This window comes from Kitasatospora sp. NPDC088134 (genome assembly GCF_044741705.1).
GTDB lineage: Bacteria > Actinomycetota > Actinomycetes > Streptomycetales > Streptomycetaceae > Kitasatospora.
Window position 1 is genome coordinate 337,186 of sequence record NZ_JBIUTD010000005.1, and the last position, 57,671, is coordinate 394,856.

39 protein-coding genes and 3 pseudogenes (2 of these 42 only partly in view) are annotated in these 57,671 nt (G+C 76.7%); 17 read left to right on the top strand and 25 right to left on the bottom strand.

Annotated elements, in window-relative coordinates; translation table 11 throughout:
- The 3 genes from ACIOHG_RS11475 to ACIOHG_RS11485 form a co-directional block, all read right to left on the bottom strand.
- Window positions 1-469 carry the 5' end (the start) of an FUSC family protein gene (locus ACIOHG_RS11475; protein ID WP_400948352.1) on the bottom strand. 1,244 nt of this gene lie to the left of the window's left edge, so only the first 469 of its 1,713 coding nucleotides appear in the window; its start codon is at window positions 467-469; its stop codon lies beyond the left edge, outside the window.
- Window positions 470-518: 49 nt separating this feature from the next.
- On the bottom strand, window positions 519-2,387 hold the full coding sequence (locus ACIOHG_RS11480; RefSeq protein ID WP_400948354.1) for an acyl-CoA dehydrogenase: 1,869 nt from the start codon (window positions 2,385-2,387) through the stop codon (window positions 519-521).
- Window positions 2,388-2,604: 217 nt separating this feature from the next.
- Window positions 2,605-3,714 (bottom strand): hypothetical protein, encoded by a 1,110-nt coding sequence (locus ACIOHG_RS11485; RefSeq protein WP_400948356.1) that lies wholly within the window; start codon window positions 3,712-3,714, stop codon window positions 2,605-2,607.
- Window positions 3,715-4,179: 465 nt separating this feature from the next.
- On the opposite strand from ACIOHG_RS11485, the gene ACIOHG_RS11490 reads away from it, so the two are divergent.
- A complete protein-coding gene (locus ACIOHG_RS11490) occupies window positions 4,180-5,622 on the top strand; it encodes a hypothetical protein (protein WP_400948358.1) in 1,443 nt (480 codons plus the stop codon).
- Between the two features lie 83 nt (window positions 5,623-5,705).
- Here ACIOHG_RS11490 and ACIOHG_RS11495 read toward each other — a convergent pair whose 3' ends face one another.
- Together ACIOHG_RS11495 and ispG are read right to left on the bottom strand one after the other, a co-directional pair.
- Window positions 5,706-6,197 carry a hypothetical protein gene (locus ACIOHG_RS11495; protein WP_400948361.1) on the bottom strand — a complete coding sequence of 164 codons (492 nt, stop codon included), beginning with the start codon at window positions 6,195-6,197 and terminating at the stop codon, window positions 5,706-5,708.
- Window positions 6,198-6,450: 253 nt separating this feature from the next.
- On the bottom strand, window positions 6,451-7,608 hold the full coding sequence (gene ispG, locus ACIOHG_RS11500; RefSeq protein WP_400948364.1) for a flavodoxin-dependent (E)-4-hydroxy-3-methylbut-2-enyl-diphosphate synthase: 1,158 nt from the start codon (window positions 7,606-7,608) through the stop codon (window positions 6,451-6,453).
- 293 nt (window positions 7,609-7,901) lie between these two features.
- Between ispG and ACIOHG_RS11505 the strand changes: the two genes are divergently transcribed.
- Window positions 7,902-9,755, top strand: coding sequence for a 1-deoxy-D-xylulose-5-phosphate synthase (locus ACIOHG_RS11505; protein WP_400948367.1), 1,854 nt, complete (start codon window positions 7,902-7,904; stop codon window positions 9,753-9,755).
- Between the two features lie 7 nt (window positions 9,756-9,762).
- On the opposite strand, the gene ACIOHG_RS11510 is transcribed toward ACIOHG_RS11505, so the two are convergent.
- The 12 genes and pseudogenes from ACIOHG_RS11510 to ACIOHG_RS11565 form a co-directional block, all read right to left on the bottom strand.
- On the bottom strand, window positions 9,763-10,524 hold the full coding sequence (locus ACIOHG_RS11510; protein WP_400948370.1) for an isocitrate lyase/phosphoenolpyruvate mutase family protein: 762 nt from the start codon (window positions 10,522-10,524) through the stop codon (window positions 9,763-9,765).
- Between the two features lie 94 nt (window positions 10,525-10,618).
- Window positions 10,619-12,421, bottom strand: coding sequence for a serine/threonine-protein kinase (locus ACIOHG_RS11515; RefSeq protein ID WP_400948373.1), 1,803 nt, complete (start codon window positions 12,419-12,421; stop codon window positions 10,619-10,621).
- A 112-nt stretch (window positions 12,422-12,533) separates the two neighbouring features.
- Window positions 12,534-13,802: a sugar ABC transporter permease gene (locus tag ACIOHG_RS11520; protein ID WP_400948506.1), complete on the bottom strand. Its 1,269-nt coding sequence runs from the start codon at window positions 13,800-13,802 to the stop codon at window positions 12,534-12,536.
- 89 nt (window positions 13,803-13,891) lie between these two features.
- Window positions 13,892-14,674, bottom strand: coding sequence for an ATP-binding cassette domain-containing protein (locus tag ACIOHG_RS11525; protein ID WP_400948376.1), 783 nt, complete (start codon window positions 14,672-14,674; stop codon window positions 13,892-13,894).
- Window positions 14,675-14,705: 31 nt separating this feature from the next.
- Window positions 14,706-15,812, bottom strand: coding sequence for a sugar ABC transporter substrate-binding protein (locus ACIOHG_RS11530; RefSeq protein ID WP_400948378.1), 1,107 nt, complete (start codon window positions 15,810-15,812; stop codon window positions 14,706-14,708).
- A gap of 136 nt (window positions 15,813-15,948) precedes the next feature.
- Window positions 15,949-17,049 (bottom strand): annotated as a pseudogene (locus ACIOHG_RS11535) (SpoIIE family protein phosphatase); the annotation flags it as partial.
- Between the two features lie 222 nt (window positions 17,050-17,271).
- Window positions 17,272-17,814: pseudogene (locus ACIOHG_RS11540) on the bottom strand (ATP-binding cassette domain-containing protein); the annotation flags it as partial.
- An 81-nt stretch (window positions 17,815-17,895) separates the two neighbouring features.
- Window positions 17,896-19,554 (bottom strand): serine/threonine-protein kinase, encoded by a 1,659-nt coding sequence (locus tag ACIOHG_RS11545; RefSeq protein ID WP_400948381.1) that lies wholly within the window; start codon window positions 19,552-19,554, stop codon window positions 17,896-17,898.
- A gap of 578 nt (window positions 19,555-20,132) precedes the next feature.
- Complete coding sequence (locus ACIOHG_RS11550) at window positions 20,133-21,467, bottom strand: pectate lyase (protein WP_400948384.1); 1,335 nt, start codon at window positions 21,465-21,467, stop codon at window positions 20,133-20,135.
- Window positions 21,468-22,463: 996 nt separating this feature from the next.
- Window positions 22,464-23,096, bottom strand: coding sequence for a TetR/AcrR family transcriptional regulator (locus tag ACIOHG_RS11555; RefSeq protein WP_400948387.1), 633 nt, complete (start codon window positions 23,094-23,096; stop codon window positions 22,464-22,466).
- A gap of 119 nt (window positions 23,097-23,215) precedes the next feature.
- Window positions 23,216-23,677, bottom strand: a complete 462-nt coding sequence (locus ACIOHG_RS11560; RefSeq protein ID WP_400948390.1) for an SsgA family sporulation/cell division regulator — start codon at window positions 23,675-23,677, stop codon at window positions 23,216-23,218.
- A 220-nt stretch (window positions 23,678-23,897) separates the two neighbouring features.
- The gene (locus ACIOHG_RS11565; RefSeq protein ID WP_400948392.1) at window positions 23,898-24,473 is read right to left on the bottom strand and encodes a hypothetical protein; all 576 of its coding nucleotides are present in this window, start codon (window positions 24,471-24,473) and stop codon (window positions 23,898-23,900) included.
- 237 nt (window positions 24,474-24,710) lie between these two features.
- On the opposite strand from ACIOHG_RS11565, the gene ACIOHG_RS11570 reads away from it, so the two are divergent.
- The 5 genes from ACIOHG_RS11570 (at window position 24,711) to ACIOHG_RS11590 (ending at window position 29,597) form a co-directional block, all read left to right on the top strand.
- Entirely contained in the window at window positions 24,711-25,811 is a 1,101-nt protein-coding gene (locus tag ACIOHG_RS11570) for a LacI family DNA-binding transcriptional regulator (protein ID WP_400948395.1), read from the top strand.
- 119 nt (window positions 25,812-25,930) lie between these two features.
- Window positions 25,931-27,217, top strand: a complete 1,287-nt coding sequence (locus tag ACIOHG_RS11575) for a M20 family metallopeptidase (RefSeq protein WP_400948398.1) — start codon at window positions 25,931-25,933, stop codon at window positions 27,215-27,217.
- Window positions 27,218-27,353: 136 nt separating this feature from the next.
- Window positions 27,354-27,902, top strand: a complete 549-nt coding sequence (locus ACIOHG_RS11580; protein ID WP_400948401.1) for a carboxymuconolactone decarboxylase family protein — start codon at window positions 27,354-27,356, stop codon at window positions 27,900-27,902.
- 100 nt (window positions 27,903-28,002) lie between these two features.
- Window positions 28,003-28,449, top strand: a complete 447-nt coding sequence (locus ACIOHG_RS11585; RefSeq protein WP_400948404.1) for an anthrone oxygenase family protein — start codon at window positions 28,003-28,005, stop codon at window positions 28,447-28,449.
- A gap of 92 nt (window positions 28,450-28,541) precedes the next feature.
- The gene (locus ACIOHG_RS11590) at window positions 28,542-29,597 is read left to right on the top strand and encodes an NAD-dependent epimerase/dehydratase family protein (RefSeq protein WP_400948406.1); all 1,056 of its coding nucleotides are present in this window, start codon (window positions 28,542-28,544) and stop codon (window positions 29,595-29,597) included.
- Window positions 29,598-29,653: 56 nt separating this feature from the next.
- Here the strand turns inward: ACIOHG_RS11590 and ACIOHG_RS11595 are convergent, their stop codons facing one another.
- Window positions 29,654-30,793 carry a sensor histidine kinase gene (locus ACIOHG_RS11595; RefSeq protein WP_400948409.1) on the bottom strand — a complete coding sequence of 380 codons (1,140 nt, stop codon included), beginning with the start codon at window positions 30,791-30,793 and terminating at the stop codon, window positions 29,654-29,656.
- Complete coding sequence (locus tag ACIOHG_RS11600; protein WP_400948412.1) at window positions 30,790-31,599, bottom strand: response regulator transcription factor; 810 nt, start codon at window positions 31,597-31,599, stop codon at window positions 30,790-30,792. The genes ACIOHG_RS11595 and ACIOHG_RS11600 overlap by 4 nt, the downstream gene beginning before the upstream one ends.
- Before the next feature lie 182 nt (window positions 31,600-31,781).
- Here ACIOHG_RS11600 and ACIOHG_RS11605 point away from each other — a divergent pair.
- From ACIOHG_RS11605 to ACIOHG_RS11615, 3 genes and pseudogenes are all read left to right on the top strand, one after another.
- A pseudogene (locus ACIOHG_RS11605) lies at window positions 31,782-32,531 on the top strand (glycosyltransferase family 2 protein); the annotation flags it as partial.
- Window positions 32,532-32,681: 150 nt separating this feature from the next.
- A complete protein-coding gene (locus ACIOHG_RS11610) occupies window positions 32,682-33,146 on the top strand; it encodes a DUF2064 domain-containing protein (protein WP_400948509.1) in 465 nt (154 codons plus the stop codon).
- Between the two features lie 119 nt (window positions 33,147-33,265).
- Complete coding sequence (locus ACIOHG_RS11615; protein WP_400948414.1) at window positions 33,266-33,934, top strand: class I SAM-dependent methyltransferase; 669 nt, start codon at window positions 33,266-33,268, stop codon at window positions 33,932-33,934.
- 318 nt (window positions 33,935-34,252) lie between these two features.
- On the opposite strand, the gene ACIOHG_RS11620 is transcribed toward ACIOHG_RS11615, so the two are convergent.
- Window positions 34,253-35,599, bottom strand: a complete 1,347-nt coding sequence (locus tag ACIOHG_RS11620) for a glycosyltransferase 87 family protein (RefSeq protein ID WP_400948417.1) — start codon at window positions 35,597-35,599, stop codon at window positions 34,253-34,255.
- A gap of 234 nt (window positions 35,600-35,833) precedes the next feature.
- Between ACIOHG_RS11620 and ACIOHG_RS11625 the strand changes: the two genes are divergently transcribed.
- Complete coding sequence (locus ACIOHG_RS11625; RefSeq protein ID WP_400948512.1) at window positions 35,834-36,961, top strand: molybdopterin-dependent oxidoreductase; 1,128 nt, start codon at window positions 35,834-35,836, stop codon at window positions 36,959-36,961.
- A 1-nt stretch (window position 36,962) separates the two neighbouring features.
- Window positions 36,963-37,385 carry a hypothetical protein gene (locus ACIOHG_RS11630; protein ID WP_400948420.1) on the top strand — a complete coding sequence of 141 codons (423 nt, stop codon included), beginning with the start codon at window positions 36,963-36,965 and terminating at the stop codon, window positions 37,383-37,385.
- Here the strand turns inward: ACIOHG_RS11630 and ACIOHG_RS11635 are convergent.
- Window positions 37,357-38,232, bottom strand: coding sequence for an S-methyl-5'-thioadenosine phosphorylase (locus tag ACIOHG_RS11635; RefSeq protein ID WP_400948422.1), 876 nt, complete (start codon window positions 38,230-38,232; stop codon window positions 37,357-37,359). The genes ACIOHG_RS11630 and ACIOHG_RS11635 overlap by 29 nt on opposite strands.
- A gap of 128 nt (window positions 38,233-38,360) precedes the next feature.
- Here ACIOHG_RS11635 and ACIOHG_RS11640 point away from each other — a divergent pair, with 128 nt between their 5' ends.
- The 3 genes from ACIOHG_RS11640 to ACIOHG_RS11650 all read left to right on the top strand — a co-directional run bounded on the left by ACIOHG_RS11640 (window position 38,361) and on the right by ACIOHG_RS11650 (window position 41,925).
- Entirely contained in the window at window positions 38,361-39,299 is a 939-nt protein-coding gene (locus tag ACIOHG_RS11640) for a DUF389 domain-containing protein (RefSeq protein ID WP_400948425.1), read from the top strand.
- 100 nt (window positions 39,300-39,399) lie between these two features.
- Entirely contained in the window at window positions 39,400-39,621 is a 222-nt protein-coding gene (locus ACIOHG_RS11645; protein ID WP_400948428.1) for a hypothetical protein, read from the top strand.
- A 93-nt stretch (window positions 39,622-39,714) separates the two neighbouring features.
- Window positions 39,715-41,925: a vWA domain-containing protein gene (locus ACIOHG_RS11650; RefSeq protein ID WP_400948431.1), complete on the top strand. Its 2,211-nt coding sequence runs from the start codon at window positions 39,715-39,717 to the stop codon at window positions 41,923-41,925.
- Between the two features lie 15 nt (window positions 41,926-41,940).
- Here the strand turns inward: ACIOHG_RS11650 and ACIOHG_RS11655 are convergent, their stop codons facing one another.
- From ACIOHG_RS11655 to ACIOHG_RS11670, 4 genes are all read right to left on the bottom strand, one after another.
- Window positions 41,941-42,690: a YqjF family protein gene (locus ACIOHG_RS11655; RefSeq protein ID WP_400948433.1), complete on the bottom strand. Its 750-nt coding sequence runs from the start codon at window positions 42,688-42,690 to the stop codon at window positions 41,941-41,943.
- Entirely contained in the window at window positions 42,680-43,393 is a 714-nt protein-coding gene (locus tag ACIOHG_RS11660; protein ID WP_400948434.1) for an SDR family NAD(P)-dependent oxidoreductase, read from the bottom strand. Before ACIOHG_RS11660 ends, ACIOHG_RS11655 begins: the two co-directional genes overlap by 11 nt.
- 344 nt (window positions 43,394-43,737) lie before the next feature.
- Window positions 43,738-43,959 carry a hypothetical protein gene (locus ACIOHG_RS11665; protein ID WP_400948437.1) on the bottom strand — a complete coding sequence of 74 codons (222 nt, stop codon included), beginning with the start codon at window positions 43,957-43,959 and terminating at the stop codon, window positions 43,738-43,740.
- A gap of 93 nt (window positions 43,960-44,052) precedes the next feature.
- Complete coding sequence (locus tag ACIOHG_RS11670) at window positions 44,053-45,717, bottom strand: serine/threonine-protein kinase (protein WP_400948439.1); 1,665 nt, start codon at window positions 45,715-45,717, stop codon at window positions 44,053-44,055.
- 579 nt (window positions 45,718-46,296) lie between these two features.
- Here ACIOHG_RS11670 and ACIOHG_RS11675 point away from each other — a divergent pair.
- Both ACIOHG_RS11675 and ACIOHG_RS11680 read left to right on the top strand, forming a co-directional pair.
- On the top strand, window positions 46,297-46,533 hold the full coding sequence (locus ACIOHG_RS11675; protein WP_400948441.1) for an MbtH family protein: 237 nt from the start codon (window positions 46,297-46,299) through the stop codon (window positions 46,531-46,533).
- A 110-nt stretch (window positions 46,534-46,643) separates the two neighbouring features.
- Window positions 46,644-57,671, top strand: partial view of an amino acid adenylation domain-containing protein gene (locus ACIOHG_RS11680; RefSeq protein ID WP_400948443.1) — the 5' portion only. 3,288 nt of this gene lie beyond the right edge of the window; only the first 11,028 of its 14,316 coding nucleotides appear in the window; it begins with the start codon at window positions 46,644-46,646; its stop codon lies beyond the right edge, outside the window.

Consider the following 57,671-nt stretch of genomic DNA (forward strand, 5'->3'; position numbering starts at 1 on the left):
GGCCGGTGGGGGCGCCGTTGGCGGCGACGGCGAAGGAGAAGACCAGCAGGACCACGCCGAGGCCGCTCAGCCGGGCGGCGTCGCAGCCGAACTTCGCGGCCCCGGCGACGAGGGCGGTGGCGGCCACCACCGCCGCGGCCCCGGCCGTCCCGGCGCCCGCGGCCCAGCCGGCGAGGAGCGAGCCGGCCGCGACCACGGCCGTCATCGCCAGGGCGACCGGGGCGAGCACCCGGGCCCGCCGCCGGTAGGGCAGGCCGCGTCCGAAGGTGGTGGCGAACGAGCCGAGCATGGCGTAGACCGCGAGCCGCGGGTGGCCGGCCAGCACCAACGGGACGGCGGGCAGTGCCAGCGCCGTCGCCGCGCGGAGGGCGAACGGCAGCGCGCCGTCCGCCCCGTTGAGCGCCAGGGCGCCCCGCGGCGACAGGACCCTCGTCACCCCGGCCACCGACGAAGGACGTGATCCGCGCATACCCCGCTGTATATCAGGTGACCGGCCGCTCTCCCGTTCCCCCGGCAGGTCACCCGTGCCGGAAGTGCGCGGCCGGGGTCTTGGCCAGGGTGGTGACGTAGTCGGCGGTGGCGAGCGGGGAGCCGGAGAGGTCGGCGAGTTCGGCGAACGCCTCGGCCAGCTGTTCGGCGTGCGGGGCGAGCCGGCGGACCCGGGCGTCGAGGGCCGGGTCGATCGCCCGGACCTGGTCGGGGGTGAGCAGGTCGTGGGCGACCAGCCAGGTCGTGCGCCGGCGGAGCTCGTCCAGGGCGTAGACGGCGGCCAGGTCGTGCGCGGCGGTGCGGGCGGGGCCGTCCGGGAGCGCGTCGACGGCGGCCCGGGTGGCGGCCAGGATCTGCCGCTGGCCGTGCGTCTCGCCGAGAGTGCGCAGCGCGACGGTGTGCGGGTCCCAGGCGTCGAACGGGTCGGCGCCGGCCGCCTCGGCGGCGGCGACGTCCCGGCGGATGCCGAGCGCCATGGTGCGTTCCTGGACGGCGAGCAGGTCGGCGAGCAGGGCCGGGTCGTCGACCGGGCGGCCGGTGGTGGCGGGGGCGGGGTCGGGGTCCTGCTCGGGGGTGGCGCCGACGATGGCCCGGGCCGCGTCCATCACGATCAGCAGGTTGTCGCCGCCGCCGGCGTTGAGCATGTGCCCGAGGCCCTGGTAGGAGAGGAAGCGGCTCACCGACAGGGCCCCCAGCACGCCGCAGCGCAGCCGGCACTCGGCGGTGGTGGCCTCGGCGGCCCAGGCGGTCATCGCCTTGGTCAGGGCCAGCGCGGCGTTGATGTCGACCCAGGGGGCCCAGGTCATGGTGCCGGTGGGGGCGGGGTCGGCGGGGCGGTCCCGGCGCCAGGAGGTGATCAGGGCGGCCCGTTCGGCCTGCGCCTGGTGGGCGCGGCAGCTGACGGCGAGGGCGGTGGCCAGGCAGGAGAACAGCGGCCGCTGCTGGGAGAGGTGGTCGATGAGCGGCCGGGCGGTGCCGATCCGGGCCAGCGTGGTGCGCCGGGTGGCCAGGTGCAGCGCGGTGGCGGCGCTGGTGCGGGTGACCTGGGCGAGCGCACCGGACATCCCGGCCCAGACGTTCTGGACGGCGGTCAGCGAGCGGGCCAGCCGACGGTCCCCCTGGTGCGGGTCGCGGAAGCTGCCGTCAGCGCCGATCGCGGCGCCGTCGCCGAGCCAGGCCGAGTGCGGCAGGCGGACGTGGTCGAACCGGGCGAGCGCGTAGTCCAGCGGGACGACGTCGGCGGGCACGGTGGTGATCGCGACGCCGGGGCGCAGGCCGTCCGGGCCCTCCAGCTCGACCAGGAAGGGGAACGCGCCGCGGTCCAGGCCGCCGACGATCAGCCGGGCGTTGACGACGGCCAGCCGGCGCAGGCCGGGCATGCCGATGTTGCCCATGAACTTCTGCGCGGCGTCGTCGGGGGTGTGCAGCACGAAGCCGCCGGTCGCCGGGTCGTGGGTGACGGTGGTGCGGACGCTCAACTGGCTGTTGCCGCTGCCGAGTTCGGTCACCAGGAGGTGGCCGATGGCGCGGGCGGAGGCCAGCGCGTCGCGGGCCTCGGCGAGCTCCGGGGCATCGGGGGCGAGGTCCTCCAGGAAGGACAGCGCCAGCCCGTGGTGGATGATCATGATGACGGCGAACGACGGGTCCACCACGGCGGCCGCGTTGATCAGCGCGAACATCAGCTCGGGGTCCCGGGCCAGGTTGGTGCCCGCCGGCAGCAGCTCGCTCACCCGCCTGGTCCGGTCGTAGGCGAGGCGGCAGGTCTCCTCCAGCGACAGGCCGGTGCGGGGACGGAAGATCTCGTCGGCCAGCACGGCGGCGGCGGTCCGGTGGTGCTCTCGGGTGGGCCCGCCGCGCAGCAGTTCGGCCAGGGCGGGGACCAGGGTGGGCTCGGACAAGACGGCCTCCAGGGGTCGGGGCGCCGCGCCGGTGCCCGGCCGCGGTCGCCGCTGCCGTCGATTGAAGTCCCGCCGCCGGGCGCCCGTCCCGGGGCCGCCCGCCGCGTCCCGTTGAATCGCCGGCCCTGTGGAAACCCCGGCGCGGCCGCCTCCGGGCCCCCGCGGGCCCGGGCGGCCGACCGTCGGGACGGATCGGACGGCCGCCCGGCCGCAGGGCTCAGCAGCCGACCGGCAGGGCCGGCTCGTCCGCCGGGTGGTGGCGGGTGCGCACCATGCAGGTCGAGACCGACAGCGGGCCGAGGCCGCCGAGGGCGTGCCGCAGGGCGGTGTCCAGGCCGGGCGGCATCGAGTGGGCCGGGGCGAGCACCACGGTGGTGACGGCGTGCATCGTCTCGGGGCCGATCTGGTCGAGGCGGGAGACGACCCGGACCCGGGCCGCCCCGCTGGCCCGGGCCAGGGCGCGGCTGTCCTCGTCGGGCTCGCCGAGGACGAGGGCGAGGTCGGCGCCGGCGCCGGCGCTGCGGACGGCGGCGAGCCGGTCGGAGGCGGCGGGGCAGAGGATGTCGAAGTGCTGGCCGCGCAGCCGAGGGAAGCGTTCGCGCAGCGCGGCGACCGCGGGCATGGCGTCCTCCAGCGGCATGCCGGGCTGGACGACGAAGGACACCCGGTCGGGGTCGATGCCGGTGAGGGCGGCGGCCTCGTCGAGCCCGCGCAGCAGCACCGTCCGCCCGGGGGCCCGACCGAGCAGGACGCCCGCCGCACCGGTGCCGGGCCGCCCGACGACGACCACGGTGTCGCCGCGCCCCGCGTACTCGGCGACGTCGTCGGCGGCGGCGTCGAGCAGCGGGCAGAGCTGCCCGGCGGGGTCGCGGACGGGCTCGGCGGGGTGCGGCACCGGCCCGGGGTGGTCGCCGAGGGCGGAGCGGGGCGGCGGCCCGGCGGGGCGACAGCGCCGGTGGCAGGACTCCTGGGTGGCGGCGGTGACCAGCCGCCGGGAGCGCAGGGTGTCGTACCAGCGGCCGACGACGTCGCCGACCGCGAGCGAGACCGCGGGGTGCACGGCGACGGCGAACCCGGCGGCGACGCCCCGGCGGTCGACGTAGGAGACGGCGAGGACGTCGGAGCCGCCGGCCGTCGCGCCCGTCACCGGGCCGATCGGGGCCAGCCGGACCCGGAGGCCGAGCTGCCGCAGCGAACCGGCCAGCAGGGGGGCGGCGGGGCAGGGGACCGGGCCGCGGTGGGGCCACTCGATCTCGGTGGCGACGACGGCTTCGCCCGGGGGGACGTCCGGTCCGTGCGACCTCAGGAATGAGCGGCTGCGGTTCATGTGCACCTCTGTTGTCCAGGCACTCGACGAATCCGGGAGGAACTGCCCGGGGAGGGCAGGAACAGGAATATTGCATATGCCAGGAGGAATTCCGCCCCCCGGCGGGCCGGGGCCGTCAAGATCAACCATTCGGACCGGACGGCCCGGAACCGCCCCGGCCGCCGGGTCGGGACGGCCGGGGCGGTTCTCCGCACCGACAGCAGTAGGTGTGCCCACGAACCAGTCGAACCGAGCCGTCCGGCGGCGTCCGCGGTGTTGAAAATCGCGCCCGGTTGAAACCCCGTTCCACCCCTCCCCCGCCGCCCCGGACCTGCTCTCCCCGGCCCCCGCGGCCCCGCCGGCCGGCTCGGCGGCGCTCCCGGGGCCGGATGCGCCCTGTTCTCCCCCCGGCACGGCGTGCCACCATGCGAGCACGAGGCCCGGCGGGCGTCTCCGCACGTCCGGCCGCCTGCCATGGGGGTCCGCATGACATCGTCGCGCCGTCCGAACCACGCCCTTCGAACCCTGCTGGCCGAAGCCGGCTGGAGCGCCGTCGACCTGGCCCGCGAGGTCAACCGGGCGGGCCAGGAGGCCGGGACGGCGCTCAGCTTCGACCGCTCGACGGTCGCCCACTGGCTCTCCGGCACCCGCCCACGCGGCACCACCCCGCAGCTGATCGCCGAGGTGCTGTCCCGCCGCCTGCGCCGGACGGTCACCCCGGCCGAGGCGGGCCTGGACGGCGCGGCGCCCGCCGTGCCCGCCCCGGACGCCACCGCCGCCGCGGCGCCGATCGACCTGACGCTGCATCAACTGGCCGCGCTGCACGACCGCGGCGGCCACCGCTCCGAGGAGCTCGCCGCCTACTCCGTCGCCCTGCTCGACCTGCCGGGCCTGAGCACCGCCCGCCCCGCCGACTTCCCCTCCCCCCGCCTCCCCGGTGCCCCGCACACACCGCTCGTCCCGACCCCGCGCTCGGCACCACCCGCCGGACCGCCCGCCGGACCGCCGTCGCACCGGCCCGTCGACCGGCACGAGGTGGAGGCGGCGGAGAGCATCGCCCAGCTCTTCCACTCCTCCGACGCCACCTTCGGCGGCGGCCACGGCCGCACCGCCCTGGTCGGCTACCTGGCCGCCGACCTGGGCCCCAAGCTGCACCGCCCGGCCCCGCCCGCGCTGCGCCGCCGCCTGCTCACCACCGCCAGCCAACTCGCCTACCTGTGCGCGTTCATGCACTTCGACGACGACCTGCAGGTCTTCTCCCAGCACTACTACCTGACGGCACTGCGGCTGGCCGCCGAGAACAACTCACCGCTCGACTACGCGGTGGCGCTGCGCGGCCTGTCGGTCCAGGCGGACGCGCTCGGGCACAGCGCCGAGGCCGCGGCGCTCGCCGAGACCGCCCTGGGCACCCTGCGCGGCGATCCACTCCAACAGGCTTTCGTGCACGGGCAGTTGGCCGTCGCTCAGGCCCACCGGCAGGCCCGGCCGGAGGCGTTCCGGGCGATCGGCGCGGCCGAACGGCTGCTGGAGCGGGGCACCGGCCGGGCCGGCGCGGTGGTCGGGCGCTACCACCGGGCGGCGCTGCTGCGGCAGCAGGCCGCGGTGCTGGAGGCGCTCGGCGACCCGGCGGGCGCCCTGGCCGCGCTGGAGGAGTCACTGCGCTTCCGCCCGCAGGAGGAGCACCGCTCCCGCGCCGTCGTCCTGGCCGACCTGGGCCGGCTCCAACTCCAGACCGGCCACCTCACCGAGGCGGTCGGCAGCTGGCACCGCCTGCTGGACGGCTACCCGACCCTGCGCAGCCGCCGGGTCGACCGCGCCCTGGCCGACGTCCGGGGCCGCCTCCGCCCGCACGCCAACGACGCCCACGTCCGGGCCCTGCTCCACCGCCTGTCCGGCCCCCGGGTCCCGAACCCGCGCCGCCACCGCTGAACTCCCCTCCCCCGCAAGGCTTTTCAGCACCCCGCACTTTCAGCGGCGCGGCGCCTCCGCGCTCCTGCCGGCCGCTCCCGGGTTCACCCGCACTTGCGGTACCGCGGGTCGTCGTGCGGCACCCAGTCCGAGGTCTCGGTCCACATCCGCTCGACAGCGGCCCCTTCGGGTCGCCGCACCTCCAACGGCACGTCACCGTACGGCACCCACGGGGTCACCAGCGCGTAGTACCTGCGGACGCCGTCCGCGAGCGGGGTCCGGCCCACCTCGGTCAGCGCGAAGCGGGTGCCGTTGCAGGACGCGGCGGTCAGCTGCTCCCGGTCGGCGAAGAGGACGGTCAGCGCCTCGCTGTCGGTGACCAGCACCGGCCCGTGCAAGGTCCGCTGCTCGGGCCCGGTCGGCAGGTCCTTGGCCGCGACGCAGCCGGACGTGACGGTCGCAACTGCGATCTCCCCCCAGCACAGCCGTCCCGCCCGGGTCGGCCAGGCGAACAGCGCGAAACCGCCGCTGCGGTGGACCGGGATCAGCTGATCGTCCGCCGGTGGATCGGCGTCGTTCCACGCGATCCTGTGCATCTGCCGCAGCGCCTCGGCCGCGGACAGCTCCCCGGAACGCGCTGCGGACACCGAAGGCGACGCGGACACCGAAGGCGCCGCCGAGACCGCCGGGGCCGCCGGAGCGGCCGAGGACTCGGTCGGCCGCGCCGGTCCGCCCGTGCATCCGCCGAGCAGTGCGACCGCCGCTCCGAGCGCCGCCAATGTGCCGAATCCGCGCCTCATCCGTATCCCCCCGTGATCGACTCGCGCGGATTCTATGCCGGGCCGGGCCTCACGGCCGCTCCTGCTCCGCCCCGTCCTCCTCCTGGTCCTCCGTCCCGTGCTCCTCCTCGGCCAGCCGCAGCGCCTCGTCGAGCAGCGCTTCGACGATCCGCGCCTCGGGGACGGTGGTGACGACCTCGCCGCGGCGGAAGATCTGGCCCTTGCCGTTGCCGCAGGAGACTCCGAGGTCGGCGTCGCGCGCCTCGCCGGGGCCGTTGACGACGCAGCCCATGACGGCGATCCGCAGGGGGTGCGGGAAGCCCTCGAACGCGGCCTCGACCCGGGCGGCGAGGGTGTGGACGTCGACCTGGAGCCGTCCGCAGCCGGGGCAGGAGACGATCTCCAGGCGGCGCGGGCGCAGGCCGAGGGCGGCGAGGATGTGCAGGCCGGCCTTGACCTGTTCGGGGGGCGGCGCGGAGATCGACACCCGGACGGTGTCGCCGATCCCCTCCGCGAGCAGCACGCCGAGGGCGACGGCGGACTTGACGGTGCCCTGGAAGGCCGGCCCGGCCTCGGTCACGCCGAGGTGCAGCGGGTAGTCGCAGCGCTCGGCGAGTCGGCGGTAGGCCGCGATCACCACCAGCGGGTCGTGGTGCTTGACGGCGATCTTGAGGTCGGTGAAGCCGTGCTCCTCGAACAGCGCGGCCTCCCGGAGCGCGGACTCCACCAGGGCCTCCGGGCCCGCCTGCCCGTATTCGGCGAGCAGCCGGGGGTCGAGGGAGCCCGCGTTGACGCCGATCCGGATCGGGACGCCCGCGGCCCCGGCGGCCGCGGCGATCTCGCCGACCCGGTCGTCGAACCGCTTGATGTTGCCGGGGTTGACCCGGACGGCCGCGCAGCCCGCGTCGATGGCCTGCAGGACGTAGCGCGGCTGGAAGTGGATGTCGGCGACGACCGGGATCGGCGACTTCCGGACGATCACCGGCAGGGCGTCGGCGTCGTCCTGGGACGGCACAGCGACCCGGACGATGTCGCAGCCGGCTGCGGTGACCTCGGCGATCTGCCGCAGGGTCGCGTCGATGTCGACGGTGGGGGTGGTGGTCATGGTCTGCACCGTCACGGGCGCGCCGCCGCCGACGGGGATCCGGCCGACCATGATCCGGCGGCTGGGCCGGCGGGGCGGTACGCGGGAGGGGACGGCGGGCAGGCCGAGGTTGACAGCGGTCACGGATCACTCCGGGGGGTGACGGGCCGCCCGCCGGGGCGGGGCCCGGGCGGGCAGCGGACGGCGGGGCCCACGTCCACGAGTAGAGGCGCGGCGGCGGGCGGCCGGGAAGCGCTCCCGGCCCCTGGCCCGGGGAAAGCGGGGGCGGGCTGAAAGGCGGAGGGCTTTCAACGTCCGCGGGCTTTCCACCGGCCCGGCACTCCCGGGGCGGTGACGGAGTGTCATCGGCGTGGGCGTAATCGTGGGGTCGGCGCCCCGGACGGTGGGCGGCCCGCCACCGCCCCGGGAGGCACCCCATGACCCTGGCCGCCGAACCGGGCAGCACCCGCTACGGGCTGCTCCGCGGCCTCGCCCACCCGCGCGGGCTGCGCGACCTCACCGGTGTCCAACTGGCCGCGCTGGCCCGGGAGATCCGCGCATTCCTGGTCGACCGGGTGTGCGCGTCCGGCGGGCACCTCGGGCCGAACCTGGGGGTGGTGGAGCTGTCCCTGGCGCTGCACCGGGTCTTCGACTCGCCCGCGGACACCGTCCTGTTCGACACCGGGCACCAGGCGTACGTGCACAAGCTGCTGACCGGCCGGATGGCGGGCTTCGACCGGCTGCGGCAGGCCGACGGCCTGTCCGGCTACCCGTCGCGGGCCGAGTCGGAGCACGACGTGGTGGAGAACTCGCACGCCTCGACCGCGCTGTCCTACGCCGACGGGCTGGCCAAGGCCCGCCATCTGGCGGGCGAGCGGCACCGGGCGGTGGTCGCGGTGATCGGGGACGGGGCGCTGACCGGCGGGATGGCCTGGGAGGCGATGAACAACCTCGGCGCGGCGCCGGACCGGCCGGTGGTGGTGGTCCTGAACGACAACGGGCGCTCGTACGCGCGGACCGTCGGCTCGCTGGCCGGCCACCTGCGGGAGCTGCGCACCGACGGCCGGGCGGCGGGCCGGGCCGGGGCGGCCGGGGAACTCCCGCCCGGCCGCAGCCTGTTCGAGACGCTGGGCTTCGCCTACCTGGGGCCGGTCGACGGGCACGACCTGCCGGCCCTGGAGGAGGCGCTGTCGGCCGCCCGCGGCCTGGCCCGGCCGGTGGTGGTGCACGCGGTCACCGTCAAGGGCCGCGGCTACGGGCCCGCGCGGGCGGACACCGCCGAACACATGCACGCCGTCGGCGCGCTGGACCCGGCCACCGGCCGGGCGCTCGACCCACCCGGCCCGCCGACCTGGACCGAGGTGTTCGGCCGCGAGGTCTGCCGCCTGGGGGCCGCGCACCCGGCCCTGGTCGCGGTCACCGCCGCCATGCCGGGGCCGACCGGCCTGTCCGGGTTCGCCGAGCGCTTCCCCGACCGGTTCTTCGACGTCGGCATCGCCGAGCAGCACGCCGTCGCCTCGGCGGCGGGGCTGGCGCTGGGCGGCCGGCACCCGCTGGTCGCCGTCTACGCGACCTTCCTGGGGCGGGCGTTCGACCAGGTGCTGATGGACGTGGCCCTGCACCGCCTGCCGGTCACCTTCGTGCTCGACCGGGCGGGGGTCACCGGCCCGGACGGCCCGTCCCACCACGGGATGTGGGACCTGGCGCTGCTGGGCGCCGTCCCCGGGCTGCGGGTCGCGGTGCCCCGGGACGCCGCCGGGCTGCGCGAACTGCTCGCGGAGGCGGTCGGCGACGACGGCGGCCCGACGGCGCTGCGCTTCCCGAAGGCCCCGGCCCGGCCCGGCGTCCCGGCCCGGGAGCGGATCGGCCCGGTGGACGTCCTGTACACCGGCCGGGGCCGCGACGTGCTGCTGGTCGGCGCCGGGCCGCCCGCCGCAGAGGCCGTGGCGGCCGCCCGGGTGCTGGCCGGGCACGGGATCGGGGTGACGGTGTGCGACCCGCGCTGGGCGCTGCCGGTGCCCGGCGAGCTGGTCGAACTCGCCGCCCGCCACCGGCTGGTGGTCACGGTCGAGGACGGCGTCCGGCACGGCGGCTTCGGCAGTGCCGTGCTGTCCGCCCTGGCGGCCCTCGACCGCCCGCCCCGGGTCCGGGTCCTCGGCCTTCCCCGGGCCTTCCTCCCGCACGGCACCCGCGACGCGCTGCTCGCGGCCCACGGGCTGACCGCCCCGGGCATCGTCCGGGAGGTGCTGCAGGCGCTGGGCGCCCCGGCCCGTCACGCGGGCCGGGGCTGACGGCGGGTCAGGGGGCCCAGGGGGCGATCATGGCCTTCATCGAGTCCGCCAGCGCGAACTGGAGCAGCGGGCCGTAGCTGATCCGGCCGACGCCGAGGCGGCGGAACCGCTCCAGGTCGTGCCGGACGGGGTGGGCGGTGGAGTTGACCGGGACGCCGACGGCGCCGATCACGGCGGTGAGCAGTTCGTCGTCGTCCTGGATGCCGACGGGGTAGACGCTGTCGGCGCCGGCCCGCTCCAGGGCGAGCAGCCGCTCGACGGCCTCGTCGAGGACGTCGGCGGGCTTCTCGGCGCGCAGGAAGAGGTCGGTGCGGCCGTTGACCCAGACCGGGACGCCCGCGTCGTCGGCCGCCGCCCGCAGGCCCGCGACGTAGGCCGCGTGCTCCTCGGTGCCGCGCAGCCGCCCGCCCTCGCCGTGGACGGTGTCCTCGACGTTGAGGCCGACGCCGCCGGCCTCGACCAGCCCGGCGACCAGGTCGGCGGGCGTCCGCCCGTAGCCGGATTCGAGGTCCACCGAGACGGGGACGTCGACGGCCGCGACGATCGGGCGGATGGCGGCGAGCACTTCCTCGAAGGTCTGCCCCTCGTGGTCCTCGGCCCCTCGGGAGTCGGCCAGCGGGTGGCTGCCGACCGTCAGCGCGGGGAACCCGGCGGCGACGGCCGTCCGCGCGGACCAGGCGTCCCAGACGGTGGGCAGCACGAGCGGCCGGTGCCCGGCGTGCAGTTCCTTGAGCCGCTGGGCGCGCTCAACGGTGCTTCGAAAGTCCATGCCCGGACGCTACCCCGAACGGGCGCAAGGAATGTGTCGACACGTCAGCTCCCCCCGACGGCGACGGGGGGAGCCGGTCCGGGGGTCCGGTCCGTCAGGACTCCAGGGTGAAGTTGAGGGTGCCGCCGGTGGCCAGGCACAGCCCGGAGGTGGTGACGGCCCGGATGTTGATGGTGTAGCTGCCGGGGGCGGCGTAGCGGTGGGTGGCGTAGACCTTGTGCACGTCGGTGGAGCCGGTGCCGTTGGTGTCGGTGTAGGTGGTGGTGCCGTCGCCCCAGTTGGTGGTGAAGGTGAACGTGCAGCTGGTCCAGCCGCCGGAGCTGGTCACCTCGACGGTCGGGTCGTCACTGCTGCAGGTCGTCGAGGTGGTGTAGACGCAGCGCGGGCGGGTCGGCTGCGCCGGGGTCGGGCTCGGGGCGGGCGCGGGGGTGGCGGCGGGCGCCGGGGCGGGCTTCCCGCCACCACCGCCGCCACCACTGCCGCCACTGCCGCCGTTCGAGGAGCCGGCGCCGGAGCCGGCGCCCGTCCTGGTGTTCGCCGTGCTCCCCGGGCTCGCCGTGTTCCCACCGTCCCCGCCGTTCCCGGCGCCGCCGTCCGAACTCGCCGTGGCGGGCGGGGCGGTGGCGGCGGGCCCGGGGTCCGGCGTGCCGGAAGGGCCGCCGGAGGAGGTGGCGGCGGCCGAGCTGCCGACCGTCCCCGCGGCCGCGGGCGAGAGCGCGGACGGGGCGCCCTTGCCGCCCTGCGGGGCCAGCAGTCGGGGCAGCAGCTCGACCCCGGCCGTGGTCCCGGCGACCAGGATCAGCGGGACGACCAGCGGGACGAGGCGGCGGTGGCGCCGCCGCCCGGGCGCGGGGTCCGGTCCGGTCGCGGCTTCGGGTCCGGTCCCCCGCAGGACCACCGTCCGCCGCTCGGTCGCCGGGCCCCGGTCCGGGGCCGCCGGGAACGCGGCCGGGACGGGCCGGGCGGCGAAGGCGGCGCGGGCCCGGAGCAGGTCCGTCACCGGCTCGGGCCAGCCGACCCCCGGCGCGGGGGCGTGCTCGGCGGCGAGGCGGACCAGGCGGTCGGCGCCGGGGCGGGCGGCGGGGTTCTTGTCCAGGCAGGCCGCGACGGTCTCGGCGAGGTCGGGGCCGAGTTCCCGCAGCGCGGCGAGGTCCGGCTCGGTGTGGACGATCCGGTAGAGCATGTCGACGCCCGAGCCCTCGCCGAAGGGCGGGGTCCCGGTGCCGGCGTAGGCGATCAGCGAGCCGAGCGCGAAGACGTCGGCGGCGGAGGTGGCCGGGCCGCTGCGTTCGGCCTGTTCGGGGGCCATGTAGGCGGGGGTGCCGAGCACGGTGCCGGTGCGGGTGAGTCGGCTCTGGTCCGCGGCCCGGGCGATGCCGAAGTCGATGAGCGTGGCGCCGTCGACGGTGAGCATGACGTTCGAGGGCTTCAGGTCCCGGTGGATCATGTCCAGTTCGTGCACCGCCTGCAGGCCGGTGGCCGCCTCGCGCAGCAGCAGCCACAGCCGGGCCGCGTCCAGCGGGCCGCCGTTGAGCACGAGGACCCGGTCCAGGGTGAGCCCGGGGATGTAGGCGGTGGCCAGCCACGGCGGGCGGGCCTCCCGGTCGGCGGCCAGCAGCGGCGCGGTGGCGGCCGCGGGCAGCCGGGCCAGGTTGTCGAGCTCGTGGCCGAAGTGCCGTCGGAAGTCCGGGTCCTCGATGAACTGCGGCAGCAGCTGCTTGACCGCCGCGTACCGGCCCCCGACCACCCCCAGGTAGACCCGCCCCATGCCGCCCGCGCCGAGCCGTCCCAGCAGCGGGACCGGCCCGATCGCCCGGGGATCGTCCGCGTCCAGCGGTTCGGCCCCGCCCCCGGCCGGGTCGAACCCGGCCCCTTCAGCTCCCCCATACGGTGTCATGGACGCGCATGCTATCGAACATCCGTACGTGCACCACCACCTGACGGGCCGTCCGCCGCACGCGACGGTCCCCCGCCGGCCGGAGCCGACGGGGGACCGATCAGGCAGGGGTTCAGGCCCGGCCGGCGGACTTCTGGGTGCGGCGGGCCAGCGAGTCGACCACCGCGGCGGCCAGCAGGACCGCACCGGTGATCATGAACTGGATGGCGTTGCTCAGGCCCTGGATGTTCATCCCGGACTGGATCGAGCCGATCACCAGCGCGCCCAGCAGCGCCGACCAGGTCGAACCGCGCCCGCCGAACAGGCTGGTGCCGCCGATGACGGCCGCCGCGATGGCGTTCATCAGCAGGTTGCCGCCGCCGGAGGTCTGCGAGGCCGACTGGATCTGCGCGGCCAGGAACAGGCCGCCGATCGCCGCCATGGTGGAGCAGATCATGAACACCGTGATCCGCACCCGCGCCACGTTGATGCCGGCCCGCCGGGCGCCCTCGATGTTCCCGCCGAGCGCGAACACCTTCCGCCCGTAGGGGGTGCGGCGCAGCACGAACTCCAGCACCACCACGAAGACCAGGAAGATCAGCAGCGCCAGCGGCAGCCCCTTGTACTGGTTGAGGGTGTACGCGGCGACGAAGCCGACCACCGCGATCGCGGCGGTGCGGATCACGATGTCGGCGGTGGTCCGGGACGGGATCTTCGCGGCCCGCCGCCGCCGGGTGTCCAGCAGCGACATGCCGAGGAAGAGCAGCGTCCCGGCGGCGGCCAGTCCGTAGGCGGCGATCTGCTGCCCGTAGATGGTCGAATACATCCGGGAGACCACGTCCTTGCCGGACATGTTGACGGTGCCGTTGGCGCCGAGGATCTGCAGCATCAGGCCGTTCCAGCCGAGGTTGCCGGCCAGCGTGACGATGAACGCGGGGACGCCGACCTTGGCGAAGAACAGGCCGTGCACCAGGCCGACCACGGCGCCGCCGACGATCGCGGACAGCAGCGCCACCCACTGGTTGACGCCGTGGGTGACGTTCATGACGGCGAAGATCGCCGCGCACAGGCCGCTGACCGACCCGACCGACAGGTCGATCTCGCCGAGCAGCAGCACGAACACCACGCCGACCGCGATCATGCCGGTGCCGACGATCTGCTGGGACAGGTTGGACAGGTTCTGCGCCGACAGGAAGCTGCTGTTCAGCGAGCCGAACACGGCCCAGATGATGATCAGCGCGACCACCACGGGGGCCGAGCCCAGTTCGCCGCTGGTCAGCCGGCGCTTGAACTCGGTGAGGTAGCCCTTCAGGCCCTCCTGCCGGACGATCAGCCGGGGGTCGACCGCGGGGGCGGCCCCCGCGGCGACCGGGACGGGGGCGTTGACGCCGCCGGTCGGCATGCTGTCCTCGGGCAGCGGGTGGCGGCGGCCGCTCGCGTGGCTGCCCCCGGGCTCGCGGCCCGGGCCGCCCGGTTCGGGAATGTCGTCGCTCACTGGCTGCCGCCCTCTCCGCGGGCCCGCCGGCGGGTCACGGCGTTGTCCGTGGCGCCGGTGATGGCCGAGATGATCTGCTCCTGGTTGGTCGACCGCTTGTCGAAGACCCCGTTGTTGCGGCCCAGCCGCAGCACCGCCACGGTGTCCGCGACCGCCATCACGTCGGCCATGTTGTGGCTGATCAGGATCACCCCGAGGTTCTGCTCGCGCAGCCGCTCCACCAGGTCGAGGACCTGCGCGGTCTGCTCGACGCCGAGCGCGGCGGTCGGCTCGTCCAGGATCACCACCTCGGGCGAGCCGATCAGCGCGCGGGCGATCGCCACCACCTGGCGCTGGCCGCCGGAGAGCGAGGCGATCGGGATCCGCACGCTGGGGATGCGGATGGAGAGGCTGTCCAGCAGCTGCCGGGAGCGCTGCTCCATGGCGACCTCGTCGAGCACCAGCCCGAACTGCTTGAGCTCGCGGCCGAGGAACAGGTTGCCCACCACGTCCAGGTTGTCGCAGAGCGCGAGGTCCTGGTAGACGGTGGCGATGCCCAACTGCTGGGCGTCCTGCGGCCGGTGGATCGAGACCGGCCGGCCCTGCCACTCGATCACGCCCTCGTCCGGCTGGTTCACCCCGGCGATGGTCTTGACCAGGGTCGACTTGCCGGCGCCGTTGTCGCCGACCAGCGCGACCACCTCGCCGGGCCGGACCTCCAGCTCGATGTCGGTGAGCGCCTGGACGGCGCCGAACCGCTTCGAGACGCCGCGCAGGGCCAGTACGGTCCCGTCGGTCACCGCGATCACCTCCTCCGGGGTCGGGCGACGGTCACTGGAGGCCGGCGGCCTGGCAGGCCGAGGCGTAGTCCGGGGTGCAGATCTGCTGGACGGTGTAGAGGCCGTCGGCGACCACGGTGGTCTTGATGTTGTCCTTGGCGAGGACGGTGGGCGCGATCAGCAGCGAGTCGACCTTGCTGCCGCTGCCGTTGGTGGCGGTGGTCGGCTTCAGCGACGCCTCCAGGCCCTTGCCCTGGGCGAACTGGACGGCCATCGCGCCGGCCGCGTCGGCCTCCGGCTTGTACGGCTTGTAGATCGACATCGTCTGGGTGCCCGCCAGGATCCGCTGCACCGCGTCGAGCTGGGCGTCCTGGCCGGTCAGCGGGACGCTCAGGTTGGCGGCCTTCAGGGCGGTGGCGATGCCGGCCGCCATGCCGTCGTTGGCGGAGTAGACGCCGACCACGTTGGCACCGCCGATCGCGGTGATCGCGGCGGCGGCCTCCTGGTTGGCGGTGTTCGGGTCCCACTGCGGGGTGTCGTACTCCTTGCCGATCTTCAGCTTGCCGTCGATCGCGGAGTGCGCGCCGGCCTTGAAGTCGCCGGCGTTCGGGTCGGTCGGCGAGCCGTTGATCATGACGATCTGGCCGCTGCCGGCCTTGTCGCCGACCGCCTTGACCAGTGCCTCGCCCTGGAGCTGGCCGACCTTGTGGTTGTCGAAGGAGACGTAGGCGTCCACCGGGCCCTGGGCGAGCCGGTCGTAGGCGATCACCTTGACGCCGGCGTCGTGCGCCTTCTGCACCGAGGACTGGATCGCCTTGGAGTCCACCGCGTCCAGGATCAGCACCTTGTCGCCCTTGGTGAGCGCGGTGTCGACCTGGGTCTGCTGCTGGGTCGCGTCCTGGTTGGCGTTGTAGTAGTCGATCTGGGCGTCCGGGACCAGCGACTTGATCTTCGCCTCGATCAGCGGGCGGTCGAACTGCTCGTAGCGGGTGGTCTTCGACTCCGGCAGCAGCAGGCCGATCTTCACCGCCCCGCCGCCGTTGCCCCCGGACGAGCCGGAGGAGCCGGAGGACTGCTTGGCGCTTCCGCAGGCGGCCATCCCCGCGGCGAGTGAGGCCGCGATGCCGACCACGGCGATCCGACGGAGACCGGTGTTCATGGAGTCGCTCTCTTCCTTTGGATTCCGCCCCCGCGGGTTGCACCCCCGTCACCGAGTCTGCGAACCCTCGGCGATCACCACGATCGGGACTGCTCCGAGCGGGTGGCGGACGGGCCCCCGAACCGCTGAAACGGCGTCAGGGCAGTTTCTGCTCGGCCCAGATGACCTTGCCCTCCGGGGTGTACCTGGTCCCCCAGCGCTGGGCGACCAGGCCGACCAGGAAGAGGCCGCGCCCGCCCTCGTCGGTGGCGGCGGCCAGCCGGACCCGGGGCGAGGTGCTGCTGGTGTCGGAGACCTCGCAGATCAGCGTCCGGGCGTGCAGCAGCCGCACCCCGATCGGGCCGCTGCCGTAGCGGATCGCGTTGGTGACCAGCTCGCTGAGGATCAGCTCGGTGCCCGGCACCAGGTCGGCCAGGCCCCAGCGGCGCAGGTGGGTGGCGGCGGCGGCGCGGGCGGCGGCGACGGCCGCGGGGTCGACCGGGACGTTCCACTCGGCGATCCGGTCGGCGGGCAGCGCCCGGGTGCGGGCCACCAGCAGGGCGACGTCGTCGGCCGAATCGGTGGGGAGCATCGCGTCCATGACGGTGCGGCAGGTCTGCTCGGGGGTGGGGCCGGAGCGGGCCAGGGCGGCGCGCAGCCGGTCCAGGCCGGTGTCGATGTCCTCGGTGCGGGACTCCACCAGGCCGTCGGTGTAGAGGACCAGCCGGCTGCCCTCGGGGATGTCGAGCTCGACGGTGGTGAAGGGCAGTCCGCGCAGGCCGAGCGGCGGCCCGGCCGGAGTGTCGGGGATGCCGACCGAGCCGTCGGGGCCGACCAGGACGAGCGGCAGGTGCCCGGCCCGGGCCAGCTGGCAGCGGCAGGACACCGGGTCGTAGACCGCGTACAGGCAGGTGGCGCCGATGATCGCGCCCTCCCGGCCGCCGGCCGACTCCTCCTCGTCGATCTGGCCGACCACCTCGTCGAGGTGGGTGAGCAGTTCGTCGGGCGGCAGGTCGAGCATGGCGAGGTTGCGCACGGCGGTGCGCAGCCGGCCCATGGTGGCGGCGGCGTGCAGGCCGTGGCCGACCACGTCGCCGACCACCAGGGCGATCCGGGCGCCGGAGAGCGGGATCACGTCGTACCAGTCGCCGCCGACGCCGGCGTGCGCGGGCAGGTAGCGGTGGGCGGCCTCGACGGCCTCGTGCGCGGGCAGGTCGCGCGGCAGCAGGCTGCGCTGGAGGGTCACGGCGAGCGGGTGGCCGCCGCCGATCGCGGCGGCCAGCTGCTCCTGGCTGGTGTAACGGGCCTCGAACAGGCCGTTGTTGCGGCCGAGCCGGAGCACCGCGACCCGGTCGGCGACGGCCTGCACGTCGTCCAGGTTGTGGCTGACCACCAGGACGCCGTGGCCCTGGTCGCGCAGCCGGCGGATCAGGTCGAGGACGCGGGCGGTCTGGTCGACGGTGAGCGCGGCGGTCGGCTCGTCCAGGACGACCAGCTCGGGGTCGGCGAGCAGGGCCCGGGCGATGGCGATGGTCTGGCGCTGGCCGAGGGTGAGCGCGCCGACCGGGACCCGCAGGTCGGGGAGGCCGATGGCGAGCCGTTCCAGCAGGGCGCGGGAACGTTTCTCCATCTCGATCTCGCGCAGCGTCCCGAACCGGCGCAGCTCGCGGCCGAGGTACAGGTTGGCGACGGTGTCGAGCCGGTCGACCAGCGACTGGTCCTGGTAGACGGTGGCGATGCCGAGCCGCTGGGCGTCGGCGGGGCGGCGCAGCAGGACCGGGCGGCCCTGCCACTCGACGGTGCCCGCGTCGGCCGGGCCGGCCCCGGAGACCACCTCGACCAGGGTGCTCTTGCCGGCGCCGCTGTCGCCGACCAGGCCGACCACCTGGCCGCGCTCGACCCGCAGGTCGACCGCGTCGAGCGCCCCGATCGCGCCGTGGTACTTGGTGATCCCGCGCAGGGACAACAGCGGAACCCCCGGCACCGGCCCACCTCCACGCTCGCCCTGGCACGGACCCCCCACCCTGGCACCGGCCGCCCGACCGGCACCGGCGGGACACGCGGGGGCACCCCGTTCGGCGGTATCCGGCCGGGGCCGGGGTGCTCAGTGGGCGGCGCAGGTGGCGGAGTCGACGGTCGAGGTGGTGTCGGTGCCGAGCAGGGACGGCGGGTCGGCGGTGACCCGGGCGGTCAGCGTCCGGGCCGGGCCGAACGGCTGGCGGGCCGAGGTGAACGGCACCAGGACGCCGCCCGCCGGGAGGGTGACCGGTTCGGTGGCGACCAGGCGGCCGGTCTCGTCGGTCCAGGTGACCAGGAGTGTCCCGGCGCCGAGGCCGTCGGTGGTCACGGTGCCCTCGACGCGCGCGGCGGCGGCGCCCTCGCAGCGCGTCCGGGTGAGGGCCAGCGACAGCACGTGCGAGGCCGCGCGGGAGGCGGAGGGCTGCGGCGGGCCGGACGGGGCCGGGCCGGACGGGCCGCCGGTCGCCGACGGGACCGGCCCCGGACCGGCCGGGGGCGTCGCGGACGGTGCGGTGGACGCGGTGGACGCGGCGGACGGCCCCGGCCGGGACGTCCCGGTCGCCGCCGGGCGGCCCGTCGGCGCCGCGGAGCCGCCGCCCGCCCCGGGGTCCGGCGCGCCGGCGACCCCGTCGGAGGCCGCCGCGGCGGCCTCCGGTCCCCCGCCCGGCCCGGTGGCCGTCCCCCGGCCGTCGGTGAGCAGCATCCCGACCAGGGCCAGCACGGCCAGGCCCGCAGCGCCGACCGCCGCCGTCCGGCCGTGCCGTCCGCCGGTGCGCGACCCCGGCCCCCGGGGGTCCTCCGGCCCGAGCAGCCGGGTGGTGGCCACCGAGGTCGCCCCGCCCGCGGCGCTCCCGCCGCCGCCCAGCGCGGCCACCGCCAGCAGCCCGGCCAGCAGGGCGAGCCGGCGCCGGCCGTGCTCCTCCCACTCCTCGCCGTAGGCCGCCACCGCGGCCTCCTCCAGCTCCGCCAGCAGGGCGGCCGCGTCGGCGGGCCGGTCCGCGGGGCGCTTGGCCAGGCCCGAGCGGACCAGGGCCCGCACCGGCTCCGGGACCCGCCCGGCCGGGACCTCGGCCTCGGTGTGCGCGAGGGCGGCCTCGATCACGGTGGGCCGGTCGTAGGGCGGCTCGCCCGTCAGGCACTCGAAGAAGGTGGCCGTCGCGGCGTACACGTCGGTGGTCGGCGAGGCGGGCGCGCCCGCCCACTGCTCCGGGGCCATGTAGGCGGGCGTGCCGGCGATCCCGCCGCTGCCGCCGCTGGGCAGGGCGATGCCGAAGTCGACCAGCTTGGAGGTGCCGTCGGAGGTCACCAGCACGTTGCCCGGCTTGTAGTCGCGGTGGACGACCCCGGCCTCGTGCGCGGCGGCCAGGCCGAGCAGCGAGCCCTTCAGGACGCTCAGCGCGGCCTCGGGCCCGGTCGGGCCCTCGGCGCGGAGCAGCTCGCGCAGGCTGACGCCGGGCACCAGCTCCATCACCAGGGCCGCGCCGCCCGGGTGCTCGACGTACTCGTACAGCTCGACCACGTGGGGCGAGTCCAGGGCGCCGAGCACCCGGGCCTCGGTCCGCAGCCGCTCCCCCTCGCTCGCGGCGCCGCCGGTGAGGTACTTGATGGCGACCCGCTCGCCGGTCCGCTCCCGCCGGGCGCGCACCACCCGGCCCGCCGCGCCCTCGCCCAGCTCGCCCTCGTGCAGGTAGCCGGGCAGTCTCCACCCCGCGCCCCCGGCCGGACCTCCGGACAGCTGCTGCATCGTCGTCCCCCGTCGTGATCGCTCCGGGGCACCGTCCCACACTCGTACGACCAGGTGGAAATCGGACCGGAGTGGCGCGGACCCTGCGGACCGCCCGCGTCGGCGTCCGCCCGAGGGGCGTCCTTCCGGGGTGTCCGGCGCCGAAACGGACGATCGCCCTCCGGGCATCCGACGGGGCGCACCGTCCGGCGGGCGGGCGGGCGGGGGTGGGGGCCGGGCCGGATCGGACTGCTGCGCTCCCTACCGCCGAGCACTGAGAGCGCTAACAACCGGCCGGGTGCCGGTGCCGGGCGCAGAGTCGAGAGGCCGGGGCGGGGGGGATGACCGCCGACCGGGACGCCGCGGAGTTCCATGCGTTCTTCGAACGGCACCATGCCGAACCGGCCCGTCTGGCCCACCTGTTGACGGGCGGGAACGACGCGGCCGACGACCTGGCCACCGCGCCGCTGGTGCGGCCCTCCGCCTCGGCCGCCCCGATCCCCTCCCCCGCCCCGCCGGCGCCCATCGCGCCGACGCCGACCGCCGTCGCGGCTCCGCCCGCACCCACTGACCGGAGCCGGGTGCGGGCGGTCGCTGCCCTACGGGCGGTAGGTGACGTCGGCCGCGGTGTAGCGGCAGTTCCGGCCGTCGGGGCCGTCGCCGGACTCCTTGGGCTCGCCGCTGGTGACGCCGGTGTAGCGCTGGCAGACCGTGATCCGGTGGGCGCTGTCCCCGACGACGGTGAGGCGGGTGATGGTGGCGGTGTCGCCGAGGTTGGCGTTGATGCCGACGATCTTCTTGCCGGGCGCGGTGGCCAGGACGTTGTCGATCACCACGTGGCGGGGGTACTGGGTCTTGCAGTTGCCGCAGGAGCGGTAGAGCTTGCCGAAGTCCTCGACCCGGAAGTTCCTGATCACGAAGGTGCCGGGCCCGTTGTGCTGGAACACCTTGTCGGCGGCGCCGCGCGCCCCGCCGCCGTCGACGGTCATCACCTGGTTCGCGGAAGTGCCCTTGAAGGTGGCGGCGTCCTCGCCGACGTTCTCCCACCAGACGTTGCGCAGGGTGCAGCTGCCCGCGCAGTGCACGCCGTCGGCGGCCGGGTCGCCCAGGATCACGTTCTGCAGGACGGCGCCGTCGGCGAGTTCGAACATCGCGGGCTGGTCCTCGGACTGGCCGCCGGTGCCGAGCGCGCCCTTGCCGACGAAGCGGCGGCCGCCGCCGTCGAAGACCCCACCGACCTTCCGGGTGGCGGTGACCGGCACGTCCGCGCCGACGGGCTTCGGCCAGCCGGGGATCGCCGCGGCCGGGGCCGTCGCGGTGGCCGTCGCGCCGGGAGCCGGGGTGGCGGTCGGGGTCGCGCCGACGGTCGGAGTCGCGGTCGGGGCCGGGGTCGCGGCGAGGGCGGTGAGGGTCCAGCGCTTGCCGGGCGCCCCGTCGCAGGAGTTCTGCTGGACGGGCGCGCCGGCCGCCGTGGAGCCGTCCTTGACGGTCAGGCACTTCCCGCTGTTCGCGTTGACGACCCGGTGGCCGCCGTCGACGGCCCGCACCGTCCAGGTCTGCGCGGCGGTGTCCGCGCAGACCTGCTCCTCGACGGCCGCGCCCGCGCCGGTGCGGGCGTCCCGGACGCCGACGCAGCGGCCGGTGCCGGCGGCCACCAGCCGCAGGCCCCCGGCCACCGGGGTCAGCCGCCAGCGGGAGGCGCCGCCGGGGTCGCAGTCCCGCTGGGCGAGTTGGGTGTCCTCGTCCGCGCCGTCCGGCGCGTCCAGGCACAGGCCGGGCGCGGCCGCCAGGGTGTAGTCGCCCGCGCCCAGAGCCGGGCCGGCCGCGTCCGCGGACGCCCACAGGCCGCCCGCCGCCGCGGCGGCCAGTACGGCGGCGGCGCCGCCCAGGGCCGCGATCCTGCCACGCCTGGGGCGTATCGCTCGCTTGCTCACGTCTCGTCGGTTCCTCACCGGTACGCGGGTGCAGGGGGCCCGGAGGCCCGTTCCGGGCCCGTCGGGCGGGCGTGCCGGGCCCGCGAACCCGGGGCGTCCGGTTCCTGGTTGCCGCCGCGCGCGGAAAGGTTGCCGCGCCCGCGAAAGTTCCGCGGAAGTCCTTCCGACGGGCCGTCACCTCCTGCCCCGGCCACTCCCGTCCCACCCGCCCCGGCGGTGTCCCAAACCCCTCGGAACAGGGGGGTACAAGGCGCCCCCGGGCTCCCCCTGCCGTCGTCCGTGCCCCGGGAGGCGGAACCCGGGTGCACCGCCCACGGGAGGTGGCGTGCTCGACTTCCGGCTGTTGGCGGCGGACCCGGGGTTCTACGCCCCGCTGCACCGGGCCGCCGAGGGGGGCGAGGTGTACCGGCCCGGCGCGGTGCCGGCGGGCTGACGGAGCAGCACCGAGGGCGTCCGGCGGCACTGGCTGCCTGCCGGGGCGGTGCTGGCCGAGCAGGGCTGGAAGGTGCATGTCTCGACCGCCCCGGCGCGGCTGCGGCCGACGCCCGACACGGTGGCGCGGGTCTGCTTCGAGCAGGGCCTGGCCTTCAAGCACCTGGCGAACCGGCTGTTCTTCGAGCAGGCCCACCACAAGCACGCCTCCCGGGCGCAGGCCGGCAAGTTCTGCGCGGCGGCTGATGGACCGGCTGGCGGGCGAGCCGGCGGGCGAGGCCGGCCCGTACGTGCTCTCCGACCGGCGGTACGGCGGCAGCGGGGTGGTCCACTACCGCTACGGCGCCTTCCGCTCCCGGAGCAGGCTGCGGCTCGACGGCACGACCGTGCCCCTGGTCCGGGACGGGCACGGCAACGACACGTCCCGGACGTGCGCGGCGCGCGCTTCGTGCCGCCGGCGGGCGTGCCGGTGCCCGAGGCGTTGCGCGAGCGGTTCCGCCGGGACGCGTTGGCGCACGCCGCGGAGCTGGCGCCCGGGACCCGCCGTCCGGGCCTGACGGTGCGTCACGTCCCGCCCGGGACCCGGGGGGAGGACTGCTCGGGTACGACCTGCGCGCCGCCGCCCGCCCAGCGGCGGCCGAACGCGGAGCACTCCCCCAGGTAGCGGGCCACCTCGACGGCGCTGTACGCGCTGCCGCCCTCGATCCACCAGGCCAGCACGCCGATCACCTCGCCCGTCCAGGCCCGGGCCGCGAGGTCCGGCGGGACCCGCGGTTCGCCGCCGGCCGCCCCGGAGCGCTGCCGCAGCACGGCCTCGGCCGCCCCGCCGAGCAGGTCGGCGAAGGCCCGCAGGGCCCGTCCGTCGCCCTCGCCGCGCAGGATGACCTGGAACGCGGCCCGCTGCCGCTCGGCGTGCTGGAACAGGCGGAGCAGCGGCAGGCCGGACGGGCCGTCCTGGTCGGCGGTCTCGCCCGGCGCCACCGGCAGCCGGTCCAGGGCGAGTTCGCGCACCACGCCGAGCAGCAGGTCCTCCTTGTCCCGGTAGTGGGCGTAGAAGGTCGCGCGGCCGACGTCCGCGCGCTCGGTGATCTGCTCGACCGTCACCGCGTGGAAGCCCTTCTCCAGCACCAGTTCCACCAGGGCGGCGCTCAGGGCACTGCGGGTACGCCGGACTCGGCGGTCTTCAACGCTCTTCACGGCAGGGCTGACGCTTTCGGGTGGCCTGGGCGCGAGGGTGACCGTCTGGTCACGTGCCGTGATCATACCGTTGCCGCCGCCCGCCCCGGGGGACCCCGCCCCGCTGCCGGGCCGTCCGGTCACCACGGGCCGTCCTCCGGCGGGGGCGGGTCGATCAGCCGGTCGATCAGCGCGTCCATGTCGTAGTGCTCGCGCTCCAGGCCGGGCAGCGCGACGCAGGCGGCCAGCCGGAGGAAGTCGCGGACCTCCTCCGCGCCGGCCCACAGCAGCACCGAAGTGCCGTGCGCCTGCAGGGAGAGGTACACCCGCTCGCCGACCCGGCCGGTGGGCCGCACCGGCCAGACCGCCACGTCGCCCTCCCCGGCGAAGCCCTCGACGCCCCGGATCAGCAGGTCCCGGCCGAACATCCAGGTCACCGGCCGCTCCTGGTCGACGTGGCTGTCCAGGTAGACCGCGTACGGCGTGCGCAGGTCGTAGCGGAGCCTGGCCGCGACCGGGATCGTGAAGCCGGCGTCCGTCTCGACGAACAGGTACAGGTGCACGGCGCAGCGCACGTCGCTGAAACGCTGCGGAGGCACCACCCCCGGACCCTCCGGGGGCGGGCAGGAATTCATCGACAGACCTCTCGCCGATCGGGGTGCTCCCTGGGAGCCCGATCATAACGAGAGGGAATGTTCAGTACGGGACGGAATGAAATTAGACATACTTTTCTGATCATCCGTCATTTCGTCGGGCCGACCGGGCCACCCGGGCCGCCCCGCCCCACCATCGGGGCGGGGCGGACCGGGAGCGCGGGAGGGCTCAGCAGGCGTCGACCTTGGAGACGGAGGTCCAGGAGCCGCTGCGGTCCTCGGAGTACGCGCCGGGGGTGGTGTAGATCAGGGTGCTGCCGTTGTACATCCGGGCCCGGGTGCCGGAGGACTGGTTGTTGCTCCAGGAGCCGTTCCCGACCCAGGGGATGCTCATGGGCTCGCTGCACAGCTTCTGCCGCTTGACGGTACCGGTGAAGTTCTCGCCGCTGTACGCGCAGAAGGTGTAGCTGCCGCAGGAGGAGGGCGCGGCGAGCGAGGTGGCGGTCCGGGGTGCGGGGGCGCCGAGGTCGCGGGCGGTGCTCTCGCCGGGCAGCGGGAGCAGCACCTCGGTGCCGCTCGCCAGGGTGACCTGGTTGGCGGCGGTCTGGACGCCGCCCTCGGCGGCGATCTCGGCGTCGACCTGGGCCTGCAGGGTGCGGGCCTGGGCCGGGGAGAGGCCGGCGGACCGGGCCTGGGCGGCGAAGGCCCCGTGGCCTCCGGTGGCGGCGGCGGGCCCGACCGCGGCGGCGGTGCCGGCCAGGGCGAGGGCGACGGTGACGGCGGTGACGGTGACACGGCGAGTCATGTTCATGACATCTCCAGGTTCCGAGGACTGCGCGGACGGGAGAAAAACTAGCCGGGGCCGCCGGGGCGGCTCGACCCCCGGAGGGTTGAACTGCCGCGCGTCCCTGGGGTTGACCCGCCGCCCGGCCCTTCCTCCCGGTGCGGCAGCGGCGTCATACCGGCGCGGTATCCGGACCCTCTAGGGTGGGCGGACGGGAAGGCGTCCGGTCGGGGCCGGGGGCGGAGGAACGGGAGAAGCATGGAAGAGACTGCGGACCGGCGCCCACCGACGATGGCGGACGTCGCCCAGGTCGCGGGCGTGTCCCACCAGACGGTCTCCCGGGTCCTCAGCGACCACCCCAACGTGCGCGAGGCGACCAGGGAGCGGGTGCTGCGGGCCATCGCCGAACTGGGCTACCGGCCGAACTCGGCGGCCCGCACCCTGGTCACCCGGCGCAGCCGGACGATCGGCGTGGTCGCGGCCAACACCACGCTGTTCGGGCCGGCCAGCATCCTGGCAGCCCTGGAGCGCGCGGCCCGGCAGCAGGACTACCTGGTGGCCTCGGTCGGGCTGGAGGAGCTGACCGAGCACGCCCTGCGCAAGGCCCTGGAGCGGCTGGGCGGTTGGGGCGTGGACGGGGCGGTGGTGATGACGCCGCACCGGCACACCGTGGCGGCGCTGGCCCGGCTGCCCCGGCCGTTCCCGATCGTGACGGTGGAGGGCGGGCACGACCTCGACCTGCCGGGCGTGGCGGTGGACCAGTTCGCCGGGGCGAGGGCGGTCACCGAGCACCTGCTGTCGCTGGGCCGCACCTGCGTCTGGCACGTGGCGGGCCCGGTCGAGTGGATCGAGGCGGAGGGGCGGCTGCAGGGCTGGCGGGCCGCGCTGGAGGCGGCCGGCCTGCCGGTGCCCCCGCACCTGCCCGGGGACTGGAGCCCCGCCTCCGGCCACGCCGCCGGGCAGCGGATCGCGGCGGCGTTCCGCTCCGGGTCCGGGCCGCGGCCCACCGCGGTGTTCGCCGCCAACGACCACATGGCGCTGGGCCTGGTCCGGGCGCTGCACGAGGCGGGCCTGCGGATGCCCGGGGACGTGGCGGTCGCGGGCTTCGACGACCTCCCCGAGGGCGCGTACTTCACCCCGCCGCTGACCACCGTCCGGCAGGACTTCGCGGCCGTCGGCCGGGACGGGATCGGCCTGCTGCTGCGGCTGATCGACGCGCCGGGGACACCGGTCTCCCACCTGACGGTGCGGCCCGAACTGGTGGTGCGGGCCAGCACGGTCGGCACCACCTCGGCGGCCCCGGCCAGCGCCCGGACCGGCCGCGCCGGCGCCCTGTTCTCGGACGCCGCCGAACGGTAGGGGCCCAAGGGGGCACTGACCGTCCGTCACCCGGGGGACGCAGCCCGGGGCGTGCGGTCGCGGGTCGTTGCCCAGCGTTCGCAGCAGTGAGCAGGCCGGCCCCAGCAGGAAGCGGGACGATGACGGACGACGGCATTCATCAGGAGATCGACGAGCGGAGCGCGGCGGTCGAGTCGCAGGTGATCGCCTGGCGGCACCACCTCCACCAGCATCCGGAGCTGTCCAACCGGGAGGCGGCGACGGCCGAGCTGATCGCGGACCACTTGACGTCGTTGGGGCTGGACGAGGTGCGCACCGGCATCTCGGGGCACGGCGTGGTGGGCGTGCTGCGCGGCGGGAGGCCCGGGGAGCGGGTGGTGGCGCTGCGGGCGGACATCGACGCGCTGCCGGTCAAGGAGGACAGCGGCGAGCCGTTCGCCTCGACGGTGGTGGACCAGGACTACCCGGGCGGCCCGTTCCCGGTCGCGCACGCCTGCGGCCACGACGGGCACACCGCGATGCTGCTGGGCGCGGCGATTGTGCTGGCGGGGGTGCGCGAGGACCTGCCGGGCACGGTGCTGTTCGTCTTCCAGCCGGCCGAGGAGGGCGCACCGGTGGACGAGAAGTCGGGCGCCAAGGAGATGCTGGCGGAGGGCGCCTGCGAGGATCCGCGGCCGACGATGGCGTTCGGCATGCACCTGGGCCCGTTACCGACGGGGTACGTCGGCTACCGGGTCGGCAACCAGTTCGGCGCCTCCTGCCTGATCAGGATCGTGCTGTCGGGCGAGCAGGTGCACGGCTCCACGCCGTGGCTGGGCGTGGACCCGGTGCCCGCGGCGGGCGCGATCATGGTGGGCGTCGGCCAGCTGTACCGGCAGATCTCGGCGTTCGACCCGATCACCGTGACGATCGGCCACGTCGAGGACGTCGGCCGGTTCAACATCGTGCCGGGGACGGTCACCCTGTGGGGCACCGTCCGGTGCGCGGTGGAGGAGGACATGGGCGAGGTGCAGAAGCGGCTGACCACGCTGGCCGAGCAGACCGCCGCCGCGTACGGCTGCACCGCCGAGGTGTCCTACCTGCAGGACGTCCCGGCCGTCCACAACCGCAAGGAGTGGGTGGACGCGGCGCTGCCGACCTTCCGACGGGTGGTCGGCGACCGGCTGTTCGAGTCGGCGCCGACCCTCGGGTACGACGACGTCTCGGAGTTCGTCAACGAGTTCGGCGGCGTGTACGTGATGCTCGGCGCCCAGGACGGCACCCTGGACGGGGAGGGACAGCCGGTGCCGACGCCCGGCGGGCGCGGGTTCGTCCCGAACCACAACCCGAAGTTCTACCTGGAGGACGCGGCCCTGGCCACGGGCGTGCGGCTGCACTGCCACGTCGCCGTCGACCACCTGAACGGCGATCTCGCGCCCGGGAGTTGACGTGCCGTCGGTCGACGCACCGGGAACGGCGGGTGGCGGGTGGAAGAAGAGGGCAATCCGGGAGTAGGCGGGTGGGCGGTCCGGGCTCCAGCATGGGCCGTCCGTTCCGTCCGGCCGACCTCGCGGAGAGACAGCCATGCCTCACATCACCCTCACCAACGGCCTCCCGGGCATCAGTGGTCTGCTGACCCAGCGCCCCGACACCGCCGCCCCGTTGAACCGGCTCGCCGAGACGCTGCTGCACAGTCCGCGCTCGCTGGCGCTGAGCCGGGGCGAGCGCGAGCTGATCGCGGCGTACACCTCCGAGCTGAACGGGACGGAGTTCTGCTCGGGTTCGCACAGCGCCTTCGCCGCGGCCCAGTTGGAGGGCGGGGCGGAGCTGGTGAAGGCGGTGCTGGCGGATCTCGACGGCGCCCCCGTCACGCCGCGGCTGCGGGCCCTGCTGCGGATCGCCGCCGCCGTCCGGGGCCCGGTCCGGGCGCTGCCGGCCGAGCTGGTGGCGGAGGCCCGGGCGGCCGGGGCGGACGACGAGCAGATCCACGACACGGTGCTGATCGCGGCCGCGTTCTGCCTCTACAACCGGTACGTCACCTGCCTGGACACCGAGCTGCCCGCCGACCCGGGCTACTACGCGGAGGGCGCGGAGCGGATCGTCGCCCGCGGCTACGCCCCGCCGCTCGACTGAGGCCCCGGGATTTTTGCTAGCAGCGCTAGACAATGGAACGGTGGCAGGTCTACCGTTGCATCATCTTCTAGCGCCGCTAGTTCCTTTGGGAGGGGTTCCCGTGCTCAGCACACTCCAGGTGGTCACCACCGTGCTCGTCGGCCTGCTGGTGGGGGTGGAGTTCTGCGTCGCCTTCATCGTCAACCGCATCCTCGGCGCGCTCCCCGACGAGAGCCTGGTGCTCGGCCGGGCCCACGGCGGCCGGATGCTCGGCGCCCTGATGCCGTTCTGGTACATCGGCTCGGTCGTCCTCGCCGGCGCCTGGGCCGTCGCCGGTCGGCACCGCGCCGGGACGGGGCCGGTCGTGCTGGCGGCCGCGCTGCTGGTCCTGAGCGTGCTGCTGTCGGTCCTGCTGCTGGTGCCGATCAACAACCGCAGCAAGACCTGGACGCCCGAGAACCGGCCCGCCGACTGGCGGGAGCAGCAGGCCCGGTGGGACAGCTACCACTACGTCCGGGTCGCCGTGATCGTCGCCGCCTTCGCCCTGCTGGTCACCGCCCTGGTCTGAACGCCCCGCGACCGCCCCGGGGTTCTTACCCGTCCGTGACGTCACCGCCCGGCGGGCCCGGCCGCGGGGCGGGCGTCGGTAGCGTCCCCGGTATGGGAATCCTGGTGACGGGCGGGGCCGGTTTCATCGGCTCCGCGGTGGTCGGCGCGCTGCTCGCGGACGGCCACGAGGTGCGGGTGCTGGACGCGCTGCTGCCGGCGGTGCACCCCTCAGGGCGGCCGGCGGCGGTGCCCGCGGGCGCGGAGTTCCGGCACGGCGACGTGCGGGACGCGGCGGCGGTGGAGGCGGCCCTGGACGGGGTGACGGCGGTCTGCCACCAGGCCGCGATGGTCGGGCTCGGCGTCGACCTGGACGACGCGCCCGCCTACGCCGGGTGCAACGACCTGGGGACGGCGGTGCTGCTGGCCGCGATGGCCCGGCGCGGGGTGCGTGACCTGGTGCTGGCCGGGTCGATGGTGGTGTACGGGGAGGGCGCCTACCGGTGCGGGGCGCACGGGCCGGTCGCGCCCGGGCCGCGCCGGGCCGCCGACCTGGACGCCGGGCGGTTCGAGCCGCCCTGCCCGGTGTGCGGCGAACCGCTGCTGCCCGGCCTGGTCGCGGAGGACGCCCCCGCCGACCCGCGCAACGTGTACGCGGCCAGCAAGCTCGCCCAGGAGCACCTGGCCTCCGCCTGGGCCCGGGCCTGCGGCGGCCGGGTCCTGACGCTCCGTTACCACAACGTGTACGGGCCCGGGATGCCGCGCGACACCCCCTACGCGGGCGTGGCCGCGCTGTTCCGCTCGGCGCTGGCCCGCGGCGAGGCGCCCCGGGTGTTCGAGGACGGCGACCAGCGGCGCGACTTCGTGCACGTCCGGGACGTGGCCGCGGCGAACACGGCGGCGCTGGCGGCCCTCGCCGACCGGCCGGCGGGCAGCGCCCGGGCGTACAACGTGGGCAGCGGCGAGGTCCGCACCGTCGGCGCGCTGGCCCGGGCGCTGGCGGCGGAGCTCGGCGGACCGGCCCCGGTGGTGACGGGCCAGTACCGGCTGGGCGACGTCCGCCACGTGACGGCCGACTCCACCCGCCTGCGCAGCGAGCTCGGCTGGCGCCCGCGGGTCCCGTTCGCGGCCGGCGTGGCCGAGTTCGCCCGCGCCCCGCAGCGCGCCTGACGGGCCGTCCGCGCCTGACGGGCCGTCGGGGGGCGTCGCGGGGCGGGTGCGGGGGCTCAGGCGTGGCGGGCGGCCGGGAGGGTGATCTCGAAGCAGCAGCCGCCGTCGACGTTGCGCACCCCGGCCCGGCCCGCGTGGGCCTCGACGATGCCGCGGACGATGGCCAGGCCCAGGCCCGCGCCGCTGTCGGGGCTGCCCGGGGCGGCGGGGCGGGGGGTGCGGGCGGCGGTGCCGCGCCAGCCGGTCTCGAAGACCCGGGGCAGGTCCGGTTCGGGGATGCCGCCGCAGCCGTCGGTGACGGCCAGCACCACGCCGTCGGCCTCCCGGCGCGCCGAGACCGCGACCACGCCGTCCGGCGGGGTCGCCCGGATCGCGTTGACCAGCAGGTTGCCGATCGCCCGGGTGATCTCCCGGGCGTCGGCCTCCACCGGCCCGGCGTGCACCTCGCGCCCCTGGAGGCTCACCCCGCGCTGCCGGGCCAGTGGCAGCGCGCCGGCCAGCGCGTCGTCGACCAGGTCGTGCAGCGAGACCCGGGAGAGGGTCAGCGAGAGTGCCCCCGACTGGAGCCGGGAGAGTTCGAACAGGTCGTCGACCATGCCGGTGAGCCGCTCGACCTCGGTCCGGATCCGGGCCAGGTAGCGTTCGGGCTGCTCGGCGACGCCGTCCTCCAGCGCCTCGGCCATCGCCCGCAGCCCGGCCAGCGGGGTCCGCAGGTCGTGCGAGATCCAGGCGACCAGCTCGCGCCGGGAGGCGTCGAGGGCCCGCTCGCGGTCCCGGGACTCGGCGAGCCGGGCGCTGGTGGCGGCGAGTTCGGCGCTGACCGTGGCCAGCTCCCGCCCGAGCGGCCGGTCCGGCGGGGCGAAGCCGCCGTCGTCGCCCACCGTCCGCGCGGCCGCGGCCAGCGCCCGCCCGCCGGCGGTGACCTGGCGGCCCAGCAGGGCGGCGGTGAGCAGCGCGACCACCGAGGCCATCGCCAGTACGGTTATCACCACGCCGAGGTCGTGGTGGGACAGGAACATCGCCCGGGCGACCGCCAAGGTCCCCGAGGTGACGGCGAGGACGCTGACCACGGCGACCGCGAACAGCGTGAGCGCCAGCGAGCGGCGGCGCAGCAGCCGCAGCGCGGCGAGGCCGAGCAGTCCGGCGCCGCCCGCGCCGAGCGCGGCGAACAGGGCGATCAGCAGCAGGTCCTTCACCGGGTTCCCCCTGCCGGGGCGGTAGCCGGGGCGTCGGTGGCCGGGGCGTCGGCAGCCGGATCCCGGTCGATCGGGGTGCCGGCGGGGTCGTAGCGGTAGCCGACGCCCCAGACGGTGCTGATCAGGGCGGGCGCGCCGGGGTCGTCCTCGATCTTCTCGCGCAGCCGCCGGACGTGGACGGTGACGGTCGACAGGTCGCCGAAGTCCCAGCCCCAGACCCGCTGCATCAACTCGTGCCGGGAGAACACCGTCGCCGGGTGCCGGAGGAAGAACGCGAGGAGTTCGAACTCCCGGCTGGTGAGCGCCAGTTCGCGCCCGGCGCGGTGGGCCCGGCGGGCCCGGGGGTCGAGCGCGAGGTCGCCGGAGCGCAGGGGTTCGGCCGCCGGGCCGGGGGCGGCGGCGCCGGCCCGGCGCAGGATCGACCGGATCCGCAGGACGAGTTCGCGCGGGCTGAACGGCTTGGTGACGTAGTCGTCCGCGCCGAGTTCCAGGCCCAGGATGCGGTCGGCCTCGTCGCCCTTGGCGGTGAGCAGCACCACCGGCAGGTCGGGCCGGTCGGGCCGGGCCCGCAGGCGGCGCAGCACCTCCAGGCCGTCGAGCCCGGGCAGCATCAGGTCGAGGACGACCAGGTCGGGCCGGTGGCGTTCGGCCAGTTCGAGGCCGTGGCGGCCGTCCTCGGCGCGGTCGACCAGGTGGCCGGCCCGGGCGAGGTAGCCGGCCACCACCTCGCCGACGGTCGGGTCGTCGTCGACGACCAGGATGCGGGCGGGCTCCGGGGGTTCGGCGGGGGCGGCGCTCTGGTTCACCCGCCCGAGGATACGAGTCCGCGCCGGTGCGCGGCCCCGGGGCGGGGGCGCGTTCGGGTTCCGTAAGATCCGGTCCCGCCTCCGGGTACGGCTCCGGGTCCGGTGCGTTCCGGGCGCGCCCCGGTGGCGTAGGACTTCCGTAAGGGTGCCGTACCGCCGTGGCGGGCGGGGGCGTGGCTAGCGTGGCGGCCGTGACTCCTTCTCCTCTCCCGTCTCCTCTCCCGTCCTCGGTGGACGTGGTGCTGCCCTGCCTCGACGAGGTGCGGGCGCTGCCCTGGGTGCTGGGCCGGGTGCCGGCCGGCTGGCGGGCGATCGTGGTCGACAACGGTTCGCGGGACGGCTCGGCGGAGCTGGCCGCGGCGCTGGGGGCGACGGTGGTCGCGGAGCCGCGCCGGGGGTTCGGCGCGGCCTGCCACGCGGGGCTGCTGGCCGCCGACGCCGAACTGGTCTGCTTCCTGGACTGCGACGGTTCGCTGGACCCGGCGCAGCTGCCCCGGGTGGTCGGCCCGGTGGTGGCGGGCGACGCCGATCTGGTGCTGGGGAGGCGGCGGCCGGTCTCGTTCGGGGCGTGGCCGCCGCACGCCCGGCTGGCCAACCTGGTGCTGGCCCGGCGGCTGCGCGCGGTGACGGGCGCGCCGCTGCACGACCTGGGGCCGATGCGGGCGGCGCGCCGGGAGCGGCTGCTGGCGCTGGGCCTGGGCGACCGGCGTTCCGGCTACCCGCTGGAGATGGTGCTCGCGGCCTCGGCCGCGGGGCTGCGGATCGCCGAGACGCCGGTCGACTACCGGCCGCGGGCGGGCCGTTCGAAGGTGACGGGGACGGTCCGCGGCACCCGGCAGGCGGTGCGCGACATGCGGCGGGTGCTGGCGGCCGCGCCGCCGACCCTGCTGGTGCTGGCCAAGGCGCCGGTGCCGGGCCGGGTGAAGACCAGGCTGACCCCGGCGTTCACCCCGGAGCAGGCCGCCGGACTGGCCGAGGCCGCCCTCGCCGACACCCTGGCGGCGCTCGCCACCGTCCCGGCGGGTCGGCGCCTGCTGGTGCTGGACGGCGCCCCCGGCCGGTGGCTGCCGCCAGGCTGGGAGGTGCTGCCGCAGTGCGCGGGCGGCCTGGACCGCCGGCTCGCCGCCGCCTTCGCCCACGCCGCCCGGCTCGCCCCCGCCGCCCCGGCCCTGCTGGTCGGCATGGACACCCCCCAGCTGGACCCGGCCGCCCTCGCCGCCCCGCTCTCGGCCACCGCCCGGGCGGGCGCCGACGCCTGGTTCGGCCCCGCCGAGGACGGCGGCTTCTGGGCCCTGGGCCTGGCCCGTCCGGACGCCGCGCTCGCGGCCCGGCTGCTGCACGGCGTCCCGATGTCGACCGCCACCACCGGCCGCCACCTGCTGGACCGCATGGCCGCCGCGAACCTGACGGTCCGCCACCTCCCCGCCCTGCTGGACGTGGACGGCCCCGACGACGCCGCCGCCGTCGCCGCCCTCGCCCCCGACACCCGGTTCGCCGCCCACTGGCGGAAGCTGCACCCCGCAGGCACCGCCCCCGCGCACCAGTAGCCCGGCTGACGGCCACCGGTGTCCCTCGGGCAACCGGTTCTCGGCGGCGGTGGGGCCGACGGGCCGTCGGTCGGGGCTCTCCTCTTCCGCTCCCCTTTCTTTCGACGTGAGGTGTCCGTATGCAGTCCGCCACGACCCGTTCCGTTGCCGAACCCTGGGTGGACGATCCGTTCGGGCGGGCGGTGCGGGCCGGGCGGGGGCCGTTGTGGCTGTGCCGGGCGGACGGTGCGCGGTGGGTGCTGGAGGTGGAGCGCTGGTGCGCGCCCGCCGCCGGGGCGGACCACGGGCTGGTGCTGCGCTGTCTGGGGTTGGGCGCGCCGGTGCTGGACCTGGGGTGCGGGCCGGGTCGGCTGGTGGCGGCGCTGCTGGCGGCGGGGGTTCCGGCCCTCGGGGTGGACGTGTGCGCGGCCTCGGTGGACCGCACCGCGGGCCTGGGCGCCCTCGCGCTGCGCCGTTCGGTGTTCGACCGGCTGCCCGCCGAGGGCCGCTGGGGCGGGGCGCTGCTCGCCGACGGCAACCTGGGGATCGGCGGCGACCCGGCCGCCCTGCTGTCCCGGACCGCCGGGCTGCTCGCCCCGGACGGCCTGCTGCTGGTGGAGACCGACCCGACGGAGGTGGACGAGGTCTCGACCGTCCGGGTGGCGGGCCCCGACGGCGCGGGTCCGCCGTTCCGCTGGGCCCGCTGCGGGCCCGAAGCGACGGCGCGGTACGGCGCGGCGGCCGGCCTGGAGCCGGTGGAGCGCTGGCTCTCGTACGGCCGCTCCTTCCTCGCGCTGCGCCGTTCCTGACGTATCGCCAGACCACCGGCCAGGTCGGCACCGCGATCCCGGCCCGGCACGGCGCGGCCGTCGCTCCGGAGCCGGTGGAGCCTCGCTGCCCGCTCCTCAGCCAGTGCCGTTCCTGACGCCCTGTCGGCCCTCCGGCCCGGTCTGCACCGCGATCCGGTCCCGGCACGGCCGTCGGCCCGAAGCCGGTGAAGCACTGGCGCTCGTACAGTCGCTCGCTCCTCGCACTGCACCGCCTCTGACACCCCGTCGGCCCACCGGCCCGGCCGTCGGCTCGGAGCCGGTGGGCAGCGCTGCCCCCTCCTCCCCCGGTGTCGGTGCTCAGCCGGTGCTCCGGCGTGGTCGGGCCCGGCGTACCGCGACTGCGGCGATGGTCAGGGCCGCTGCCCCGTAGGCGAGTTGCTGCACGTCGCTGCCACCGGCCAGGTAGAGGACCTGTCCGGCGGCGGGGACCGCCAGCCACTCCCAGCGGCCGTCCAGGGCGGCGAGTGCCACCACCAGGAGGGCGTACCAGGGGTAGGCGGGGGCGGCGAGGAGGAGGGCGGTGCCGGTCAGGGTCAGGGCGCCCCGCCAGGGCTGCCGGGGGTCGCCGTGCCGCAGGACCCGCCAGAGCAGGGCGGTGAGCAGCGCCGCGGCCGCCCAGGGGGCAACCGGGTCGGGCAGGACCAGGCGGAGGAGGCCGAACCGCTCCAAGTGGCCCTGCTGGTAGCCCTCTTCGCGCAGGTAGCCGGGCAGGTAGCCGAGGACGCCCGTCCCGGAGGCGGCCAGGTACGGGAGGTAGGAGAGGGCGAAGACCCCGGCCGCAGCCGTGCAGAGCAGGACGTCCCGCCGGGTCGGGCGGCGGGCCAGCAGGCCGGAGAGGGCGCCGGGCAGGGTGAGGGCGGGCAGCAGTTTCACCGCCGTCGCCGCGCCGAGCGCCGCCCCGGCGGCGGCCGGGCGACGGCGGGCCGCGAGGCCCAGGCCGGTCACCGCCAGCAGGGCGCCGAGCGTGTCGACGTGCGCGTCGTTGACCGCCCACACCGCGACGCCCGGGCACCAGGCCCACAGCGCGGCCCGCCGCCGTCCGCCGGTCAGGGCGAGCAGCGTCCCGGTGGTGGCCACCGCCAGGACCGCCCCGGCGCCCTGGGCGACCCGGACGCTGTCGCCGAACGGGCGCTGGAGCAGGAACCAGACCTCCGCGAGCGGCGGGTAGATCGTGTGCACGGCGGGCCGGTTGATCCGGGTGCAGGCCCCGTCGGCGGTGCGGCGCTCGTCCCAGCCGGTGCAGCCGTCGCCGGTCGGGGAGGCCGGGAGGGCCGGGAAGCGACCGGGGTCGCGCAGCCGGGCCAGCGCCGGGTCCTCGGGCGGGTGCGCGTACGGGGAGATGCCCGCGGCCTGCACCTTCCCGTCCCAGCCGTACCGGTAGGCGTCGTCGCTGGTCCGGGGCGGGGCAAGCAGGCCGACTGCGGCGACCAGGACGCCGCCGGCCAGTACCAGGCGGGCGACCTGACGGTCCGGCACCCGGCGCAGCAGGAGCAGCGCCAGCGCGAACAGCGCGGCGTCGGCGGCGTACCAGCCGTACAGCGGGGTCCGGTCGCCGAGGGTGCCGCCGGTGGTGAAGGTCAGCGCGAGGCAGCCGGCGAGGGCGGCGAGGGACAGCGAGCAGAGCAGGGCGGGGCGTGCGGTCACCGGCCCACCCTGGCAGCGGCGCAGCGCTCCCGGGGCGGTGCGGGGCGGACCGTCCGGGTTCCGTAAGGACCGGGAGGACCCCGGGAGCCGGGGCGGCGGCGTTCGCATTCCGTAAGCAGGTCGCGCCGCCGCGCGGGCGGTCGGGCACGCTTCGATGGCGGGGTGGAATCCGAATCCGACTCCCCCTCCTCCGTCCGGCGGCGCCTCGACCGGCCGCTGCCGGAGCCGCCCGCCGTGCTGCGGCGCGGCCCGTTCCGTCCGGGCGCGTTCCGGTCCGCCGTCCACGAGCCCCGGGCGGCGGTGGTGCTGGGCCGGTGGCTGGGCGCGGCGCTGCTGGTGTGCTTCGCCACCGGTCTGGTCAGCCACCTGTTGCAGGACCCACCGGGGTGGTTGACGGGCCGTCAGCCGTCCCGGCCGGTCGCCGGGTACCGGTTCACCCAGGGGCTGCACGTGGCCGCCGGTCTGGCCGCGATCCCGCTGACGGGCGCGAAGCTGTGGACGGTGTACCCGCGCCTGTTCGAGTGGCCGCCCGCGCGGAGCGTGCGGCACCTGCTGGAGCGGCTGGCGGTGGCGCTGCTGGTCGCGGCGGTGCTGCTGGAGCTGTTCAGCGGCCTGCTGAACACCCTGCAGTGGTACCCGTGGCCGTTCCCGTTCCGGCAGACCCACTACTGGACGGCGTGGACGGCGGTCGGCGCGCTGCTGGTCCACCTCGCCGTCAAGGCGCCGGTGATCGCGGCGCACTGGCGCCGGGCCGTCGCGGTGCCGCTCGCCGGGCGGCGGGCGCTGCTGACGGCGACGGCGACGGCTGTCGGCGCGGTGACCCTGACCACGGCCGGGCAGTCCGTGCCGTGGCTGCGCGCCCTGGACCTGTTCGCGCCGCGCCGCCCCGGGTCCGGCTCCGTTCCCGGGGGGAGCGGTCTGCCGGTGAACCGGACCGCCGCGCAGGCCGGCACCACGGTCGTGCCCGCCGACTGGCAGCTGGCCGTGGACGGTCCGAAGGGCTTCCGGATCGACCTCGCCGGGCTGCGGGCGCTGCCGCAGACCACCGCGGACCTGCCGATCGCCTGCGTAGAAGGGTGGAGCGCGAACGGCCGCTGGACGGGGGTGCGGCTGGCCGACCTGCTGCGGCGGGCCGGGGTGCCCGCGGGTTCGGCGGTGCGGATCACCTCGCTGGAGGCGGCCGGGCCGTACCGGGTCACCGAGCTGCCCGCCCGGCACGCGGACGATCCGCTCACCCTGCTGGCGCTGGCGCTGGACGGGCGGCCGCTGACGCCCGACCACGGCTTCCCGGCGCGGCTGGTCGCGCCGAACCGGCCCGGGGTGCTGCAGACCAAGTGGGTCGCCCGGATCGAGGTGGTCTGAGGTGCGGGTCCTGCGCGGTGCCTTGCTGTCCGGCGGTCTCGCCCTGATCGGCTGCGGCCTGGTCGGGCTGCTGACGGACCGTTACATCTCCGACCCGCTCGGGGTCCTGTGGTGGGCCGCCGGTCTGGTCGTCGTGCACGACGGCCTGTGGCTGCCGCTGGTGTGCGCGGTCGGCGCGGTCGCCGGGCGGCGGCGGCCGGTGCTGCGCGGCTGGCTGGTGGTCGTGGCGGCCGTCGGCGCGGTGGCCGGCCCGGCGGTGCTGCGGGCCGGCCACGACGGCGGCAACCCGACCCTGCTGCCGCTGCCCTACCTGCGGAACTGGCTGCTGTTCCTGGCCGTCACCGGGGCCGGGGCGGCGCTGTTCGCCGCCGCCCGGTACTTCGTTCCACGGGCCGTCAGGAGGGCACGCCGGGCAGGCCGGTGACGAGACCGTCGAGGGCGTGGGAGCAGGGGCAGTCGCGGGTGGCGGGCAGGGCCTCCAGGGCCGTGAACAGGACGGTGCGCAGCCGGTCGACGTTGCGGGCGAAGACCTCCAGCACCTCGGCGTGGGTGACGCCCTCGCCCGCCTCCACTCCCGCGTCCAGGTCCGTCACCAGCGCCAGCGAGGTGTAGCACACGCCCAGTTCACGGGCCAGCACCGCCTCCGGGTGGCCGGTCATGCCCACCACCGACCAGCCGCTGGCCGCGAACCAGCGCGACTCCGCCCGGGTGGAGAACCGCGGCCCCTCGACCACGACCAGGGTTCCGCCGTCCACCGCCTCCCACCCGGCGCTGCGGGCGGCCCCCAGCGCGGCGGCCCGCCCGTGCGGGCAGTACGGGTCCGCCATCGAGACGTGCACCACCTCCGGCACCGACCCGTCCGGCAGCACCCGCCCGTCGTAGAAGGTCTGCACCCGCCCCGACGTCCGGTCCACGAACTGGTCCGGCACCACCAGCACCCCCGGCCCGAACTCCGCCCGCAGACCCCCCACCGCGCAAGGGCCGAGCACCTGCCGCACCCCCAACGCGTGCAGTGCCCACACATTCGCCCGGTAGTTGATCCGGTGCGGCGGCAACCGGTGCCCCCGCCCGTGCCTCGGCACAAACGCCACCCGCCGACCCCCCACCTCCCCCACGAACACCGCATCACTCGGCGGACCGTACGGCGTCTCCACCCGCACCTCCGTCACCTCGTGCAGCAACGCGTACAGACCCGAACCACCGATCACCCCCAACTCGGCAAGCGGGGCGAGGGGCAGGTGGGCGGACGGCCGAACCGGAAGTGTGGTCATGCCGCCACCCTAGGGAGCGGCGGTGCCGGGGCCCTCCGCCACGGCCTTACGACTCCGTGACGTCCGGGGCGGCGCTACCGTGCACAGGACGGGACTGCCCCGTCCGCACCGTCCGACCGGAGGGCCACGTGCTCCAGCTCCGCCTGATCGTTCCCGCCGACCTGCGCGAGCAGGTCATGGCCCGGCTCGACGCCTGCGTCGGGGTGGCCCACGTGGTGGTGCTTCCGGGCGGGGCGGTGCGGCCCGCGGGGGACGTGGTGCTGTGCGACGTGGCCCGCGAGGCGGCCGACGAACTCCTGAACGGGCTGCAGGAGTTGGGCCTGCCGGAGCGCGGGGCGATCAGCCTGGGCGAGACCGGCCTGGTCCTCTCGGAGGCCGCCGACGCGGCGGAGGCGGCGGCCCCGGGCGAGGGGGTGGACGCGCTGGTGTGGGAGGAGGTGTCCGGGGTCGTCCACGAGGAGTCGACGCTCAGCGGGGTCTTCCTGGCGCTGCTGACGGTCGCCACCATGCTGGCCGCCTGCGGCGCCGTCCTGGACAGCGCGATCCTGGTCGTCGGCGCGATGGCCGTCGGCCCGGAGTTCGGGCCGCTGGCCGGGCTGTGCGTCGCGCTGGTGCAACGCCGGATCCGCCCGGCGGCCCGCTCGCTGCTGGCGCTGGCGGTCGGCTTCGCCGTGGCGATGGCCCTGACCGTCGGCTTCTCGCTGCTGATGGACGGGCTGGGCCTGTTCAGCGACGCGAAGTTCGCCGCCGCCCGCCCCAACACCTCGTTCATCTGGCAGCCGGACGCGATGTCCTTCGTGGTGGCGTTCCTGGCGGGCGTGGCCGGTCTGCTCTCGCTGACCTCGGCCAAGGCGTCCGCCCTGGTCGGCGTGGCGATCTCGGTCACCACCGTGCCCGCCGCGGCCAACGCCGCCGTCGCGGTCGCCTACCGCGAGTACGCCCAGGCCTGGGGCTCCGCCGTGCAGCTCGCCCTCAACCTGTCCGGCATCGTCCTGGCGGGCGTCCTCACCCTGCTCGTCCAGCACGCCGCCTGGCGCCTGGTCCGCCGCGGCCCGGGGCGTCCCTGAGCCGCCGACCCGGCCATCCGATCGCGCGCGGGCGACGAATCGTGCACGGGTGACCGACCGGGGCGGGAGAGGACCGGTGGCGGGCCGGGAGGAGGAAGCGATGACGGGCACAGCCGGGCCGGACCGGTCGGCGGCCTTCCGCGAACTGCTGGTGCGGTGCGTGGCGCGCGCCGTGGCCGACGGCGACGGGTCGGCCGTCGACCTGCTGCTGCTCCTGGTCGAGCGGCGCGCCGACGGGGAACTGCTGGACGCCCTGGAGCGGGCGATGGCCGATCCGGCTGCCGCGTGGCGCGGCCCCGGCGTCCCCGGGCCGCGCGGCTGAGGGCGGCGCCGGACCTCCGCCCGGGTGGGTCCGTCGGCGTGTCCGCCGGGAGGTGACGGCGCGGCGCCGGGGGTGCGTGGCCAAGATGACGGGGTGTCAGCTCTCCGCGTCCTCCGCCGCCGTCCGTCCGCCGCCGTCCCGGCCCTGGCCCTCATGAGCGTCGCCCTGATCGGGGCCGCGCCGGGACCAGGCCGCTCGGTGCCGTCGCCCGGGGCGGGGGACGCGGTGGTGACGGTGCGCACCGGCGGGGACCGGACCGGGCCCAGGACGGTGGCGCCGCTGGCCGGGGTGCGGCTGGGCCTGTACGCGGACGAGTCCTCGGGCGCACCGGTGGACCCGGGCTGGGGCGTGTGCACCGCCGACGCGGACGGGGACTGCTCCTTCACCGTGCCGGGCACCGGTCCCGGCGGGGCGAACGCGGGCGCCCGCTTCTGGGTGCGGCAGCTCCCGGACGGGGCACCCGCCGGCTGGTACCCGAATCCGGTCCTGCGGACGGGGCCGGGCAACGGCAGCGGGTCGATCGCCGCGCCCTACGCGTTCCGGACCCCCGCGCTGGCGGCCGGGCGCACCTACGCCTCGACCGACACCGGCCCCGACGGCTTCATGATCAGCGACACCTTCGGCACCAACTACCCCGCCTCCGGCGGCGTGTGGCAGGACTCCCGGGCCAACCCGCTGCCCCACGTCGGCTGCGGCCTGGACGTCGCGGTGGTGCTCGACCTGTCCGCCTCCGTGGGCAGCGCGCTGCCCCAGCTCAAGGCAGCCACCGACACCTTCACCGACGCCCTGGCCGGCACCCCCTCGCGGATGGCCCTCTACTCCTTCGACCATGCCTCGCCCTCGACCAGCGTGGACCGCAACCACCCGGAGCTGCTCCCGGTCTCCACCAAGGCGGGGGCCGACGCCTTCAAGCGGCTCTACGCGGACTGGACGCTGGGGAAGGGCACCAACTGGGACCGGGGCCTGGCGGCGGTGGCCGAGGCCGCGCAGCGCTACGAGGCGGTGGTGGTGATCACCGACGGGAACCCGACCCGGTTCGCCGACGACGTCCAGGGGGACGGCTCGCGGACCCACTTCCGGGACGTGGAGAACGGGATCTTCTCCGCCAACGCCGTCAAGGCGACCGGCGCCCGGATCATCGCCCTGGGCGTCGGCAAGGGCGTCGAGGGCGTCTCCGGCCTCAACCTCCGCGCGCTGTCCGGCCCGACCGCGTACGACGGGACGAACCTGCCGGCCGCCGACTACTTCCAGACCGCGGACTTCGCCGCGGCCGGCCGGGACCTGCACGACCTGGCGCTGTTCCAGTGCCGGGGCACGCTGTCGGTGGTCAAGCAGCTCGCCCCGGCCGGGACCACCGGCGAGGACGTCACCGGCTCGGTGAACGCGGGGGCGGGCTGGACCTTCGACGCGAGCACCGGTTCCCCCGGCGTCGGCGGCTTCCCGGCGCGGGAGACCACCACCGACGACGGCACCGGCTCGGTCGTCTTCCACCCGACCTTCACCGGCGTCCCCGAAGGGGCCGTCACGGTCCGCGAGGGCCAGCACGAGGGCTACGAACTGGTGCCGCAGGGCGGTCACCACGCGGTCTGCACGAACCTGGACACGGGGCAGACCCTGCCGGTCACCGACCAGGAGCTGTCCTTCACCGTCACGGTGCCGAGCAAGGCGGCCGTCAGCTGCCTGGTGCACAACCGTCCCGTGCGGCCCGCCGACGTCACCGTCGCCAAGACCTGGCGGGTCGACGGCCGCAGCTACGCCGACGGGCAGCAGCCCGCCGGGCTGACTGCGGCGCTGAGCCTGACCGGACCGGGCGGGGCGGGCCCCGGCGCGCAGCCGTGGGGCGTCACCCGCACCGGCTACCGGGTCGGCGAGGCGGTCACCGTCGCCGAGACCGCGGCCGTCGAGCGCCCCGGCTGCGTCCTCACCTCGTCCCGGCTGACCCGCCTCGACGGGGCGGCGACCGACCTGCCGCTGCCGCACACCGCCGAGTTGACGGGGGAACACTTGACCGCCGAGGTCACCAACGTCGTCGACTGCGCCGAGGAGCCCGCTCCCGGGAACCCGGGCCCGGGCCCGGGCCCGCAGCCGTCCCCGACGCCCGGCACCCCCGAGCCCGTCCCCTCCCCCTCCGCTTCCCCCTCCCCCTCCGCTTCCGTGTCGCCCGTCCCGCCCGTTCCGTCCGGCCCGCTGCCCGACACCGGCGCCCCGGCCCTGGCCGCCCTGACCGGCTGGGCCGGCGCGGCCACCGCGCTCGGCGGCACGGCCCTGGGTCTGGCCGCCCTGCGCCGCCGTCGGCGGTCGTAGCGGCGGGGCGGGGGGCTAGCGGAGCTGCCCGAGCGGGTCGGTCACCGGGCTCCACGGGCCGAACCGGACCGGGACGCCCGGGGAGAACAGCACGCTCGGCGGGGGCCCGGAGACCTCCAGGCCGGCCGCCCGCACCAGTGTCTCGTCGAGGTGCTCCACGGTGGCCCGGTGCAGCGGCCACGGCGGGTGCTCGACCGGGAGGTGCACGGTGCGGCCGACCGTGCGCGTGTGCAGCCCCCAGCGGGCGGTGAGGAACTCGGCGAGCGGGCCGGGCCGTTCGAGCCGCGGTCCGACCCGGGCCCGCAGCACGCACCGGGCGGCGTCCCCGCCGGGCCCGCGGACCCGGGTGGCGAGGTGCAGCGCCGGGCCGTCCGCCGTCCACCGGGTGTGCGACCACCGGTAGGGCAGGCCGAGGGCCGAACGCGCCACCAGCACGGCGGGCAGGCGCGGGCAGTCCAGCGAGCGGAACACCACGGCGCGGCGGCCCTGCGGGTCGACGGAGTAGAGCCGGACGTTCACCTCGGGGAAGGTGCCGAAGTACGGCAGGGCGGTCCGGCCGGGCCCCAGCCGCTCCATGGCGAACGCCACCAGTCCGACCCAGGTGGTGCCGTTGCGGACGTCCGGGAACACCCCGGCGGGCAGCAGCGGGGCGACCGCGGCGGGGTGGACCGGCCAGTGCAGGAAGAGCACGTCGCGCCAGTTCTGCGACAGCAGGGTCGGCGCCACGGCGCGCGGGGCGCGCCCGGTCACGGGTTCAGGACGCACCGGGCCCCGCCTCCGCGCGGACCCGCGGCCGGCCCGGTTCCCGCACGGGGCGGCCGTCGGGGCCGGGCCGCACCAGGGCGGCGCCGTCCAGCAGGGCGTCCAGGGCGGCCTCGGCCCAGGACTGCGGGTCGGCGCCCGCGGGCAGCGGCGGCGGGTTCCCGGCGACGGCGCGCCCGGCGAAGCCGTTGGCCAGGTGCGGGGGGCGGGCCTCCAGGACGGCCACCCGCCTGCGGCGCTGCTCCAGGCGGGCGGTCTCCAGCCACGCCGTCAGGGCGGCCTTGGACGCCCGGTAGGCGCCCGCCCCGGCGAGGGGGCGGGCGACGACGACTCCGGTGACGGCGCCGACCGCCGCACCCGGTCCGACCACGCCGAGGGCGCCGCGCAGCACGGCGATCGGGGCCAGCGCGTTGACGGCCGCGAGGTGTTCCTCGATCTCGGGGCGGGCCAGGTCGGCCGGTCCGAACGCCGCGACGCCGACGGTCACCAGGACGGCGTCCAGGCCGCCGAGCCGTTCGGCGGCGCGGGCGGCGAGCCCGGCGCAGGTGTCGAGCCGGTACGCGTCGAAGCGTTCCGCGCCGGGCGCGCCGAGGCGCCGGACCAGCGCGGCCAGGCGCTCGGGGTCCCGCCCGGCCGGGACGACGCGCGCGCCCCGGGCGGCGGCGGCCACGGCGACCCGGCCGCCGAGGTCCCCGGTCGCCCCCACGACGAGCAGCCTCGCTTCTTCCGCTCCGCCCATGGCCGCCGCCCTCCCTCCCGCCCGTCCGGCGCCGACCCCGGGCGGGTGCGGCGCGACGGGCTTCCTCCATCCCCGAGGATGCGTCCGACGCACCGTTCCGGGGCAGTCGCACCGCTTCCGCAGCGCTCCCCCTCGGGGCCGGGCGCCGGCGAGTTTGGGGTGACGGCGCACCGGCGGACCGCTCTCGACGTGGCGCTCCAGCCACTCCCCCGGGTCCGTGGTCGGCGGGACGAACGCCGGCGAGACCGGGGCGAGCCCCGGCAGCGGCAGCCCGAGCCGGCGGGCGGGCGCGGGCAGCAGGGCGCAGCCGATCAGGGCCCGTACCGGATCGGCTGCGCCCTGCTGTTCGGCTGCCACGGCGCGGCCACCCTGTTCGGCGTGCTCGGCGGGCCCCCGCCACCGCCCGACCGACTGTCCGCCCGGCCGCCGCTCCGTTGCGCCCCGTTGCGCCGCCGAGGCCACAGCAGGTCGTCCTCGCCCTGGTGGTGCTCACCCAGCGCGCCGAGGACCAGGTCGAGGTGGTCGGCGGGCACGGCGGCGCGCCGTCGGGCGGTGGGGCGGTCGACAGCGCGGCTCCGTCCGGTCCTGCGGCCTCCGCCCGGGGCGGGTGTTCCCCCGGGGACGGGTCACAGGCGCAGGGTGCTCCAGCCGCGGGTGATCTCGGCCCGGACGTCCTCCGGCCGTTCGGCCGTCAGGAGGGCCGACAGGGCGGTGCCGTCGGCCGGGCGGGCGGCGGGATCGGGAGCGAGGGCGCGGGTCACGACGGCGGCGAGGGCCGGGTCGAGGGCGCGGACCGCGGCCAGCGCGGCGGGTTCGGGGCCGATGTCGACGATGCGGCGGATCACGCCGCCGGTGCTGGTCGCCGCGAACGGGCTCGCGCCGTGCGCCGCGCAGACCACGCAGCAGGCCCAGGCCCAGATGTCGGCGGCGGTGCCGACCCGCTCGTCACCGAACTGCTCGGGGGCCATGTAGGTGAGGGTGCCGGGACCGGCGCCGGTCATGGTGAGGCGGGTGCCGTCGAGCAGGGCGGCGATGCCGAAGTCGAGCAGGCGGGGCCCGGCCGTGGTCAGCATGATGTTGGCCGGTTTGAGGTCGCGGTGCACCAGCCCGAGCCGGTGCACGCCGGACAGCGCCACGGCCAGCGCCAGCGCGAGCGCCCGGAGGGCCTCGGCGGAGCGCAGCGGACCGTGCTCGCGGAGGTGGGCGTCGAGCGGCCGACCGTCCAGCAGTTCCATGGCGAGGAAGGGGCGGCCGGCGTCCACGCCGGTGTCCAGCACCCGTGCGGTGTACGCGCCCGGCACCATCGCCAGGACCTCGGACTCGCGTTGGAAGCGGCGCAGCAGGTCGGGGTCGCCCAACAGGTCCGGGTTGATGGTCTTCAGGGCGACCTGGGTGGCCGCCCCCTCGCGGCTGGCCAGGTAGACGGTGCCCATGCCGCCCGCGCCGATCCGGCCGAGCAGCCGGTAGCCGCCGATGCTGCGGGGTTCGTGGCCGTGCAGGGGGTGGTGGCGCACCTGCGCGGGCAGGTGGACGGGCGGCGCGGCGGGCGCGGGCGGTGGGGTGGACGCGGGCGGCGGCGGGGCGTACGCGGTGGCGAGGGCGGTCGGGGGCGCCACCGGCAGCGGATGTGCCGTCGGCACCGGTACCGGGGCCGCTCCAAAACGCGGGGCGGCCGTCGCGCCGGCGGACGCCGGGTGGCGGTGGGCGAGCGCCAGGGCGCATGCCTGGAACACCAGCCCGGCCAGCAGCACGCCGAGCGGGAGCGCCAGCACGCCCAGGACGGCGAACAGGCCGAGCCGGGCCAGGTTCCAGCGGCGGACGGCCGCGTCCGCGATCACCGCGGCGGGCATCCCGGCGGTGAGCAAGGCGTGCCGGGCCAGGTGGGCGAGCAGCACCCAGGCCGCGACCAGCAGCCCGCCGAGGCCCCACTGCCACAACTGCGCGCTGTCGCGCGCCAGCCCGTAGGCGACCGACACCCCGTGCAGGTCCGCGAACGCCAGGGGGCCGCGCAGCAGCTCGAACCCGTCGTTGGGGACGGCGAGCAGGACCGCTTCGAGGCCGGCCCCGAGCAGCACGGCCACCACGAACTCGGCCTGCACCGGGCCGACACCGGCCGGGGCCGACCCGGTGGCGGTGGCCAGGGCCCGGCTCCGGGCGGCCTGCTGGGAGCGACGCAGCAGTGGCAGGGTGAGCAGCCGGGCGAGCAGCGCGAGCAGCAGGACGACCGGCAGGACGACGACGAGGCCGGGGTCCAGCCCCGTCGCCGTCTCCTCGACACCGAGACTCAGCACTGTCGCTGCCTCCTGAATTCCTTGGGCGGGTACGAGCGGGCCGAGGGAGTATACGGGTCGCCGGGCGGGCGGGCGGTGCTCGACGCCTTCCCGGGTGCGGGAGCTGACGGACCGTCCGGCGCCTTCTTTCGTTCAGGCGTTCCCACCGCGCGGGCGGGGCGCGCGATGGGCGCACGGGAGCATTGCCGCGCCGGGGAGTGTGACGGCGCACCGGAGGGGGCGTGTGTGCGCCAGGGGTGAAATCGGGACAAAGGCCCCCGATCGACAGAACATGCGATCGAGAACGGCGAGTGCATATGACAGCGACCCTTTCGCATTCGATCAGGTGACTGATTAATGGCGAACGTCGGCCGAATCGGCGCGGCGCAGAAAATGGAGATCTTCACATACGACAGACGTAGGTATGGTTTTCGCGGGAAGCTGTAGGCCGTTGCGGAACGCCGGGCCCCGGACTTCGGGCTGCCCCTCCGCATCCTCAGGGGGAACACGAGTACGAATCGCGGAAAGACGCCGGGTGAACGGCGTGCCCGGCGGACCCGTGCGACGGACCGATGACGACCACCGACAAGGGGCGGGACCATGAGCAATCCTTTTGACGACGAATCCGGCCGATTCTTCGTGCTGGTGAATGCGGAGGCGCAGTATTCACTGTGGCCCGCGCACCTGGACGTCCCGGGCGGCTGGGAGCGCACCGGCCCGGAGGGGTCGCGGCAGGAGTGCCTGGAGGTCATCGAGCGGGTCTGGACGGACATGCGGCCGGCCTCGCTGGTCGCCGCGATGGCCGCCGGGACCGACCCGGTCGCCGACGGCGGCTGAGCCCGACACCGGACGCCCCCGGGTCGGCCCCGCGGCCGGGCCGGGGGCCGGGCCGGGGGCCGGAATCTCCCCACGTCACGCAGGAAAACCTCACCGAAGGTGTCGTCGGCATGCCTGAAAACCGTTCCGTCCGTCCCGAAGAAACCGCCACCGAACTCCTCGAACTGACGGCCGCGCAGGAAGGCGTCTGGTACGGGCAATTGCTCGATCCGGACAGCGCGAAGTACAACATCGGGGAATGCCTGGAGATCCGCGGCGGCCTCGACGAGGAATTGTTCGCCGCGGTCGTGGACCGGGTGGCCGACCACTTCGACAGCCTGAACACCGAGTTCAGCACGGTCGACGGGCGTCCCCGGCAGCGCGTCGTCCGGCGGCCCGGGCGGACGGACCGGCTGCGCCGGATCGACCTCACGGGGGCGGCGGACCCGGCGGCGGAGGCGGAGCGGTACATGGCGGCGGACATGGCCGCCGTCGACCGGTTGACGGCGCCGACGCACCACTACGCGCTGCTGCGGCTCGGCCCGGAGCTGCACCTCTGGTACATCCGGTACCACCACATCGCGCTGGACGGCCTCAGCGGCACCCTGGTGACCCGGACGGTGGCGGAGCTGTACAACCGGGTGGCGGCGGGCGAGGACCTCGCCCGGGCCGAGCTGCCGGACGGCTCGCTGGCCGCGCTGGTGGCCGACGAGGCCGCGCACCGCGCCTCCCCGGGCCACGCCGCGGACCTGGCGTACTGGACGGAGCGGGCCGCGGCCGCCGGGGACGGCGGCGGCGACGAGGGCTTCCCGCTGCTGCGCAGACGCACCGACCGGCCCGACCGGACCGCCGCGCCCCGGACCGCCGCGCCGACCGCCCTGCACACCGGCGAGACCCTGCCACTGCCGGTGCTGGACGGCCTGCGGCGGCTGGCCGCCGCGAACCGCACCACCTGGAGCGCCGTGCTGGTCGCGGCGCTGGCCGCGTACACCGGCCGGGTCACCGGGCGGCGGGAGGTCGGCATCGGCCTGGCCTCGCACGGTCGGCCGGGCCGGCTGCAGCGGGCGGTCGGCATGACCGCCACCGTGCTGCCGCTGCGGCTGGCGGTGCCGCCGGACGGCTCGGTCGCGGAGCTGGTGCGCGGCGTCGCGGGCGAGATGCGCGGCGCCCTGCGGCACCGGCGCTTCCCGCGCGAGCAGCTGGCCCGGGAGCTGGGCGCGGACGGCGGGACGCCGCTGCCGACCGACCTGGTGGTGAACGTCATGGGTTACGAGTACGGCCTCGACCTGGCCGGCAGCCCGGTCACCTCGCGGGTGCTGTCGGTCGGCCCGGCGGACGACGTCTCGCTCTGGGTCGCGGAGCGCGCCGAGGGCACGGGGCCGCTGATCGGCTTCGACGCCGACCCGGAGCGGTACCGGCCCGAGGACGTCCGGCTGCACCAGGAGGCGGTGCTCGGCTTCCTCGCCGCCTTCGCCGCCGCCGACCCCGGCACTCCCCTGCGCGCCCTGCCGCTCCTCGACGGGGCGGCCGCCGAGACGCTGCTGGCGCGCGGACGCGGCGCGGCGCTGCCCACCGGGGTGACGGACGACGGCCTGCCCGCGGCGTTCGCGGCCCGGGCCGCCGCCGCGCCGGACGCGCCCGCCGTGCTGGACGGCGCAGCGGTGCTGTCCTACCGGGAGTTGGGCCGGACGGCGGCGGCGCTGGCCGGCGCCCTGACGGGGTGGGGGCTGCGGCCGGAGGACGGCGTCGGCGTGCTGCTGGACCGTTCGGCGGCCGTGGTCGCGGCCTCGCTGGCGGCGGTGACGGCCGGCGGCGGGTACGTGCCGATGGACCCGGCCTGGCCGGCCGAGCGGCTGGACCGGGTGGCCGGGGCGGGCCGGGTCCGGGCCCTGGTGGTGGACGGGGCGGCGGCCGACACGTCCTGGGTGCGGGCGGCGGCCGGGCGGCTGCCGGTGCTGGTGGTGGACCGGCTGGGCGCGGTGCTGCGCGGCGCCCCCGAGCGCCCGGGCCCGCTGCCCGCGCGGATCGACGGGGCCCGGCTGGCGTACACCGTCTTCACCTCCGGCTCGACCGGCCTGCCGAAGGCCGTCGGCGTCACGCACGCGGACGTGCTGGCGCTGGCCGCCGACGCGGCCTGGGACGGCGGGGCGGTGGACGCGGTGCTGATGCACTCGGCGTACGTCTTCGACGCGTCGACCTTCGAGATCTGGGCGCCGCTGCTGCGCGGCGGCCGGGTGCTGGTCGCGCCGCCCGGCGTCCTGGACGCCCGGGCGCTGGCGCGGGCGGTGGAGCGGGACGGCGCGAGCGCGGTGTTCCTGACCACGGCGCTGTGCAACGAGATCGCCCGCACCGATCCGGCGGCGTTCGCCGGGCTGCGGCTGGTGGCGGCGGGCGGCGAGGCCGCCTCGCCCGAGCTGATGCAGCGGATCGCCGCGGCCGCGCCGGACACCGCCGTGCTGCACGTGTACGGCCCGACCGAGACCACCACCTTCGCCACCCGGTACGCGGTGCGGCCCGAGCCGCCGGGCGTGCCGCCGATCGGCCGCGCGCTGGACGGCGTGCGCCTGTACCTGCTGGACGGGGCGCTGCGCCCGGTCCCGGCCGGGGTGGTCGGCGAGCTGTACGTGGGCGGGGCGGGGGTGGCGCGCGGCTACCTGGGCCGGCCGGAGCTGACGGCGGTCCGCTTCCTGGCCGACCCGTTCGCGGCGGACGGCTCCCGGATGTACCGGACCGGCGACCTGGCCCGCTGGACGGCCGACGGCGAGGTCGAGTACGTGGGGCGGGCCGACGGGCAGGTCAAGCTGCGCGGGTTCCGGATCGAGCCCGCCGAGATCGAGAACGCCCTGCTGGCGCTGGACGGCGTCCGGGACGCCCGGGTGCTGGTGCGCGAGGACGTGCCCGGCAACCCGCGGCTGGTCGGCTACGCGGTGCCGGAGCCGGGGGCGCGGTGGGACGGCGCGGGGCTGGCCCGGGCGCTCGGGCGGGTGCTGCCCGGGTACCTGGTGCCGGCCGCGTTCGTGCTGCTGGACGCGCTGCCGCTGAACGCGAACGGCAAGCTCGACCGGCGGGCGCTGCCCGCCCCGCAGCTCGCGGGCGGCGGGGCCGTGGCGCCGCGCACCCCGCAGGAGGAGTTGCTGGCGGAGCTGTTCGCGGAGGTGCTGGGGCTGCCGTCGGTCGGCGTCGAGGACGACTTCTTCGCGCTGGGCGGCCATTCGCTGCTCGCCACCCGGCTGGTCGCCCGGATCCGGGCGACCACGGGCGCGGAGCCGACGCTGCGCGAGGTGTTCGACCGTCCGACGGTCGCCGAGCTGGCCGCCGCGCTGACCCCCGCCCTCGGCCCGGCCGGTCCGGGGCGGCCCGCGCTGGTCCCGGCCCGGCGGCCGGACCCGGTGTCGCTGTCCTTCGCGCAGCAGCGGCTGTGGTTCCTGAACCGGTCCGGGGAGGCCGCCGACGCCTACAACGTGCCGCTGGTCCTGGAGCTGGCCGGGCCGCTGGACCCGGGGGCGCTGCGCGCGGCGCTCGGCGACGTGGTGGCCCGGCACGAGAGCCTGCGGACGCTGCTGGTCGAGCGGGACGGCATACCCGAGCAGATGGTCCTGGGCGCCGAGGAGGCGGCCGGGCTGCTGCGGTTCGAGCGCGGGGCGCCGGCCGAGGACGAGCGGGCGGCGGCGGTGCGGGCGGCGGTCGCCGCGCCGTTCGACCTGGCCGCCGAACTGCCGCTGCGCGCCGCGCTGTTGCGGACGGAACCGGAGCGGCACCTGCTGGTGCTGGTGCTGCACCACGTCGCGGCGGACGGCTGGTCGCTGGCCCCGCTGGTCCGCGACCTGGCCGCCGCGTACCGGGCCCGGACGGCGGGCGGCGCACCCGAGTGGCCCGACCTGCCGGTCCAGTACGCCGACTACGCGCTGTGGCAGCGCGCGCTGCTCGGCGCGGAGGACGACCCGGAGAGCTTGATGGCGCGTCAGCTCGCTTTCTGGCGAAGCGAGTTGGACGGTGCGCCGGACCTGTCGGCGCTGCCGCTGGACCGGCCCCGGCCGGCCGTGCCGAGCCACCGGGGCGGGACGGTGCCGTGCGAGCTGCCCGCCGAGGTCTGGGCGGGGGTGGTCGGGCTGGCCCGGGAGTGCGGCTGCACGCCGTTCATGGTGCTGCACGCGGCCCTGGCGCTGACCCTGCGGGCGCACGGCGCCGGCGAGGACGTGCCGATCGGGACGGCGCTGGCGGGCCGCACCGACGAGGCGCTGGAGGAGCTGGTCGGCTTCTTCGTCAACACCGTGGTGCTGCGCGCCGACCTGTCCGGGAACCCGGACTTCCGGGCACTGCTGCGCCGGGTGGCGGCGGCCGACCTGGCGGCGTTCGCGCACGCCGACCTGCCGTTCGAGCGGCTGGTGGAGGCGCTCAACCCGGAGCGCTCGGCCGGTCACCACCCGCTGTTCCAGACCATGCTGGTGCTGCAGAACCAGCAGCAGGCCGAACCCGACCTGGCGGGCGTCACCGTCCGGGACGTCTCCCCGCACCCGGGGACCAGCAAGTTCGACCTGACCTTCTCGCTCACCGAGACGACCGGAACGGCCGGGTCCGCGGGTTCCGGCCTGGGCGGGTACCTGGAGTACGCGACCGACCTGTTCGACCCGGGGACAGCCCGGGCGCTCGCCGAGCGCTTCGTCCGGGTGCTGGCCGAGGCGGTGGCCGATCCGGAGCGGCGGGTGGACGCCTTCGACCCGCTGGGCGCGGCGGAGCGGGCCCGGCTGCTGGAGCTGGGGCGCGGCGCGGACCGGCCGCTGCCGAGGCGGACGGTGCCGGAGGCGGTGGCCGGGTGGGCGGCCCGGACGCCGGACGCCCCGGCGGTGCGGGACGGGCGCGGCGGGCTGACGTACGCCGAGCTGGACGCCCGGGCGGACGCCCTGGCGGGGGTGCTGCGCGGGCGCGGGGTGGGACGGGGCGCGCTGGTGGCGCTGGCCGTCCCGGCGTCGGTGGAGACGGTGGTGGCGATGCTGGCGGTGCTGCGGGCCGGGGCCGCGTACGTGCCGGTGGACCCGGAGTACCCGGCGGCCCGGGTGGCGCAGATGCTGGCGGACGCCCGTCCGGCGCTGCTGCTGACCGGCGCGGGCGTCCCGGCGGACTTCCCCGCGGGCGTTCCGGCGGACCCTTCGACGGGCGAGGTGCCCCGGCTGTCGTTGGCAGAGGCGGAGGCGGCGCGGGAGGCGGGGGTGGCGGTCGCGGGTGCGGCGCCGGGCCCGCTGGACGCCGCGTACGTGATCTACACCTCGGGGTCGACGGGGCGGCCGAAGGGAGTGGTGGTGCCGCACCTGGGGTTGGCGAACCACATGGCGTGGCTGGCCGACCATCTCGAACTGACCGCGCGGGACCGGGTGCTGGCGCGGACGTCGAGCAGTTTCGACGCCTCGGTGTGGGAGGTGTGGCTGCCGCTGACCCGGGGTGCGCAGGTGTGCGTCGCCCCGGCGGGGGCGAACCGGGAGCCGCGCGAACTGCTGTCCTGGATGCGGCGGTTCGAGGTGACGGTGGCCCAGTTCGTGCCCTCGCACCTGGCCCTGGTGCTGGCCGAGGACGGCGCCGGGTACGGGGGCGCGCCGCCGGCCGGGCTGCGGGCGGTGCTGTGCGGCGGCGAGCCGATGCCCCGGGCGCTGGCGCAGGCGGTGGCGGAGCGCTGGCGGGCGGTGCCGCACAACCTGTACGGGCCGACCGAGGCGACCATCGACGCGACCGCGCACCGGGTGGACGCAGGCGACCCCGCCGGCCCGGCCGGGGAGTCGGTGCCGATCGGGCGGCCGGTGGACGGGATGCGCGGCTACGTGCTGGACGCGGCGCTGCGGCCCGTCCCGGCGGGCGTGCCGGGCGAGCTGTACCTGGCGGGACCGAACCTGGCCCGGGGCTACCTGGGGCAGCCGGGCCGGACGGCGGAGCGGTTCGTCGCGGACCCGTTCGCGGCGGACGGCTCGCGGATGTACCGGACCGGCGACCTGGTGCGCTGGACGGGCGGCGGCCTGCTGCACTACGTGGCCCGGGCCGACGACCAGGTGAAGCTGCGCGGGTTCCGGATCGAGCCGGGCGAGGTGGCGGCCGCGCTGCTGGAGCTGCCGGGGGTGGCGGCCTCCTGCGCGCTGGTGCGGGAGGACGTGCCGGGGCGGCGCCGGCTGGTGGCGTACGCCGTCCCCGCCGGGAGCGGGGCGACCGGGGCGGGCGGGACGTCGGCGGCCGCGCTGCGCGACGCGCTGGCCGGGGTGCTGCCGCACCACCTGGTGCCGGAGGCGGTGGTGCTGCTGGCGGCGCTGCCGCTGCTGCCGAACGGCAAGGTGGACCGGCGGGCGCTGCCGGTGCCGGACGAGGCCCCGGCGGGGGACGCGGCGCGGCCGCACTCGCTGCGGGCGGAGCTGCTGGCCGGGATCTTCGCCGAGGTGCTGGGGCGGCCCGCGGTGGGGGCCGGGGAGAGCTTCTTCGACCTGGGCGGGCACTCGCTGCTGGCGATGCGGGTGGTGGGCCGGGTCCGGTCCGTGCTGGGCGCGGACCTGGCGGTGCGCACCCTGTTCGACCACCCGACGGCGGCGGCGCTGGCCCGGGTGCTGGAGGCGGCGGACCCGGACCGGCCGGCCCTGCTGGCGGCCGGGCGGGCGGAGCGGCCGGAGCTGCTGCCGCTGTCGGCCGCGCAGGGGCGGCTGTGGTTCCTGAACCGGCTGGAGGGGCCGGGTTCGGCCTACAACCTGCCGCTGGTGCTGGAGTTGCGCGGGGAGCTGGACGCGGAGGCGCTGCGCGGCGCGCTGCTGGACGTGGTGGAGCGGCACGAGGCGCTGCGCACGGTCTTCCCGGAGCGGGACGGGGTGCCGTACCAGCGGGTGCTGGCGGCGGCGGAGGCCGCGCCGCGGCCGCCGGTGGAGAGCACCGCGCCGATGGACCTGGAGGCGGCGGTGCTGGCGGCCGTCGGGGAGCCGTTCGACGTGCTGACCGACCCGCCGCTGCGGGCCCGGCTGCTGCGGGCCGCGCCGGAGCACCACGTGCTGGTGCTGGTGCTGCACCACATCGCGGCGGACGGCTGGTCGCTGGGCCCGCTGACCCGGGACCTGGCGGCGGCGTACCGGGCCCGGCTGGCGGGGGCGGCGGCGCCGGTGGCGGCGGGGGCGCTGCAGTACGCCGACTACACGCTCTGGCAGCAGCGGCTGCTGCGCCCGGACGGCGCCCTGTTGCCCCGTCAACTGGCGTACTGGCGGGAGGCGTTGGCGGGTCTGCCGGGACTGCTGGAGCTGCCCGCGGACCGGCCGCGGCCGGCGGTGGCGGACCTGCGCGGCGCGGTGGTGGAGTTCGAGCTGCCGCCCACGCTGCACGGGGCGCTGCTGGCGCTGGCCCGGGCCGAGGGCAGCACGCTGTTCATGGTGCTGCAGGCGGCGGTCGCCGCGCTGCTGCACCGGCTGGGGGCGGGGGACGACGTCCCGCTGGGGTCGCCGGTGGCGGGCCGCACCGAGGAGGCGCTGGACGACCTGGTCGGGTTCTTCGTCAACACGCTGGTGCTGCGCACCGACCTGTCGGGCGACCCGAGCTTCCGTCAACTGCTGGGCCGGGTACGGGAGTTCGACCTGGCGGCGTTCGCCCACCAGGACGTGCCGTTCGAGCGGCTGGTGGAGGAGCTGAACCCGGTCCGGGCCCGGGACCACCACCCGCTGTTCCAGACCATGGTGGTACTGCAGAACCAGGCGGCGGCCCGGATGGAGCTGCCGGGGCTGGGCGTGGAACAGCGGCTGGTGCACAACGGGTTGAGCAAGTTCGACCTGACCTTCTCGTTCGCCGAGGAGACCGGCCCGGACGGGTCGGCGCTGCTGGTGGCGGGCCTGGAGTACGCGACCGCGCTGTTCGACCGGGGCACCGCGGAGGCGTTCGCGGCCCGGCTGGTGCGGCTGCTGGAGCTGGCGGTGGCCGACCCGGACGCCCGGGTGTCGGGCCACGACCTGCTGAGCGCGGAGGAGCACCTGCGGGTCTCCCGCTGGGGTGCGGCCCGGCCGTTGGAGCCGGAGCCGGCGGCGGTGCTGCCGGAGCTGTTCGCCCGGCAGGCGGCCCGGACCCCGGACACGCCCGCCGTCACGGACGGCGCGGACGTCCTTTCGTATGCCGAACTCGACCTGCTGTCGGGCGAGTTGGCGGCGGTGCTGGCCGGTCACGGGGTCGACCCGGAGGACGCGGTGGGGGTGCTGCTGGGCCGCTCCCCCGCCGTGGTGACGGCCTCGCTGGCGGCGGTGCGGGCGGCGGCGGCCTACGTGCCGCTGGACGCGCGCTGGCCGGTGGAGCGGCTGGACCGGGTCGCGGAGGTGGCCCGGCCGCGCCTGCTGCTGGTGGACGAGGAGGCGGCGGGCTCGGCCTGGGTGGCGGCCCGGGCGGCGGCGCTGCCGGTGGTGGTGCTGGACCGCTCGGGCCGGGTGCGGCGCGGCGCGCCGGGGCGGACGGCCCGTCCGGCGGCGGTGCCGGGGCCGCGGGCGCTGGCGTACGTGATGTTCACCTCCGGCTCGACGGGCCTGCCGAAGGGCGTGGGCGTGTCGCACGCGGACGTGGTGGCGCTGGCCCGGGACGCGGCCTGGCGGGACGGGGCGGTGGACGCGGTGCTGATGCACTCGGCGTACGTCTTCGACGCCTGCACCTTCGAGATCTGGGCGCCGCTGCTGAACGGCGGCCGGGTGGTGGTGGCGCCGGACGGGCTGCTGGAGGCCCGGACGCTGGACACGGCGGTGCACGACCACGGGGTGACGGCGGTGTTCCTGACCACGGCGCTGTTCAACGTGGTCGCGGAGACCGACCCGGGGGCGTTCTCCGGGCTGCGGGTGGTGTGCGCGGGCGGCGAGCTGGCCTCGCCGGAGCTGATGCAGCGGGTCGCGGCGGCGGCGCCGGACACGGCGGTGCTGCACGTGTACGGGCCGACCGAGACCACCACCTTCGCCACCCGGTACGCGGTGGCCGCGGACCTGCCCGCGGGGCCGCCGCCGATCGGGCGGCCGCTGGACGGCATGCGGCTGCACGTGCTGGACGGGGCGCTGCGGCCGGTGCCGCCGGGCGTGACGGGCGAGCTGTACCTGGCGGGCGAGGGCGTGGCGCGCGGCTACCTGGGCCGCCCGGGCCTGACGGCCGCCCGGTTCGTCGCGGACCCGTTCGCGGGCGACGGCTCGCGGATGTACCGCACCGGCGACCTGGTGCGCTGGACGCCGGACGGGCAGGTCGCCTACGTGGCCCGGGCGGACGGGCAGGTGAAGCTGCGCGGCTACCGGATCGAACTCGGCGAGGTGGAGGGCGTGCTGGCGGCCCGTCCGGAGGTCGCGGACGCCTTCGCGCTGGTCCGCGAGGACGCCCCGGGCGACCGGCGGCTGGTGGCGTACGTGGTCCCGGCGGCGGGCGCGGCGGTCGATCCGGCGGAGCTGGCCCGGGAGGTGGGCCGGGTGCTGCCCGGCTACATGGTGCCGGCCGCGGTGGTGCCGTTGGCGGCGCTGCCGCTGAACCCGAACGGCAAGGTCGACCGGGCGGCGCTGCCCGTACCCGCCCCGGCCCCGGTCGGTCCGGGCCGGGCCCCGCGCACCGTCCGCGAGGAGGTGGTCTGCGGGATCTTCGCGGAGCTGCTGGGCCGCCCGTCGGTCGGCCCGGACGAGGACTTCTTCGCGCTCGGCGGGCACTCGCTGCTGGCGACCCGGCTGGCGGCCCGGCTGCGCGCCGTCCTGGACGTGGAGACCGAGGTCCGGACGGTGTTCGAGCACCCGACCCCGGCCCGGCTGGCGGCCGTCCTGGACGGCGCGGGCGGCGCCCGGGCCAAGCTGGTGCGGGCCGCGCGCCGGCCCGACCCGATGCCGCTGTCGCCCGCCCAGCGGCGGCTGTGGTTCCTGCACCGCTTCGAGGGCCCGAGCGCGACCTACAACGTGCCGCTGGTGCTGCGCCTGGACGGCCCGCTGGACCGGGCGGCGCTGGCGGCGGCGCTGGCCGACGTGGTGGAGCGGCACGAGAGCCTGCGCACCGTCTTCCCCGACGCCGGGGGCGTGCCGAGCCAGCGGGTGCTGGACGCGGCGGGCGCCGACCTGGACCTGACGCCCCGGGGGGTGGCGCCGGAGCTGCTGGACGCGGTGCTGGCCGCGGAGACCGGGCACGCCTTCGACATCGCCGTCGAACGGCCGGTCCGGGCCCGGCTGCTGCGCACGGGGCCGGACGCGCACGTGCTGGTGCTGCTGGTGCACCACATCGCGGGGGACGGCTGGTCGCTGGCGCCGCTGGCCCGCGACCTGGGCACCGCGTACCGGGCCCGGGCGGCCGGTGGCGCACCCCGGTGGGCCGAGCTGCCGGTCCAGTACGCCGACTACACGCTGTGGCAGCGGGAGCTGCTCGGCGACGAGGACGACCCGGCGGGCGCGGCGGCCCGGCAACTGGCGTTCTGGCGCTCGGCGCTGGAGGGCCTGCCGGACGTGCTGGCGCTGCCGCTGGACCGGCCCCGGCCCGCCGTGGCGACGCACCGGGGCGACGTGCTGCCGTTCGCGCTGGACCCGGCCGGGCACGCGGCGCTGGACGCGCTGGCCCGGTCGAGCGGCAGCAGCCTGTTCATGGTGCTGCAGGCGGCGCTGGCGGTGCTGCTGCGGGCGCACGGCGCGGGCGACGACGTCCCGCTGGGGACGCCGGTGGCGGGCCGCACCGACGAGGCGCTGGACGACCTGGTCGGGTTCTTCGTCAACACGCTGGTGCTGCGCACCGACCTGTCGGGCGACCCGACCTTCCGTCAACTGCTGGAACGGGTACGGGAGTTCGACCTGGCCGCGTACGCGCACCAGGACGTGCCGTTCGAGCGGCTGGTGGACGCGCTGGAGCCGGAGCGGACCGAGAGCCGGCACCCGCTGTTCCAGACCATGCTGGTGCTGCAGAACCAGGCGGGGGCGGCGGTCGAGCTGCCGGGCCTGCGGGTGGCGGAGCAGCCGGTGCGGACCGGGATCAGCAAGTTCGACCTGACCTTCTCGTTCACCGAGCGGCGGGACGGCGCGGGCCGCCCGGCGGGCCTGGACGGGACGCTGGAGTTCGCCACCGACCTGTTCGAGCCGGCCACGGCACGGGCGCTGGCGGAGCGGCTGGTACGGCTGCTGGGGCAGCTGGCCGCCGATCCGGGGCAGCGGATCGGCGCGGTGCGGGTGCTGACGGCGGCG

Coding starts and splice junctions, on each gene's coding strand:
- ACIOHG_RS11485 (WP_400948356.1), bottom strand. CDS start 3,714: ATGAACCGCAGCCGCTCATTCCTGAGGTCGCACGGACCGGACGTCCCC.
- ACIOHG_RS11490 (WP_400948358.1), top strand. CDS start 4,180: ATGACATCGTCGCGCCGTCCGAACCACGCCCTTCGAACCCTGCTGGCC.
- ACIOHG_RS11495 (WP_400948361.1), bottom strand. CDS start 6,197: ATGCACAGGATCGCGTGGAACGACGCCGATCCACCGGCGGACGATCAG.
- ACIOHG_RS11505 (WP_400948367.1), top strand. CDS start 7,902: ATGACCCTGGCCGCCGAACCGGGCAGCACCCGCTACGGGCTGCTCCGC.
- ACIOHG_RS11510 (WP_400948370.1), bottom strand. CDS start 10,524: ATGGACTTTCGAAGCACCGTTGAGCGCGCCCAGCGGCTCAAGGAACTG.
- ACIOHG_RS11515 (WP_400948373.1), bottom strand. CDS start 12,421: ATGACACCGTATGGGGGAGCTGAAGGGGCCGGGTTCGACCCGGCCGGG.
- ACIOHG_RS11520 (WP_400948506.1), bottom strand. CDS start 13,802: ATGCCGACCGGCGGCGTCAACGCCCCCGTCCCGGTCGCCGCGGGGGCC.
- ACIOHG_RS11530 (WP_400948378.1), bottom strand. CDS start 15,812: ATGAACACCGGTCTCCGTCGGATCGCCGTGGTCGGCATCGCGGCCTCA.
- ACIOHG_RS11545 (WP_400948381.1), bottom strand. CDS start 19,554: ATGCAGCAGCTGTCCGGAGGTCCGGCCGGGGGCGCGGGGTGGAGACTG.
- ACIOHG_RS11565 (WP_400948392.1), bottom strand. CDS start 24,473: ATGACTCGCCGTGTCACCGTCACCGCCGTCACCGTCGCCCTCGCCCTG.
- ACIOHG_RS11570 (WP_400948395.1), top strand. CDS start 24,711: ATGGAAGAGACTGCGGACCGGCGCCCACCGACGATGGCGGACGTCGCC.
- ACIOHG_RS11575 (WP_400948398.1), top strand. CDS start 25,931: ATGACGGACGACGGCATTCATCAGGAGATCGACGAGCGGAGCGCGGCG.
- ACIOHG_RS11580 (WP_400948401.1), top strand. CDS start 27,354: ATGCCTCACATCACCCTCACCAACGGCCTCCCGGGCATCAGTGGTCTG.
- ACIOHG_RS11590 (WP_400948406.1), top strand. CDS start 28,542: ATGGGAATCCTGGTGACGGGCGGGGCCGGTTTCATCGGCTCCGCGGTG.
- ACIOHG_RS11615 (WP_400948414.1), top strand. CDS start 33,266: ATGCAGTCCGCCACGACCCGTTCCGTTGCCGAACCCTGGGTGGACGAT.
- ACIOHG_RS11635 (WP_400948422.1), bottom strand. CDS start 38,232: ATGACCACACTTCCGGTTCGGCCGTCCGCCCACCTGCCCCTCGCCCCG.
- ACIOHG_RS11645 (WP_400948428.1), top strand. CDS start 39,400: ATGACGGGCACAGCCGGGCCGGACCGGTCGGCGGCCTTCCGCGAACTG.
- ACIOHG_RS11675 (WP_400948441.1), top strand. CDS start 46,297: ATGAGCAATCCTTTTGACGACGAATCCGGCCGATTCTTCGTGCTGGTG.